The organism is Dyella sp. SYSU CM1112 (assembly GCF_058216415.1).
Genome location: NZ_JBZEGI010000004.1, coordinates 173015 through 230465, shown reverse-complemented (window position 1 = coordinate 230465; position 57451 = coordinate 173015). Strand labels below are relative to the sequence as shown.

51 protein-coding genes and 1 tRNA gene (2 of these 52 cut by a window edge) are annotated in these 57451 nt (G+C 59.0%); 25 read left to right on the top strand and 27 right to left on the bottom strand.

Translation table 11 applies throughout. The annotated features are described in order from the left end of the window. Positions 1-162: the end of an AlbA family DNA-binding domain-containing protein gene (locus AC4HNJ_RS08375; RefSeq protein WP_490479095.1), read on the top strand. Its footprint begins 960 nt before the window's first position; only the last 162 of its 1122 coding nucleotides appear in the window; its start codon lies beyond the left edge, outside the window; it ends in the stop codon at positions 160-162. A 68-nt stretch (positions 163-230) separates the two neighbouring features. On the opposite strand, the gene AC4HNJ_RS08370 is transcribed toward AC4HNJ_RS08375, so the two are convergent. Next, a complete protein-coding gene (locus AC4HNJ_RS08370) occupies positions 231-941 on the bottom strand; it encodes a MobA/MobL family protein (RefSeq protein ID WP_490479094.1) in 711 nt (236 codons plus the stop codon). Between the two features lie 540 nt (positions 942-1481). On the opposite strand from AC4HNJ_RS08370, the gene AC4HNJ_RS08365 reads away from it, so the two are divergent. Beyond that, the gene (locus AC4HNJ_RS08365; protein ID WP_490479093.1) at positions 1482-2075 is read left to right on the top strand and encodes a hypothetical protein; all 594 of its coding nucleotides are present in this window, start codon (positions 1482-1484) and stop codon (positions 2073-2075) included. A 234-nt stretch (positions 2076-2309) separates the two neighbouring features. On the opposite strand, the gene AC4HNJ_RS08360 is transcribed toward AC4HNJ_RS08365, so the two are convergent. From AC4HNJ_RS08360 to AC4HNJ_RS08310, 11 genes are all read right to left on the bottom strand, one after another. Then, complete coding sequence (locus AC4HNJ_RS08360) at positions 2310-2396, bottom strand: hypothetical protein (RefSeq protein ID WP_490479200.1); 87 nt, start codon at positions 2394-2396, stop codon at positions 2310-2312. Continuing rightward, the gene (locus AC4HNJ_RS08355; protein ID WP_490479092.1) at positions 2383-3300 is read right to left on the bottom strand and encodes a hypothetical protein; all 918 of its coding nucleotides are present in this window, start codon (positions 3298-3300) and stop codon (positions 2383-2385) included. Before AC4HNJ_RS08355 ends, AC4HNJ_RS08360 begins: the two co-directional genes overlap by 14 nt. Positions 3301-3482: 182 nt before the next feature. Further along, entirely contained in the window at positions 3483-5120 is a 1638-nt protein-coding gene (locus AC4HNJ_RS08350) for a restriction system-associated AAA family ATPase (RefSeq protein WP_490479091.1), read from the bottom strand. After that, positions 5117-6775 (bottom strand): restriction endonuclease subunit S, encoded by a 1659-nt coding sequence (locus tag AC4HNJ_RS08345; protein WP_490479090.1) that lies wholly within the window; start codon positions 6773-6775, stop codon positions 5117-5119. The genes AC4HNJ_RS08350 and AC4HNJ_RS08345 overlap by 4 nt, the downstream gene beginning before the upstream one ends. Continuing rightward, on the bottom strand, positions 6772-8235 hold the full coding sequence (locus AC4HNJ_RS08340; protein ID WP_490479089.1) for a class I SAM-dependent DNA methyltransferase: 1464 nt from the start codon (positions 8233-8235) through the stop codon (positions 6772-6774). Before AC4HNJ_RS08340 ends, AC4HNJ_RS08345 begins: the two co-directional genes overlap by 4 nt. 12 nt (positions 8236-8247) lie before the next feature. Next, the gene (gene hsdR / locus AC4HNJ_RS08335; protein WP_490479088.1) at positions 8248-11601 is read right to left on the bottom strand and encodes a type I restriction-modification system endonuclease; all 3354 of its coding nucleotides are present in this window, start codon (positions 11599-11601) and stop codon (positions 8248-8250) included. Positions 11602-12017: 416 nt separating this feature from the next. Beyond that, entirely contained in the window at positions 12018-15215 is a 3198-nt protein-coding gene (locus tag AC4HNJ_RS08330; RefSeq protein ID WP_490479087.1) for a helicase-related protein, read from the bottom strand. After that, positions 15209-17005, bottom strand: coding sequence for a phospholipase D family protein (locus tag AC4HNJ_RS08325; RefSeq protein ID WP_490479086.1), 1797 nt, complete (start codon positions 17003-17005; stop codon positions 15209-15211). Before AC4HNJ_RS08325 ends, AC4HNJ_RS08330 begins: the two co-directional genes overlap by 7 nt. Next, positions 17002-18201 carry a DUF6361 family protein gene (locus tag AC4HNJ_RS08320; RefSeq protein WP_490479085.1) on the bottom strand — a complete coding sequence of 400 codons (1200 nt, stop codon included), beginning with the start codon at positions 18199-18201 and terminating at the stop codon, positions 17002-17004. Before AC4HNJ_RS08320 ends, AC4HNJ_RS08325 begins: the two co-directional genes overlap by 4 nt. 336 nt (positions 18202-18537) lie before the next feature. Next, positions 18538-19728 carry a hypothetical protein gene (locus AC4HNJ_RS08315; RefSeq protein ID WP_490479084.1) on the bottom strand — a complete coding sequence of 397 codons (1191 nt, stop codon included), beginning with the start codon at positions 19726-19728 and terminating at the stop codon, positions 18538-18540. 222 nt (positions 19729-19950) lie between these two features. Next, positions 19951-20271 carry a hypothetical protein gene (locus AC4HNJ_RS08310; protein ID WP_490479083.1) on the bottom strand — a complete coding sequence of 107 codons (321 nt, stop codon included), beginning with the start codon at positions 20269-20271 and terminating at the stop codon, positions 19951-19953. Positions 20272-20381: 110 nt separating this feature from the next. Here AC4HNJ_RS08310 and AC4HNJ_RS08305 point away from each other — a divergent pair, with 110 nt between their 5' ends. Further along, positions 20382-20630: a helix-turn-helix domain-containing protein gene (locus AC4HNJ_RS08305; RefSeq protein WP_490479082.1), complete on the top strand. Its 249-nt coding sequence runs from the start codon at positions 20382-20384 to the stop codon at positions 20628-20630. 97 nt (positions 20631-20727) lie between these two features. Here the strand turns inward: AC4HNJ_RS08305 and AC4HNJ_RS08300 are convergent, their stop codons facing one another. Next, complete coding sequence (locus tag AC4HNJ_RS08300; RefSeq protein ID WP_490479081.1) at positions 20728-21690, bottom strand: DUF932 domain-containing protein; 963 nt, start codon at positions 21688-21690, stop codon at positions 20728-20730. Positions 21691-21812: 122 nt separating this feature from the next. Between AC4HNJ_RS08300 and AC4HNJ_RS08295 the strand changes: the two genes are divergently transcribed. Next, a complete protein-coding gene (locus tag AC4HNJ_RS08295; RefSeq protein ID WP_490479080.1) occupies positions 21813-22082 on the top strand; it encodes a hypothetical protein in 270 nt (89 codons plus the stop codon). Between the two features lie 329 nt (positions 22083-22411). Here the strand turns inward: AC4HNJ_RS08295 and AC4HNJ_RS08290 are convergent, their stop codons facing one another. Together AC4HNJ_RS08290 and AC4HNJ_RS08285 are read right to left on the bottom strand one after the other, a co-directional pair. Continuing rightward, the gene (locus AC4HNJ_RS08290; protein WP_490479079.1) at positions 22412-23656 is read right to left on the bottom strand and encodes a tyrosine-type recombinase/integrase; all 1245 of its coding nucleotides are present in this window, start codon (positions 23654-23656) and stop codon (positions 22412-22414) included. 163 nt (positions 23657-23819) lie between these two features. Further along, a tRNA-Met gene (locus tag AC4HNJ_RS08285) sits at positions 23820-23896 on the bottom strand. A gap of 169 nt (positions 23897-24065) precedes the next feature. Between AC4HNJ_RS08285 and AC4HNJ_RS08280 the strand changes: the two genes are divergently transcribed. From AC4HNJ_RS08280 to AC4HNJ_RS08245, 8 genes are all read left to right on the top strand, one after another. After that, positions 24066-24608, top strand: coding sequence for an RNA pyrophosphohydrolase (locus tag AC4HNJ_RS08280; protein ID WP_490479078.1), 543 nt, complete (start codon positions 24066-24068; stop codon positions 24606-24608). A 64-nt stretch (positions 24609-24672) separates the two neighbouring features. Beyond that, positions 24673-24873, top strand: a complete 201-nt coding sequence (locus AC4HNJ_RS08275) for a (2Fe-2S)-binding protein (protein WP_490479077.1) — start codon at positions 24673-24675, stop codon at positions 24871-24873. A 131-nt stretch (positions 24874-25004) separates the two neighbouring features. After that, complete coding sequence (gene bfr / locus AC4HNJ_RS08270) at positions 25005-25475, top strand: bacterioferritin (protein WP_490479076.1); 471 nt, start codon at positions 25005-25007, stop codon at positions 25473-25475. A gap of 119 nt (positions 25476-25594) precedes the next feature. Next, complete coding sequence (locus AC4HNJ_RS08265) at positions 25595-26356, top strand: DUF6776 family protein (RefSeq protein ID WP_490479075.1); 762 nt, start codon at positions 25595-25597, stop codon at positions 26354-26356. Continuing rightward, positions 26343-26765 (top strand): bactofilin family protein, encoded by a 423-nt coding sequence (locus tag AC4HNJ_RS08260; RefSeq protein ID WP_490479074.1) that lies wholly within the window; start codon positions 26343-26345, stop codon positions 26763-26765. The genes AC4HNJ_RS08265 and AC4HNJ_RS08260 overlap by 14 nt, the downstream gene beginning before the upstream one ends. An 81-nt stretch (positions 26766-26846) precedes the next feature. Beyond that, positions 26847-27215, top strand: coding sequence for an iron-sulfur cluster insertion protein ErpA (gene erpA / locus AC4HNJ_RS08255; RefSeq protein WP_490479199.1), 369 nt, complete (start codon positions 26847-26849; stop codon positions 27213-27215). A gap of 16 nt (positions 27216-27231) precedes the next feature. After that, positions 27232-28185 carry an NAD(+) diphosphatase gene (nudC, locus tag AC4HNJ_RS08250; protein WP_490479073.1) on the top strand — a complete coding sequence of 318 codons (954 nt, stop codon included), beginning with the start codon at positions 27232-27234 and terminating at the stop codon, positions 28183-28185. 72 nt (positions 28186-28257) lie between these two features. After that, on the top strand, positions 28258-29127 hold the full coding sequence (locus AC4HNJ_RS08245) for a beta-lactamase induction protein (protein ID WP_490479072.1): 870 nt from the start codon (positions 28258-28260) through the stop codon (positions 29125-29127). Between the two features lie 58 nt (positions 29128-29185). On the opposite strand, the gene AC4HNJ_RS08240 is transcribed toward AC4HNJ_RS08245, so the two are convergent. Further along, positions 29186-31060, bottom strand: coding sequence for an MFS transporter (locus tag AC4HNJ_RS08240; protein WP_490479071.1), 1875 nt, complete (start codon positions 31058-31060; stop codon positions 29186-29188). A gap of 112 nt (positions 31061-31172) precedes the next feature. On the opposite strand from AC4HNJ_RS08240, the gene AC4HNJ_RS08235 reads away from it, so the two are divergent. Together AC4HNJ_RS08235 and AC4HNJ_RS08230 are read left to right on the top strand one after the other, a co-directional pair. Then, positions 31173-31592 (top strand): DUF2784 domain-containing protein, encoded by a 420-nt coding sequence (locus AC4HNJ_RS08235; protein ID WP_490479070.1) that lies wholly within the window; start codon positions 31173-31175, stop codon positions 31590-31592. A gap of 31 nt (positions 31593-31623) precedes the next feature. Then, entirely contained in the window at positions 31624-32043 is a 420-nt protein-coding gene (locus AC4HNJ_RS08230) for a GFA family protein (protein WP_490479069.1), read from the top strand. A 260-nt stretch (positions 32044-32303) separates the two neighbouring features. On the opposite strand, the gene purD is transcribed toward AC4HNJ_RS08230, so the two are convergent. The 6 genes from purD to AC4HNJ_RS08200 all read right to left on the bottom strand — a co-directional run bounded on the left by purD (position 32304) and on the right by AC4HNJ_RS08200 (position 40890). Further along, complete coding sequence (gene purD / locus AC4HNJ_RS08225) at positions 32304-33587, bottom strand: phosphoribosylamine--glycine ligase (RefSeq protein ID WP_490479068.1); 1284 nt, start codon at positions 33585-33587, stop codon at positions 32304-32306. Between the two features lie 104 nt (positions 33588-33691). Continuing rightward, entirely contained in the window at positions 33692-34984 is a 1293-nt protein-coding gene (locus AC4HNJ_RS08220; RefSeq protein WP_490479198.1) for an AMP-binding protein, read from the bottom strand. A gap of 241 nt (positions 34985-35225) precedes the next feature. Then, on the bottom strand, positions 35226-35798 hold the full coding sequence (tsaC, locus tag AC4HNJ_RS08215) for an L-threonylcarbamoyladenylate synthase type 1 TsaC (protein WP_490479067.1): 573 nt from the start codon (positions 35796-35798) through the stop codon (positions 35226-35228). 72 nt (positions 35799-35870) lie between these two features. Beyond that, positions 35871-38345: a DNA topoisomerase I gene (locus AC4HNJ_RS08210; RefSeq protein WP_490479066.1), complete on the bottom strand. Its 2475-nt coding sequence runs from the start codon at positions 38343-38345 to the stop codon at positions 35871-35873. Between the two features lie 127 nt (positions 38346-38472). After that, complete coding sequence (gene dprA, locus AC4HNJ_RS08205; protein WP_490479065.1) at positions 38473-39618, bottom strand: DNA-processing protein DprA; 1146 nt, start codon at positions 39616-39618, stop codon at positions 38473-38475. 123 nt (positions 39619-39741) lie between these two features. After that, the gene (locus tag AC4HNJ_RS08200; protein ID WP_490479064.1) at positions 39742-40890 is read right to left on the bottom strand and encodes a LysM peptidoglycan-binding domain-containing protein; all 1149 of its coding nucleotides are present in this window, start codon (positions 40888-40890) and stop codon (positions 39742-39744) included. A gap of 448 nt (positions 40891-41338) precedes the next feature. Here AC4HNJ_RS08200 and def point away from each other — a divergent pair, with 448 nt between their 5' ends. The 5 genes from def to AC4HNJ_RS08175 all read left to right on the top strand — a co-directional run bounded on the left by def (position 41339) and on the right by AC4HNJ_RS08175 (position 47059). Continuing rightward, positions 41339-41848 (top strand): peptide deformylase, encoded by a 510-nt coding sequence (gene def / locus AC4HNJ_RS08195; RefSeq protein ID WP_490479063.1) that lies wholly within the window; start codon positions 41339-41341, stop codon positions 41846-41848. A 76-nt stretch (positions 41849-41924) separates the two neighbouring features. Then, entirely contained in the window at positions 41925-42908 is a 984-nt protein-coding gene (gene fmt, locus AC4HNJ_RS08190; protein WP_490479062.1) for a methionyl-tRNA formyltransferase, read from the top strand. After that, positions 42905-44200 carry a 16S rRNA (cytosine(967)-C(5))-methyltransferase RsmB gene (rsmB, locus tag AC4HNJ_RS08185; protein ID WP_490479061.1) on the top strand — a complete coding sequence of 432 codons (1296 nt, stop codon included), beginning with the start codon at positions 42905-42907 and terminating at the stop codon, positions 44198-44200. Before fmt ends, rsmB begins: the two co-directional genes overlap by 4 nt. Positions 44201-44316: 116 nt before the next feature. Then, complete coding sequence (locus AC4HNJ_RS08180) at positions 44317-46059, top strand: ArnT family glycosyltransferase (RefSeq protein ID WP_490479197.1); 1743 nt, start codon at positions 44317-44319, stop codon at positions 46057-46059. Continuing rightward, on the top strand, positions 46046-47059 hold the full coding sequence (locus AC4HNJ_RS08175; protein WP_490479060.1) for a glycosyltransferase: 1014 nt from the start codon (positions 46046-46048) through the stop codon (positions 47057-47059). Before AC4HNJ_RS08180 ends, AC4HNJ_RS08175 begins: the two co-directional genes overlap by 14 nt. Here the strand turns inward: AC4HNJ_RS08175 and AC4HNJ_RS08170 are convergent. Genes AC4HNJ_RS08170 through AC4HNJ_RS08155 form a run of 4 tightly spaced genes read right to left on the bottom strand, consistent with a single transcriptional unit; the run spans position 47042 to position 51138 of the window. Further along, complete coding sequence (locus AC4HNJ_RS08170) at positions 47042-47935, bottom strand: glycosyltransferase family 2 protein (RefSeq protein WP_490479059.1); 894 nt, start codon at positions 47933-47935, stop codon at positions 47042-47044. The genes AC4HNJ_RS08175 and AC4HNJ_RS08170 overlap by 18 nt on opposite strands. Positions 47936-47954: 19 nt before the next feature. After that, positions 47955-48860 (bottom strand): glycosyltransferase family 2 protein, encoded by a 906-nt coding sequence (locus AC4HNJ_RS08165; protein ID WP_490479058.1) that lies wholly within the window; start codon positions 48858-48860, stop codon positions 47955-47957. After that, positions 48857-49807, bottom strand: coding sequence for a UDP-glucuronic acid decarboxylase family protein (locus AC4HNJ_RS08160; protein ID WP_490479057.1), 951 nt, complete (start codon positions 49805-49807; stop codon positions 48857-48859). Before AC4HNJ_RS08160 ends, AC4HNJ_RS08165 begins: the two co-directional genes overlap by 4 nt. Positions 49808-49851: 44 nt before the next feature. Next, positions 49852-51138 carry an O-antigen ligase family protein gene (locus AC4HNJ_RS08155; protein WP_490479056.1) on the bottom strand — a complete coding sequence of 429 codons (1287 nt, stop codon included), beginning with the start codon at positions 51136-51138 and terminating at the stop codon, positions 49852-49854. 183 nt (positions 51139-51321) lie between these two features. Here AC4HNJ_RS08155 and AC4HNJ_RS08150 point away from each other — a divergent pair, with 183 nt between their 5' ends. The 4 genes from AC4HNJ_RS08150 (at position 51322) to AC4HNJ_RS08135 (ending at position 55412) form a co-directional block, all read left to right on the top strand. Then, positions 51322-52137, top strand: a complete 816-nt coding sequence (locus AC4HNJ_RS08150) for a glycosyltransferase family 2 protein (protein WP_490479196.1) — start codon at positions 51322-51324, stop codon at positions 52135-52137. A gap of 3 nt (positions 52138-52140) precedes the next feature. Then, positions 52141-53166, top strand: coding sequence for a CDP-glycerol glycerophosphotransferase family protein (locus tag AC4HNJ_RS08145; RefSeq protein WP_490479055.1), 1026 nt, complete (start codon positions 52141-52143; stop codon positions 53164-53166). 165 nt (positions 53167-53331) lie between these two features. Further along, positions 53332-55092: an ArnT family glycosyltransferase gene (locus tag AC4HNJ_RS08140; RefSeq protein ID WP_490479054.1), complete on the top strand. Its 1761-nt coding sequence runs from the start codon at positions 53332-53334 to the stop codon at positions 55090-55092. Beyond that, a complete protein-coding gene (locus AC4HNJ_RS08135) occupies positions 55089-55412 on the top strand; it encodes a tetratricopeptide repeat protein (protein WP_490479053.1) in 324 nt (107 codons plus the stop codon). Before AC4HNJ_RS08140 ends, AC4HNJ_RS08135 begins: the two co-directional genes overlap by 4 nt. A gap of 40 nt (positions 55413-55452) precedes the next feature. Here AC4HNJ_RS08135 and AC4HNJ_RS08130 read toward each other — a convergent pair whose 3' ends face one another. Continuing rightward, the gene (locus tag AC4HNJ_RS08130; RefSeq protein ID WP_490479052.1) at positions 55453-56331 is read right to left on the bottom strand and encodes an LpxL/LpxP family acyltransferase; all 879 of its coding nucleotides are present in this window, start codon (positions 56329-56331) and stop codon (positions 55453-55455) included. 234 nt (positions 56332-56565) lie between these two features. Here AC4HNJ_RS08130 and dtd point away from each other — a divergent pair, with 234 nt between their 5' ends. After that, complete coding sequence (gene dtd / locus AC4HNJ_RS08125; RefSeq protein ID WP_490479051.1) at positions 56566-57006, top strand: D-aminoacyl-tRNA deacylase; 441 nt, start codon at positions 56566-56568, stop codon at positions 57004-57006. 163 nt (positions 57007-57169) lie between these two features. Further along, positions 57170-57451, top strand: the beginning of a protein-coding gene (gene rpoD / locus AC4HNJ_RS08120) for an RNA polymerase sigma factor RpoD (protein WP_490479195.1). 1578 nt of this gene lie beyond the right edge of the window; the window shows 282 of its 1860 coding nt (coding positions 1-282); the start codon lies at positions 57170-57172; the stop codon falls past the right edge of the window.

Below are 57451 nucleotides of genomic sequence, written 5' to 3'. Positions count from 1 at the left end.
CATCGGCTGCACCTCTCCCAGTATGAAGAATCAAGGTCTGCGTGGCGAAACTGTGGTGTGCTCCCAGAGCTAATTCTGGACGACATTACTACCGATGCATTGTTGCCAGTCTTTAAGGCATTCTGGTTTTTGTTCGCAGAGCGACGACCAACTTCCGAATGATCGCGAAAGAAGGGGCGGACGCAAGTTGCCATCTTGCGTCCGCCTTATTGATATCGCCGACGATTGATTCAGCCCTGCTCTTGGCGGCTGGTCAAAAAGGCTACCTTCTCCTCATCCGACATCTTTCGGATGCGTGCCTGCCCAAGATAACGCTCAGGCTTACGGTTCTTTCCTTGCGCTTTTAAGGAGCGATGGTCGACTCGATCAACGAGTCCGCAATTAGTTAGCACCGCATTCTGCACATCAGCCGTGCGCTTACGTAGTTCGATCACCTTGTCTCGGAGCGCCAGTGGTCCGAGGCCACCGCTGTCCTTCCGGCATCCACCTTTCTCCGGATGAATGCGGTTGTATCGTCTGAACATCTGCGCTGGCGGACGGTTAATGCCATCTGGCAAGCGATCTGAGATCATCAAGTGGAGATGAACGTTAGGCCTAGCGTCTAAGGACGACTCGGCTGCATGTATCGCGAACTGATAAGACTTGTCACCGGCTATATCATCGATATGTTGCATGGCCACCTGTATCTGCTGATCCAGTGTCAGGCCATTAGGGAGTGAGATTTCATGCTCGCGGTATGCAGCGCCATTCTCTCGCTCATACTTGTCTGCTTCTTCCCAGAAGCGGCGCGGGTTATTTTCTGTCCATGATGGTAAGTTTCCAGACCCGGTCATCATGAGGTCCTCGCGCTTTCCATGCTTGCCATGTCGTGCGATGTAATCCGAGTGAGGGGCTGCCGATCCCTTCTTGCCGCTTTTGATCTGATGATGAAATGTTGTCATGACACTACCCTTTCTATTTAGGCAATAAAAAAGTCGACGAAGGTAACTTCGTCGACTCGCCTTGGGGTGGCTTTTATCGCTTTATAGACAGTCTTGGGGAGAAACGGTATGTGCACGCACCACCATCTCCCCCTAGTACCAGTCACCGGTCACTAGGTAGATCTCTCGAACATCTTCATCCTTAGATCACCAGTCAAACCATCCAAGCAATGTGTTAACCACCATACATTTATCTATATGCGTGTTAAAAATTACTGCACTACGTGTTTATGACATCGGATGCAGATGATGTGAAACCATAGGGAGACGTCATCATGAAGGCGATCTACAAGGCGATACATACGAGCGTGCGGCAATGGCAATGGGTGAAAGGTTTATCTTTGCAAGAGAGATCCAGACGGCACGCTCAGCAACGTCTAAATGAGATTATCCGGCTGGCATATGGCGCAGAAACGCCTTAAAAGGATGCGCCGAAGGTGAAAAGCTATTCACCTGGTATGCATTAGGTTGTCATCAACACCCAAGACGAAAGGTTGCTATATGCCTATTGCCAAGCTCTGTGATTATCTGCACACACTCACTCCTGGTCCGATCAGTGGTGACAACAAGGAAGAAGTTGATTTCCTTTTAAATGGTTGCTGGGACTTGCTGAGTGGAAGCAGCGAGAAGGGCATGGAGGATTTCAAGCTGTCGCGTGGTCTTGGGATGGAGAACATGACGTGGAAACCACCATTGCTGAGTTTCGAGATTGAGCGCCATGGTGCGATGGTGAGAAGCTGCTCACCACGAGCCGAGCTACAACCGTGGGTTGTTGATGTGGAGCAAGGCACGGCTGATTGCAGCGCAGGGACGAAATATAGGCTTTTGAGGCCTGCCGCTTTACGCCTTGACGTTAAGAAGCTGGCCGAGGAGGTGGCGGCTTTGATCGCTGAAGGAAAGCGCAGTGATGATAGATTGACATGGCGCGATGAGAACAACGTCAAGGTAAATACCAATGAAGTGATTCCCAGGGGTTTTAAGAAAACGCGGGAAAGCCAGAGTAAGCGCTTCTGGATGGAGCTAGAAAGCATTCTGAAGCCGAATGGATGGGTCCGTAAGGCTAAAACGCCCTCTCTAGAACGTTCTGGTAAATAGGATGCTCTTGCATTAGAGCGTAATGCTGGTGAGGCCAATCGTGGTGACATAATGGGTTGCTTCGAGTGTAGTCGAGACTGATATGTCCAACTTCACCAAGACCGAGGAGTGTTGAAGCGTCAGTTTGACCATGTAAGTGATCAAGCGTATTGCGCAGTCCGATGACATTGCTGGTACGGTGAACTTCCTCGCTTCCAACTATGTCTGCTAGGTCATGGGTGGGAGGAGGTCGAGCTATACTGTCTCGGCAGTCTGCTCCCAGGTTAAATCGAAGCGTGCTAGATACTTGCGCAGGCGGTCCGTATCGTTAGCATCCTGCATCTATGGCAATGTTCGACGGAGGAGTCACTAGGTTCCGAAGTTGTTCCAAGAGGCGCGGATGTCCGGTCTCGCAATGTCGGCGCAGCATTCGAAACACAGCCGCCTTGAGGAAAGCACGGTCTTGCATCCCGCTTTCGACCCAAAGCTCCTCATAGCGCTGGAGGGCGGTGACGAGCGCTTGATCGGTATCAGTTTGCAGCCCGGCAATTCGGACCCATTTCCCGAATAGACCGAGCCAGTTCGAGAATGATGGATCTAGATGGTCTCGGCAGTAACGTTTTCGAATGGAGAACACCTCGTCCCAGGTCGATACCGCCTCGTCCCAGGTGGGCTTTGGGTGGCCATTTACTACGAACTGGATTTTCCATTTTGGAGTGTGTGGAGTCGACCCGTCGAACGGATTGCTTTCGTCAAGCGAAACGCTGACCGTCGTGTGCTCGTATGGATCGAACGCCACCCGGCGTGAACCGTCCGAGCGATGTAAAAGGTCGATTGCCTGCTTATAGTTGGAGTTGCACTTGTGGCCCATTGGAACGAGGTTCCGTAGATTGGCGGCCGCGAAAGCGTATCGATTACGGGTCAGGTAGTGGTCCAAGGCTTCGCGCGCGGCACCCGGAGCATCGAAGTACTCCGCGCCACAGAAAGGGCACACGTGGTCGGAAGCGGCCGAATAGATCGCGATGTACTGTTGGTCTCTAACGCCGAGATCTGCGAGCAACTCAAACGCGAAACCGAAGAGATCTGAGATGGGCTGTCGGATAGCCTGAGGTAGATCCTCCAAAATGAGGCAGTTGCTTCTATTGGCGAGCAATTCGGCAACCCGATTCTCGTCCTTGAGTGCATCGAGTAGGGGGTCGCGTTCCGGCTTTTGTAGTTTGCGTACTGCCTTGTCGTAAGCCTTCAATCGATCCCGGAGGCCTATTCGCGACCTCAAAGCACCACGGTGCTCCGCTGGCAAAACCGCAGGCCATGCAGGGTATTTTTTATTTTCGTCGATTGCAGAATGAATCGCTCTAACCGCGTCACAAAGGCAATCGTGAAGCCAGTTATTCTGCGTTGCTGCGATTGGGTACCCAAAGAGCACTGCTATGTGCCCTCCCGCTTCGACAGCTCTTGAAGGCGGTCCATCAAGAACACTTTCTCGACCGAATCACCGAGTCGGGCGATACCAGCTTTGATCATGCCCAGATCGTTACTGGCCATGAGCTCATCAATCTCACGTCGAGGAACTTCGGACATGGGTGGGCGTACTTCGAAGCACTCCTCGAGGATTGTATCGAAAGTCGTGCCAAAGGTTTCTATGTCTGGCCGACGGACCTGGACACCAACTGCCGACTTTTTAAAGATGAGCACCTTCTCGCGTGCCATGTCTGAGGGTACGAACGGTGAATGAGTCGTTAGCAAGCATTCCTGCTGTGCACACGTGCTACCAGTCTCGCCCCGACTACCGTTCGCAGTTGGCAGATCCATCAACCGCGAAATGAACTTGACTCGCCACTGCGGATTGAAATGCGACTCTGGCTCATCCAATAGGAACAAAACATTGGCGACGGAAGCCATACACATCGTGCCGAGTATCTGCGCAAGCTGGTGCTCACCGTCTGACAGGGAGACATAGTCGACAACGCCATCGCCCACCTTGGGCAGGAATCGAACCTGCTCGAATCGGAAGACCCGGTCCTCGTCCTGGGGCTCCGGAAGTCTCGAGGCGAATCGTCTGGTCTTGATGTCGCGCAGCAAACGCTCGCGAGTGACCTTGGGGATCGCTAGGTCGTTAAGCATCGAGAGCTTGTGGAGAGCCGAATAGAGTTCGATCGGCGTGCTCCAGAAGCTGCGAAAAGCTGCACGTGTCTCGTCTGTTACGAGGAAGTCGAAGATATAAGTCTCAGATTTCTCATCGTAGGAGTGGCAAGTCGCGCACCGTCTCAATTGATCGATATGATTTTCCAGTTCGTCGGTGAGTTGGACACCTTTGCGCCTGCCACGGGAGGGTCCACGGGCTGAAAGCTTTGGCACTGCACGATGTGCAAGCTGAATCACGCATCGAAAGGAGTGAAGTTCTCTAAGCTTTGCATCTAAGAGCAGCGCGTCGCGTTCGCCCGCGTCCCCCAGAAGGAGGTTGGCGACGAGTACCTCGAGATGGGTACCGTAGTCCACGAGCATCAAGCGGGTATCGGGAACTGGCTTCTGCCTCGCACCGGGTTCGCGGGCCAATGCCTGCTTTCCGACAGCATCCGCATATCCGCTGCGGCTTACGAGGAAGGGAAGGCTGAGTGTTTCGTTGCCGCCGGATGTGTAGCCGATGACTCTGGATGGAAGGAGCTCACGCGTTGCAGGCTTGTCTACCTGGCATTCGATCCAATCGAGCCCTTCTTTGCGTTGAATCTTGAGCTGTGGGCGACGCTTACCTTCGCCACAGCGTGACAAGCGGACCAGGACAGACTTATGAGCCCGTGCGGGCACTACGACGTATTCGATCTCGAATTCGAGGTCGTCATTTCCCTTTGCACGCTCTTCGGTCGGGGTGCAGGCATGAAAGACCGCCTGAAACGCCTCGGCGATAACCTGAAGGAACTGCGACTTGCCAGCACCGTTAGGTCCTACAAGACAAAGTGGATCGAAGCTCTCGGGGCCAACCTGTGTCCCTCTCAGGCCAACGTCGAGCCCATCCAGAAGACCTCCGCAAGTTGCCGCTTTGACTATGTGAACACGCGTGAGTTTCATTGGCTCACTCTCATGAGCCGCATGGTCTTCTTCTTTTTGTCGAACACCTGGCGCACGATAGGCTTCGGTTCTTGGAGCAGTTCGAAGAGGGCATCCTTGACCGACTCATAGTCCCTGGCCACCTGCGCCCGGAGCTCATCAAACGAAAAGCTGTCTGCTTTCAGCTTCAAGATGGCCGCCTTAATCGCGTATTTGTCGGTGTTGCTCATGGTAGGGTTCTTCCTGACTTCTTTGGGGCGTCTACGCTGTGGTTTTGTTGCAGCCGTGAAGCGCTGATTGTGTAATGTCGTCAGTAGTTCGGAGGCTGGTTCGTCGCACGGATCCTGAGGGACGAGTTCGCCGCGGAAGGCTTTGGCGAGTGCGGATGCCGCCAAAGTCCCAACTCGATTCATTGCAACAGCACAGCTTTTCTCCAAACGATCCGCGAGCTGGAACAGCTCATTGACACGTCGGACAATCTCTCGCTGTTCGTCCACGGGAGGGACGGCGACAGGAAGTGCGGATAGGACCGACTTATTGATGGAAGCGAGATTCGTTGTCTGCTTCCCATGCGCCAGAAAGTAGTCGAATCCGCGGCTGTTGCCGTACCAAGAGAAGTACCGGGGTTCGAAGTCTTGATTGCGAAGTCGTCCGCGGAAGACGTGGTTCTGGAAAACGCACGCGGAAAGCTCGCCACTCCAGATCCAGCCCCGTCCGAGCTTGTCGATATCACCGCCTTCGTTGAAGAGAATGTCGCCGGTTCGAAGCAACAGGTCATCAACTCGGTCAGGCGGAACTCGGATGGTTTTTACTTCAGATAGGTCAAGAAAACCGCGTTGCACATTGGCGACGCGGAGATAGGGCAACTCAACGAAATCTGCTGACTGCTTCTTTGAGTCCTTTGTTACTCCACCACTGATATCGGCGATATCCGAAAGCCGGCATGGAGACCACGACTCTGGAAAAGAGTAGTCATGGAAAACGTCGGAATCGCCGAGTTCGAATACTTGCATTCCCAGAGCATCCCCTCGTGCCTCGCGCCACTTGCGGGTTAGTTCGCCGCTGGTAGCCGAGGCAAGGATGGACTGACGGAGGTGCTTCAAGATGTCCTGGACGTGGTCGAGGCGTTCGCGACAGGCGTCTACGCGTGTGAGCAGGACATCAAGCTTGTCGGCTATGCGTTTCTGCTCAGCGAGTGGCGCAAGGGGAACTCGTGTGGCTATCACGGTGCTGCGGCTCAGCTCAACTTGATTGGTGGTCCCCGTCGCTAGGTCAATAATCGACTGCTGTACCTCAGGGCTGCGAATCCACGCAAACAAGTAGCGTGGCTCAACCGCGTCGCGCAAGGGCCTCACGATAGTCACGTGACTGTCAACGACCTTGGGCGGATATAGATGCTCTGCCTTGACGAGGCATGCGCGACCAATTGTTCCCGTTCCTGTGCTGTTCCAGAGTACATCGCCATCTCGGATGAACCGCTCGTCCGTCCACTCGGGAAACTGGTCCGGATGAACGAACTTTAGGTGCTCGCCCTGGATGCCAAACCAACGAATTGCACGCTGATTCACAATGGGGAGAGAGCTCTTATCCGCGTACTTTGGAGATTTACCACGTGATACGTAGTCCGTGATGCCACCGATGGTTGTTTCGGCCCATCCGGCAGGAAGGTCGCTCACTGTGCCACCTCTTCTCCAACATCCTCGCCCAGCTCCGCGAGAATCCCACGTAGGTCATCGAACGCACTCTGCAGTTCAGACATTGCCTCACGTGCGAGCAACGCCGGCTCCGACAACTCGTCGGCACCTCCGTTGTCCTCATCCTTCAACCAAGCGATATCAAGGTTATCGCCGCGCCCAGAGATCCACTCGCGCGTGAATTTGCGGAAGCGTCCGCTTTCACCCATGTCCTTACGCTTGGCGAGACTCTTCGGACCAACGAGTGGATCGTTGCCGAACACCTTCTCGAACTCTTTGAAGTGGTCGCGCGTGAGCTGGGAGCGCTTGCCGAACTGTGCAATGTTGGCGCGCAAATCGTAGACCCAAACTTCCTTAGTGTTGCCCTTGTGTTTCTGTCCACGAGTGAAGAAGAGCACATTGGTCTTCACACCCTGCGCATAGAAGATGCCGGTGGGCAGGCGCAGGATCGTGTGTAGATTGCACTTGTCCATGAGGTCAGCGCGGATCTGCTTTCCGACATTGCCCTCAAAAAGGATGTTGTCGGGTAGCACCACGGCAGCGCGACCGCCGGGCTTCAGCCAGCGATAGATGTGCTGCAAGAATGAGAACTGCTTGTTGTTTGTCGGAAACGTGAAGTCCGCGCGTGTCGGTGAGCCACCACCCTTTTTCGTGCCGAACGGTGGATTGGTTAGGATCAGGTCGGCTTTGGGTAGTTGCTGGCCATCATTGGAGAGAGTGTCCCCAAAGCGGATACCACTGTTCTCGTCTGATTCTAGGTCGTGCAACATCAGATTCATCAGGCCCATGCGATGAGTGTCCTGCACTAGCTCCATACCGTGAAATTGGCGGCGGTAGGACTTGTATGCCTTTTGGCTCAGCGCCTCGATGTCGTTGTGGTCACGAATGTAGTGGTTCGCAGCGATCAAAAAGCCGCCGGTGCCCGCAGAAGGGTCCTGGATCGACTCCCCCAATTGTGGCTGCATCAACGCCACCATGCTGTCGATTAGCACGCGCGGAGTGAAGTATTGGCCGGCGCCAGACTTCTTTTCATTAGCGTTCTTCTCCAGCAGGCCTTCGTAGAGATCACCGAGCCCTTCCTCCTTGGCCGAATACCAATCGATCTCGTCGATAGCGGTGACCAGTGCGGTCAGCGTGCTTGGTTTTTTGATGAAGGAGTTGGCGTTCGCAAAAATCTCCTTGGTGATCAGGGAGCCATGGCTGCCAAGGTGGATTAACATGACTTTGTAGAATTCCAGCCGCTCGGGCGCAGCCTTCCTTTCCAGGTCGTTCCAGCGATACCGTACTGGGAGCTTGTCTTCTGTACCGGTTTCCTTAGCCATCTTCAGGAACAGCAGGTAAGTAAGCTCAGTAACGTACTGGTGGTAGGTCACTCCGTCGTCACGCAGGACGTTGCAGAGGTTCCATAGCTTGGCGACGATGTCGGTGTTGACGTTGCTCATAAATTCTTCTTTTTACTGATTTGTAGCGGATTGCCAAATGGCTTCGTTCATGTCGGCCAGCACGTCCGTGAGCTGCTTGTCGAAAATCTGGTTGAGGCGCTTGAATCCCCCCTGCTGGCCAAATGGCCCTTCGTTGATCAGAGCTTCGTCCAGCACAATGTTCGCTTTGATCTGCTTGGCCAGTCGCTTGAGCCAGTCTTGCTGGACTGGCGTCAACTTACGCTGCTGGCTTATGCGCTGGACGGCGGCATCCACACGTTGATCGAATGACACCAACGGGTCGCCCAGCGCAACCTGGCGGACAAATCCAAGCACGCGAGCAGCGATCTCATGATTGGACTTTTGCGCCCAGGCGTGGGTCAAGGATTTCTCGTCAAATCCGGCACTTTCCAGCGCGACAACTAGATCCATTAGGTTGCGGCGGGTCAATTCGCGCGGACGCTGGACCACGGCCAAGAGCGCCGGTAGGGTGTTACCCTTTTCCTTCACGAAATTTGCAAAGCGTTCTAGGTAGTCGTCTGGCCGTCCGTAGGCCGGTGTTACGTCGACCAGCTTGTCATGGTGAGATGACACTACCAATGGATCGGCAGGTAGGTCGTGCTTGCGATCCAGCAACTCGCCCAATCCGACCTGGTTGGACCACCATTCGGCCAGTCCCTTGATGTCTGTCGTCTTGAGGAAATCGGCGAAGTCCAGCGGGTCACAGCCTGCCTGCTTCAAGGCATTTGCTTGGGGTTCGGTCAGATGATTCTTCTTCCGCTGCCACTTGCCGAGCAACTGCTCGCGAGCCTGCTTGGCGATAGCTTGGTCCGGGTGTTCGATTATTTCCCTCGCCAGTTGGGCGAAGCCGATGTTCGGGTTCTGCACCACCGGTTTCATGGTGTTGACCGCCTCCAGACTGGCATATAAGTCCACGGCATCGAAAATACGAAAGACCTCCTTGCCGATCTCGTCGCAGCGGCGTGTGGCGCGACCGAGCATCTGCTCATACAGGATGCGGCTGTTGACCCGACGCAGGAACACTAGGTTGCTAATCGCCGGCACATCGATGCCAGTGCTCAACAAATCCACGGTAACGGCAATGACTGGATTGGCCTCATTGCGGTAGCGACGAATCAACTGCAATGGCTTGTCTGCATAGCCGGTGATCTTGAGGATGGCGTCGTCGTCAATCTCGATGCCCTTGGTATGGAACGCGTCCTTCAGCACCCGCACTACCATGTCGGCGTGAACGTCGGTGGCGCAGAAGATCAGCGTCTTGTCCGGGCCGGCAGGATTGAGATAGTCGGCTAGCGCCCCGCAAACCACGCGGTTGAATGGCTCTGTGATGACTTTTCGGTTGAATTCGCCGATGTCGAAGTCCAACTCGTCCGGCGTCTGGAACAAATCGAGCTTCTGGGACTGAGCGTTGTAAACCGCTACTTCCTCGCCGACCTTATAGTGGATGCCACCCTCGCTCAGTTCTGTACGGATGCGCTGTGCCGGGTCGTGGTCGATCAGGTTTCCATCCAGCACTGCTTCGCGGTAGGAATAGATGAACACTGGCGAGCCGAAGATCTCGGTCGTGTGCAGTGCTGGCGTGGCAGTCAGGCCGATCTTCACTGCATCAAAGTGATCGAGCACGCGACGGTATTTGGAGATGTAGTCGGTCTGATCGCGGAATTGAGTCTCGATCTCGCTCATTTCCCGGTCCAGCAAGTAGCCGCGGTGGCATTCATCGACCACAATACAGTCGTACGCATCAACCGGCAGGCCGCCGTCCTCGGCGTAAAGAACGCGCCTGACAAGCCCTTGTACCGTGGTGATATGCACCTTGGTATCGACTTCTGGCTGCTGCTGGTCGATCTCTTTGATGCCAAAAACGTCGGCGAACCGTTGCAGCGACTCCATCTGAGTTTCCTTGAACGCATTGGCCGCCTGTTCGCCCAGCGCTGTGCGGTCTACCAGAAATAGGATGCGACGGAAACGCTGTGCTTTGAGCAAACGGTAAATCAAGGCGATACAGGTCTTGGTCTTGCCGGTGCCCGTAGCCATCGCCAGCAATACATTCTCCTTGCCGCCCTTGATCGCATCTTCGGTAGCAAGGATGGCTCTGCGCTGGTAATCGCGCAGCGGGAAGCCGAACTGGAATCCGATGTTCTCTAGCTTTTTCTCTGCTCCATCGATGTCCTGCTTCAGCAGCTCACGGATGCCTTGCGGGGTGTACCAGCCGTCCAGAGCCTTTCGGTGATTGGTCGGGCGCCGCAAATCGCAGAACCAGATACCGCTCACCTCCTTGAACTGCTGCTGGAACGGACGACCATTGGTCGCGAATACGAGAGGCACGCGGAACTGCCCCCATGAAGCCTGCATCGGCGTGCCGGATTCGTGCAGTGCATCCTTAGCGTAGCGACGGGCTTGATCGATGGCGGACACGACGTTTTTGCTATTGCGCTTCGCTTCTACCACGGCCACGCATTCGGTGCCCAAGAAAAACGCGTAATCAGCCGGGCCACTGGCCGTCGGCCATTCAGCAATGGCCAAATGTCGGCCGGACAATGGCCGGGTACCGACGCTATAACGCAACTGCGAGGTGTCCGCTTCCCAGCCGGCGTCCCGCAATTGCTGATCGATCAGTTCGCGAGTTGCCTTTTCGTCCAGTTGAATTTGGCTGGCGGCATGGTCTGCCTGCTTCTGCAGTAGCAGTAGTTGTTCCTTTGGCTGTGCGGCCGCTTTGGCCTGGAGCTCTGTCAGTTGGTTACCGGATGCGGCCTGCAATTTGGTGAGCTTGGCCTCAAGCGCCTCCACGGTATGGCTACCGTCCACTGCCAAGGTCTCCCAAAGCTTGGCTTCGTCCCTGGCTTGCGCGACTTGTTGTTCTGCAGACTGCGCACGTTCGGCCTCGGCCCAGAATTTCTGGCGCAACTCAACCAGTTCGGCTTTGAGCGCGGCAGACTCGTCCGCTGGCGGCTCCGGGGGCATAAATGCCCCGCCCTTGAAGTCGGCACTACCGAAGGTACGGTGAAACCAAAATCCGAGCTGGGTGGCGATCTTCAGACTCTGTAATGCCGCCCGATGATCTCCGACGAATTGGTGGCTAGCCTCATTACCGGCCTTCCGCAACCAGTGGAGCAAATCAGCCACGTCCCGCGGCAGCCAGCCCACCCCCTTCAGGCGAGACAGCAGCGCAGACTGGCTCTCCTCGCCCGGCGTATACATGCCAGCCCGTGCCGCTACTTGCCGGGCCATAAGTTCGCCGAATTGGCGCAATTTGAGCTGGGTTGTATTGGGATCGTCGGCGAAATAGCGCTCCGCACCTGCGCCCAGCAACCCCAAATCGGCCTGTAGACGAGCCAGGTGCGTAAAATTCGAACGGCGTTGGGACATCGCCGACCCTCCCTCGAGGCACCTTACTGCGCCAACCGATATTTTGACGTAGGAGTGCCAAGTATTCCTACTCCGCGCCGCCGCCGCCCGAACCAAAGTACCCATCGTATAGCGAGCGAAGTAAAACACCCACCAATGACCCGCAGCCAAGCTTCCCTGGTTGCTCTGGAAGACAAGCCCTCGTAACGACTTCTTCATATTGGCAGCGAGCGGAGCTTTGACGCCCATCGGTGCCGGGTGCTTTGCTCCCCCTGATTCAAAACCCGAAACTAGTTACCGACTCGACACTCTCTTGGTTTAGCGCTAGGACTGGCTTACGAAAGTCGGCGAGATCTTTGTTCTATAGCCGTTAGCACCGCATCGCACTTGGATCTCAGTGCGAGGTGCACGGCACATATCCTGCGTATACGAACGTCTTATAAGTGAGGTGGTTCTAAATCGATTCTCCATTGCTCCATGAGTTTTGATGCGTGACTGTGATCAGGGAAATTGCGAAGCAGATGCTCTATGAGGTCATCCTGGCGAGGTTGCCCGAATACCATTCGATAAAGTGCCAAGCTCGACTTCATCTGCCGAAGGCGAGAAGCATCCTTACTCATGGGTAGATCGAACACCCTGCGTTCAACCTTAGCTCCCCCTGGGATCTCGCAAATCCAATAAGGAATGAGATCGGAGGCGCCTCTCACGCGCCGTCGCCGAGCCGATTCGAACATCTGCATCCATGGATCGGTTGCTTCGACGGTAAGCTCTCGATGACCGATCTTCGCCACGTTCCTGCGCACGGCATGACCTTTGTATCGGTTAACGCGTCCTTCGCGCTGCTCCAGATCCACCGGGTTGTTCGGTATATTCCAATGAACGACGGCATGGCACCAGGAATGGAAATCCAGGCCTTCCTGTCCCACGGAAGTGGAGGCGAGCACGAAGGGCCGGAAAGGCGAATTGAATGCTGCGCGAACGATTTCTTTTCGGGCCACCGCGCCGTCTTCTTCCTTCGCGTTGCCGTAGCGCAACGCATAGCGGCAGCGTAGAGAAAGCGGCTGTGGATTCATCTGAAACTGCCCTTCCGAGATAGAGGGGTAGTCCGGGTGCAGTTGACTAGTGCGAATGCTCGCGGCGTTGAAGATGGATGCAGCGACCTCTTCTGCGACCTTATTTGAATCGGTCTCGCTGCTGGTCTTGTCCTCGTTTTCAAGATGGACGTATTCGTCCAGTAGCGATTGCAGGTTGCCTTCCGCACTGTAGTGCAAGACTCGTTGCCAATAGGCGTCGTCATCGTCATCCTGTTGCAACGTAGCGATCGCTTCAGGGGCATTGAATTGCCGGCGCAAGCCATCGGCAATGCGGACAGCGGCCGATCGACAGGCATTGAGCGACGCCCTGGTCGGCCCGACAATGCGTCGCAAGGAACGATAGGCACAGACGGCGGGGCCAGCCAACGCTATGTCAGCGAGTACGTCGACCAAATCCTCGGGGACGCGGCCCAGCTTGAGGTCCGCGTTGTCCCATGCCGTAAGCCATTGTTTGACGTGTCGCTGAAATCCACTCCTGGACTCAACGTCATCGTCCAGCTCGGCGCCGTCCTCGCTAGGAAGGATGTTCCAATGCGCCTGGCACCACTCACGCATACCTGGATGGAATTGGCGCTCCATCAACACCAAGGCAATCCAATACCAACGTCGATCGTGCGGCGCGAACTTATCGAGCGCAGGCAGCGATACGGACTGGAGTGCTTTGGCGACGCGGTCGCGAACTAGTGCGCGAACATTAGCCAGCGAGGCGCTCCCGTGGGACTCGACGAACACGCCAAAGGGTTCCACCAGATTGGCGAGTACTTCGGACGGGTACATCAGCGTGAGCGCATTCATGCCGGGGAAGCTTCCGTCCGACTTTCCCGGGAAGCGCAGGCGTGGTTTGAGCCGCTTGGTCAATTGTTCGTAGCGAGGACGGCGTGCCAACCCGGCGACGGACTTCAATTCCACATGGTAGGAAAGCAGGCTCGCGATGGCATCGGGAACAACATTCCAGCTTGAAAACACTAAGGTCTTGGTAAATCCGTCAGCATCCTTGTAAGCGCCTTCGCCAGCCCAATAGGGCAAGGACGGCGGAACCCATAAGAGCCGCCATGACTGATTGCGGTCGATATCGCTAACAAGGGTCCTGAGGCGTGCATTGGCCGCATCAAGCGGTTGGTACCTTCCAATATCGTTTCTCTGGAGCAAACGGTAGCCGCCACAGGTTTCAAACACATGGGCGGCCGTCGTGTTGTATTTTCTGTCCACCAGCCTATGTTTGAGTTCATAGGTACCCTCTTTCATGAAGTTCAGCAGGTACGGGCTCGATCGCCAGTATTCGAGCGGATGGGGGGCGTCGATTGCTTTGCTCATCTGATCAATACAGCGGAAATCCAGGATGTCTTCCGCTGTGACGGGCACGGTCTCTCGCCGCTCCTGGACCATAGCGTCAAGGCTCATCGTGGTACCGACGCGTTCCGTTCGGCACATCACGCGTTTCAGTATGCCCTCGATCCGTGACTTGGCTTGAACTGGGCGCTCCAGAGCAGCATCGAGATTGGTAACGTCCATCAACGCATTGCGGAAGTCGCGGAGCTCGGCCTTAAGCGTATCGACCTTCGATGTATCGTCGAGAAGAAACCGCGCGGTCTTGAGAAAGTCCTGGTGATGGTTTTCCTCTTCGTGGTGAGCTGCGTACATCTTGTAGGGCGTCGCCGACAGCAACAGCACACGAAGGTCGTTGGAGTGGTTGAATAGCTGGTGAGCCAATTCCGCGGAGGGATTGCTGTTCGGATCATCGGGATCCGCCAGAAGATCGCGGAAGCGCTGGAATTCATCCAGAATCACGAGTTCAGGATTGAGAGCGGCGAGGCAGCATCGTGCCAAAATGGCTCGCAACTTGCCCGTGAGTTCTAGCGCTTCTTGTTTCTGTGCCGGCGTGGCTGTCCGTCCTGACATACCGTCAGCCAAGACGCGCAACTTTTCGGTAATCACGTCTTTGGCGAGCACTTTCCTGAAATCTTCAGCGATGGACGTATCAAAGACCTGGCTTTCATTGAGCCTCTTTCGCCAATTCGAAGTTTGAAGATTCCCCTTGAGTAGGCGCGCAAGTCCCCTCTTATTGATCTCAAGACGTCCTTTGAGCATCTGATAGATCAGTCGACGCTCCTCCATGCGCCCGGTGCGGCGACCATGATCAAAGGTCGTCCCAGGGGTGAAACTGATGAAATTGATATCACGCTCGCGTAGCTCTCTCACCTTGAGCGGTAGCAATGTGAGGCGTGTCGCTTCGACGAACGCGTGCTTCCCGATCACATTGAGCCGCGCGATGTTTTGCGTGGCGATGTCAGCATTCGAACAGATATAGATGATGTCGACACGGCCGGTCTTACCCAGCACATGTTCCAGGGTCTTGGCGATGACACCGCGCGCCACCAGGGTCTTGCCGAGCCCCACCTCGTCCGCGACCAAAAAGCGGCGCGAAGGTTGTGGATCCAGGAACATACTTTGGAATGCGTAGTCGACCGTGCGCTTTTGGAAGTCCTTGAGTCGATTCAGGACCGGTGCTGCGCTGAATCGTGACTTTGTCGCACTCACCATGTTGCCTCCAACTTCATGGCTTCCTCAAAAACGGTCCACATCGACAAGAATTCCTCGGGAATCAACGTTTCGCCCGATTCCGACATCGCCTGCCGAAGTTTTTCAACCACGCCAGCCACATGGATGAGTTTTGTGCGGTCTCGCGAAAATGCCCGAACTAAGGATTCAAAAATGGGCGGCATCTCGCCTTCAAATGTCTCGCCGAATTCTGTCCAGATCCCCGTGTTTTCCTGATGGTTCTTGAACGAGCTATCTTCAGCTTCACCCAGTAGCAACGCGAGGTAGCGCAGAAAGGCGGCACGATTGCGTAGGACGTGGGCCAGGATATTTTCCTCGCGCTCGGCCGGTGGGTTGGCCAGCGGTAATTCCATGCCGAAGCTCAATTCATCTTTCGCCATTCGAATATGGAAGCCGACGAGCGACGTCACTTCATGCGCGGGGAAGATACCTAATACGCATTCGGCGATGTCTTCGAGCGTCTTCTGATTTTCCGGCCGAACTGTTAACGGCCATGCCCTCACCTCGGCCTTGAGATCGGCGAGCACCTGAACACCGCGCAGGACTAGGCGATAACTCCCGCCTTCTGCGTGCTCACATGTCAACGTGAGGTTGGCGGCCATGATGGCGCGACGAACTTCGTCCAGTGCCGCCTCCGCGGCTCGTTGTTCCTTCAGGCACTCAACATTACCCGGTTGGTACGTCGTCAACACTGGACCGATGCCTTTTTCCGACACCCAATCGACCGGTGTGCCGACTTTGCCGTGATGTCCCGTGAGTTCGGCCATGATCTCAACATTGCGACCGCTCATCGCGGCGGTGGTGCAGTTGACGGAGCCAACGAAGACGCGAGTCCACGCGCCACGCCTCAATACGAACGCCTTGGCATGCAAACCACGAAGTGCGCTGCCAGACTCGTCCTCTTCACTGCCTATGTCAGCCTCGTTGCTGAGGACCTGTATGGACTGGAATCGAGCACGGGTCGCATCATCGAGCAGCGCCAATTCCTCGGTGCGAGAGACCAGCGATGGGGCGGATCGCACGCGGTCGGCCACCGCGCATAACGCCTGATCTGTGACGAACGGAGACACCACAACCGCGTCTTCAGCGTCGGGGACTTGCCATGGGCGTGGCCTGTCACCCATGCCAATGACATGAAAGGCGATCTCCTGAAAGCCTTCGGGAAGATCCCATTGGCAGCGACGCACATCTTCGGCCAGGGATTCAATCTCAGTACACCTATCAGCGGGCAGGGCCTTACGAGAGAGTCCGGGCAGGCGGTGCACGAAATCAGCGATTTCGCGGTTCATCGCATGGATGCCGCCTTCGCGCACGCCTTCCAGGCACAAGTTCAAGTCCCACGAACAGTCGTCGGTCACGTTGCGGGAGAGGACCAGCAGGCGGATGAACGGCTTCTGCCGATCACCATCGCGCAGGAAACGCAATACCCACACTTTCGGATGGAACGCGCCGCCATGGGGCGCCGTGACCTCGTGAATCATAGCCTCGGCAAGCCCCATCATGCTGTTCGTCATGCGCGGAGTTTGGAGGCGTCCACGATCGACGAAGACGCTCAGGTGTTTGGCTACACGACGCAGTCCTTCTAGCAACCGGATGGGATCGTGCCGCACAGTGTCGTCGTCGCTGGCCGCAAGCCAGGCCAGATGGATCGGCAGCACCAGCAACGTTCCTATATCAAGTGAGTAGGTGGTAGCGATGCCCGTGTCAAATTCGTAACCCGTCGGCGGCGTGATGGCCTCAACTAGGGTACTTCGTGCCGACGGGTGGATCATGCTGCCTCCAAGCCTGTCGCAAGGTCAATCAGGAAGCGGCTGGTGATATTCCAACGATAGCTAAGCGCGACCAAACCGGATCGCCCGCCCCACTTGCTAATGTTGTCGTGGCGAAAGCGAGATCGTTCCCGCTTAATCGTTTGTTCTCGACGCTCGATAAGGCTTCGTGCTGCTGTGGAGTCGGTCACTTTGCCACGGGTTTCGGTGACAATGTGCAGCCACTCGCTGACGAAACGTTGGGTACTCGGTGCAATGGCATGCCCGTTTTCTTGCACGTGCTGCCAGAAGTCAGTGATGTTCCAGTCATGCAGTCTGACCTGAAGGGCGCCATGCGTCCAATCGCGTAGTTCGTCTTGGTATTCAGCGATGGAGTCTTTACGTCCCGCAAACTCGCTGAGTAGGTAGTTGTAGAGGAGCGCCGCCCCTTCCACCAATTTGGAAAAACGCCGTCCATGATCGACGAGCGCGCGCATTGCCGGTGGGAACTCATGCTGGCGGGGATGAAGCCATGGCATGTCGGCCCGGACATCCTGGCGCAGGGACGAAGGATCGAACGCCAACCATGTCAACAATGAATGCGGATGGTGACGCTTCCACTGTTCGCGAATGAACATGGCTTCGTCGCGACAAAGTCGCAAAGAGCCGCTTTCGAGCGCGTCTTCGGCAACGATTTCACGCAACGACGGATGCCACGTGTAGCCCTGTTCGGGGTCCAGCCAATCACCGTCATCTTTCTTGCGCTTCCGCGCTCGAGCGGTGTAAATGAAATCGATGTGACGAAAGTACTCCTGCTGGGTACCTCGCCACGTACGAATACCCCAGCTGCCAAGGCCGGCCCAGTAGACGGAACTGGCTAGACGCTGCAGTTGATGGCCAGCGGATTTGCCAAAGGCATGGTCTTCCTTGACCAGGCTATCATTCAACGCGAGTTCCCGCTCTCGTGCGACTTTCTTGAATTTTGCGGCAGGTATCCGGTCTCTCTCCATGCGCATGAACAATTGAGGTAGAAGCAACATGTAGCGTAGGCGCGTCTGGATGACGGAGGTGCCCGGGAAAAGCCGATCGGCGATCGCGTCGCGAATGGAGCCTATACCCAACTCGTCGCGAGTATCGCTCTGAGTGAAGGCATGGAGCAGTTGGTAGCTACGCTCACGCGCGGCATTGTCATGATCGATCCACGTTAAGCTGGACGGCACAGATCCCCCTTACAAGAAATGATGGTACGGCACGCACGCGGATCCGATCGCGATAGCACAACCTCTACTCAGCCTTTTGGTGGCGAACATAACAAGCGAGCATGTTTCATGCCACGCAAGACCAGGCTGAGACCGATCGCAAAAAAATTTCTCCATCGCACAAAGGAAGGCATCGCAGCGCCTGGGCTGTGATCGCCTATCTTTAATTTGCTTCCGTCACACCAAATCGAGAACAAGGTCGCGGGATTTACGCTCTTAGATCTGGCGGAGATTAGCCCATCTGCCTATGGATGGCCGACGCCCCAAGCGGGCCACCTTTGGGCGGCCCGTTTCTTATTACTGACCCAGTGCTTTGCAAGTCGAAGCCCATTCCTTCATCTGGTCGATACTGACCGTCTCGTCCGTGTCCTGGGCTTGAGCGGCCTTGACATACGCATCGTCCAGCTTCTTGATGCACGGGGTCATGGCGGGCCAATCATCATCACTGCCCGTAGGAAGCCCCGTGTCCTGCTGGACAGCCTGCTGCATCGCCTGTTGGCTTGAGGCTTGCACCGCTTGTACCGATTGTTGCACTTGGGCGTTCGGCAGTACCCGGCCAAATTGGTCGACAGTGGCGCCGCGGGTTTCCTTTGCCACCACTTCCGGAGGAGCCTTTCCAACGAGATGACCATTCTTGTTGTAGCAGACCTCGTTCAGGCAAACGAGCTTGTTATCCTGAAGCTCGTCCGGAGGACCGATGCCCGTGTCATGAATGGTGTACGGATCCACTTTCAAAGCGATTTGGACATCCGCCGGATCGACAGGGTATACCGCCGCTCTGGCTTCGGAGCTGTCTTCCAGTTCGAGATAACCGAGCGAATCGATGCGCTGCATGTGCACTGATTGGGAAATCCCCTTCTGAAGGTATGCGTGTATCGCAGCATTGAGCGGTTGCTGGCCTGGGAAAAACTGCGCCAGCTTGTTGCCGTAGGTCGTGTCCGGAATCGGTGATGCCGACTTGGTCGCTTCCGGCGGCGGCGGAACCGCCTTACCCGTCAGCTGCGAATAGGCTTCATCGAAGTTCTTCGCCGTGTCATGGAACGCCAACCAGATGGTGTAATTGACCGATTGACCCGGAGCGATGTCGACTGACTTACCACCCTTCTGATTGATGATGGCCGCCACCGCTGTCAGCGCCGGCTTGTCATCACGCCCATAGGTCCATTGGTAGACGTCACCAGCCGACTCCACATCCAAGCCGCTGTTTTTTACGAACAGTGAATCATCGACGCCCTTGTAGTCGCACCGGTAAGTAACGATGGTTTCGCCCTGATTGTCCTTATCCGTCGTCCACTTGATGTGGTTACAAACCTTCCGGTTGTCTAGCGCTTGATCCACCGTCAGGTTTTGGGGAAGGTCTATGCTATTGACGAGATTGAAAGGCAGTCCTTTCACTTCAGAGATCTGCTTGCTGTCACCGCAGCCAGCGAGAGTAAGCGTGGCCGCGATGGTTACGAACGCTAATAGCGCATAGTTGATACGTTTCACGATGACACCTCTGTCAGTGGGTGATGGAGATACGAAGGTCGGGTTTGAACGCGTGGGTTCGTGCTTGCGCAAGCGGACGGGACACGGCCCATAGCAAGTCGCACCGACTTCGAATGAAGAGTGCTGGGCGCGAATGCCTGGGAAACACACGTTCGGGCATGACTGCGCGACAGGCCTGTCAGCATCGTCGTGACGGCGTTGACAGGCCCTCCTGATGCCGCGTCAGGAGAGCGGGACAGTTACTTGGACAAGCTGCTGCTTGGCTCGCTTGTAGCCAATGCAGTAGATCATCAGGCGGACAAACACCAGGAAGCCGACGAACATCTGGTCGGCGGCGTTGAACAACATCATGATCACAAACATCACGATGACCTGGATCCAGAAGCGCCGCAGTGGGTTTTGGGTATTCCGCCAGCCCTGTAACCAGTTGGCGTGCAGGTTTCGCGCATGCGGCTGCGGGAACTTGTCACCCCACACCTTCATGACCAGCATGGTTACATTGAAGGTCGTCAGCAAAATCAGAATCAGCGTTACGGCGTCCATGTTGTTCCCCTGTTGTGAATGAATACCTGTGCTAAGTCGGCATCTGACGCCGCCCATTTTGTAGAATATATCCCGTGGATTAACAATCCCACAATCGGCAACTTGCCGGTATGGCTAGGGATTTCAACCACGTGCGTCACCAGTTGGCGCTCAATATCCGCATGCTGAGAGCCGACAAGCAGCTCTCACAGGAGCAGTTAGCCCTTGACGCTGACGTGGATCGGACTTACGTCAGCCAAATAGAACGAGAGATCGGCAACCCTTCGCTGCTCGTGCTTTGCAAGCTCGGACTGGTGCTGGACAAAGATGTTGCGGATTTGCTGGAAGGCCAGGTATCGCCCCCGCGCCGCCGCAAGTAGTCACTGGCAGCATCTTCCTCAGGCGCCACACCGAGACTGAAACGGACACTGTGCAAATGAGCGCGCGAGCCTTGCGGCTCGCACGCCTAGCCAGTCGCTATGCAATCAGCTTGAACGCTTCGCAGCATGCCCGCTGTTTGAGCAGGGCACCTTGCCCGAACCATGCCGCATCCCGCCGATGATCATGGCTGCGGGAACGACGATGGTGATCCACGTACTCTGTCACGCTGTTGAGTAATCCCCATGCCGTGCCTTTGGCCGATGACAGGCCCGAGCCTTTGCCTTGGCCGGCATAGAGGGCAAGCACTTTCTGAGCCGCCTGCTCGTTGAAAGCAGGTTCTTTCGCCGCCGTATCCAAATGGCCGTAGACAAATACCTTGGTCAGAAAGGTCTCGACGGCTTTCTCCGCCATCCGGCAATTCGCCAGTTCCTTGATGTGATCGGCAAACGAGGACCACGGCGTGACCGCGATGCCCAGCTGTTGCTTGACGGCCTGCGCATCAAATTCGCTGCGATGTGGGACTTTGACCGCGCCGATACCGTCGCGCAGGGCAACGGCCAGAGTGTTGTTGCAAACCACTCGGACCGAGGTGAATTGAGCCGTGGTCGCCAGCGTTCCATCACACGCCGTGGCTAGCAGCAGGTAACCGTTGATCGTATCTCCGCCTTTCAGGGTCACGCTCTGGCCGGTGCGTGCCAACGCCCAGAGCTTTCGACCATCCTTGAGAACGCCTGCCGTTTCCATCTCGTAGCCACCGATCTCGGTCAGGTCGCGGTAGAACTCCAGGACCTCTGCGGGTTGCACAACCTTAAAGCGCCGGGATACCACCGACAGCGGAGCCTTGGTGTCCGAGCGGTAAAGCACTTTCTGCTCGGGGTACTTGTGCAGGGAACCGGGGAATGGATGACCGGCGATGTAACGAACGTCGCAGGCTTCGATCCGCCAGTCCATACCGGCTTGTTGAGCCCAGACTTCCAGCGGCTGATCGGGGACAAGCCGTGTACCCAGACCATGCCAGGGCTGCTCCCCGACATAGGCCATCGATTGAACCAGATGCATGAGTGACTCCTTAATAGAAGGCGCATAAGCGCCCAGGGCCCGGATGACCGGGCCCTGGGCGATATGCTGCGTTGGGAAGAAAAAGCGAGAACGTTGAGAAATTACGACCTGTCGCTGAAGGCGTGGCCACAGTCGCGGCACTGACGGTTATGCAGGATGTTCCGGTCGATGCCATCACCCAGACGCGATCCGGCAGCACATCCGGTAGCGCCACCTACAATGCCATCAACAATCACTCCAGCCGCCGCACCGAGCAATGCCCCGATGGGACCGCCAAGAAGGCCGATCTCCGCTCCGGCCAAAGCCGCAGCGACACCGCCAGTCGTTCCTACGATGGCTCCGACAGCACCGCCAAAGCGCCTCGCCAGATGGCGCGACTCAACACTCGATGATCGACACCTGGGGCAACATGGTTTGAGTTCCATGAGCTCAACACCGCATTCGTCATCCAGCAGTACTTCATGCATCGGTGTCCTCCTTCAAGCGCCTGGCCACATATAGGCGCAGGCCCCATGACCACAGGACGCCAGCCAAGAAGATGACTGCAAAGACGACGAGGCATTCGAGCAGCGACGGATAGGGGCAACCACCCCATGCATTGTTGAACATCACCAAGACTCCATAAGGAAGTTACCCCCGCATGGAAAACATGCGGAAGGAGCAGAGAACACCCTCTGCTCATCCGGGTGATGTGGATTTGAAAAGCGGTGGAATCGAGCAACTAAGCTGACTGTCGCTCAAATTGGAGAACCCTAGCGCCAACACGAAGATCATCCAGATAGTCTGCCCATGCCTGCATGATCTTCCGCCGCTCTGGAAGGTGTTGAGCTTTGTTATATACACCTACAACGCCAGCCTCCTTGTGAGACAACTGACGCTCCAACGCTTCAGGGTTCCAACCGAGTTCACCGAGTAGTGTGCGCGCCATATGGCGAAAGCCGTGACCCGTGATAACGCCTTTGTAGCCAAGGCGAGCCAAAGCCGCGTTTATCGCACCATCTGACATGTGGCGTTTCGGATCTCTCGCTCCTGGGAACAGATAACGGCCGCGCCCAGTCACCTTCTGTAGGTCGCGCAATATCTCCAGCGCTTGGCGGCTCAATGGCACGACATGTGGTGGTGTAGCGGGATTTTCTTTGGCAGCTTTCTTCAACTTCCTGTTCACCGGCGGCACCGTGTAAGTGGGGTGCTCTCCGTCCAGATCGAAATGTACCCACTCCGCCATGCGTATCTCACCAGGCCTGCAGAACCACAGGGGCGCAAGCTTCAAGGCACATTGGACCGAAAACGTACCGGTGAAGCCGTCAATCGCACGCATCAGCTCACCCACCCGTTCCGGATCGGTGATCGTCGGATGATTCTTCGGGTTACGGGCAGGCAAAGTGTCGCGTAGATCAGCTGCAGGATCCCGATTGGCGCGTTCGGTGGCGACAGCAAACCGGAACACCCGGCTAAGCTGGTGTCGCAGGCGATGGGCCTGTTCGATATGGCCCTGCTTGACCAGATGCATAAACAGCGGACGGACTTCTGCCACCCCGATGCTTGCGATGGGCAGGGCGCCAATCCTTGGGAAGGCGTGGTTCTCTAGCCTTCCACGCTCCTTGTCATATTGGCCGACTGTCCATTCAGGTTTCTTTACTGCCAGCCACTCGCGGGCCACGACTTCGAAGCTGTTGGCCGCGCGTTCCATGCCGGCAGCCTTTTCAGCCTTGCGCTGCAGACCAGGATCAACACCCTGTGCCAGCAGCTTGCGTGCGGCGTCTCGCCTCTCACGTGCATCGGTCAGTCCGGTGTCCGGATAGGTTCCCAAGGACAGGCGCTTCTCCTTGCCCCCAAACCGGTATTTCAGGCGCCACCACTTGCCCCCGGAAGGAGCAATTTCGAGGTACAGCCCCCCGCCGTCAAACAAGCGCTGAGGCTTGTCGGCGGGTTTTGCCTTGCGTATAGCGGTATCGGAAAGTGCCATGGGGGCAACTCTCTGGAGGCAACAGCACCTGCCCCCAATACTGCCCCCGGTTGCCCCCGGATTTCAATGGACAGGGCTGGACAGGACTGGACGCCACGATGGCCGGAAACCCTTGATACATCTGGGTTTCCAGGACGCCATTGGACAGATACGGATGCTTATATGGTGGCTATGGGTGGACTCGAACCACCGACCCCAGCATTATGAGTGCTGTGCTCTAACCGGCTGAGCTACATAGCCAAAGGGTGCGCGGTCCACGAAGTGGATCGGACTGATTCAGGCGGGGCGCGGCAGTGTAATCGGGCTAGCCCCGCGGTTCAAGTAGTTGGCTTGCTCCCGCTTCGCAGGCTGTGGTTGAATCGATCTCGGGTCATACGTGCTCAAAGCGCAGGAAACCCGAGGAGGCTGGATGATTGACATTGATGGCTACCGTCCGAATGTGGGCATCGTGCTGCTGAATGCAGACGGCCGGCTGTTCTGGGCGCGCCGCGTCCATCGTGACGGCTGGCAGTTTCCGCAAGGTGGCATGCACAGCGACGAAACGCCGCTGGAGGCCATGTACCGGGAGCTTTTCGAGGAAACCGGCCTGCTGCCTCAACATGTCGAGGTGCTTGCCAGCACTCGCGGCTGGCTGCGCTACAAGCTGCCCAGCCGTTATATCCGCCATCATCAGCACCCCACCTGCATCGGCCAGAAGCAAGTCTGGTTCTTGCTCAAGCTGATGAGCGGCGATGACTCCCTGCGCCTGGACGCCTCGGAAAAGCCGGAATTTGACCTTTGGCGCTGGGTGGATTTCTGGTACCCGGCTATCCATGTGGTCAATTTCAAGCGCGACGTCTATCACCGTGCGCTGCGCCACTTCGCCCCCTTGGTCGAAAGCATGCTGCGCATTGAACTTGGCCCGCAGCCGCAATTGCACATTCGTCCCGGGCGCGGCAGGCGAGCTGCCTGAACGGCCGGGTCGGCTCTTTACGACTCCAGTTGACAATCATTCGCATTCGCATTGTAATGCGGGCATGTACATTTGCCTGTGCAATGCTGTTACCGATCACGACATCCGCCGCGCAGCCGCCGATGGAGTACGAAGCTTTGCGGAGCTTCAGGCTCGCACCGGCTGCTCCGATTGCTGTGGCTGTTGCGAGAACGAAGCTCGCACCACGCTCGATAAGGCGATAACGCAGGTTTCGCTCGACCTGCCCATCCTGGTCGCCGCCTGATTTTCTTTTGCTGTATCGCGCGCTATCGCGTTTTGGCGATGAGCAGGATTGCGCTCAAATAGCGTTTACGGCGCCATGCTGCCAATCAGAGCACGTATAGTGCCGCTTTCAGCCACATGCGGAGAATGGCCATGAAAGGCGATGGCAAGGTCATCGAGTTTCTCAACAAGGTGCTCTACAACGAACTGACCGCAATCAACCAGTATTTCTTGCACTACCGCATGTTCAAGAACTGGGGTTACGAGGAACTGGCCGAGCACGAGTACAAGGAATCGATTGACGAGATGAAGCATGCCGATCGTCTCATCGAACGGATTCTGTTTTTGGAAGGCCTTCCGAATTTGCAACATCTCGGCAAATTGCGCATCGGTGAAAACACGCTGGAGTGCATTCAAGGCGATCTTGATCTGGAACTGGCTGCCACGCAGGACCTACGTGCCGCCATCGCGCACAGCGAAGGCATCGGCGACTACGTGAGTCGAGATCTGTTCAAGCACATTCTTCACGATGAAGAAGAACACATCGATTGGCTGGAAACGCAGCTCAGCTTGGTCAAGGACATCGGCGCCGAGCGTTACCTGCAATCGAAAATGGAAAGTTAAAGTTAAAAACACACGCTTCGCACCGCGCCGAAGCGATGAGCGGCACAAAGCGGCCGACTATTCCTTGACGGTTTCATCACGGACGGGCTATACCCCATCTTTTCCCGCAAGGGTTGCGCATGGTTTCCCGCCCGCCTCCGCGCTATGTCGTACGTCCGCACGACGCTGCCAGCCAGCGTCGCCGGATGGTGTGGCTGGGTCTTGCGTGGCTAGGTAGCTTGTTGCTGGTGGCCGCTGTCGTGGCGTTGGCCGCGGGCACATGGAAGGACGTGGCACCGCGCATCTCGGAGCGGCACGCCTTGCGTGCACTAACCACTGAAAACGAATCGCTCAAGCAACAGGTCGCCAACCTGCAACGCTCGCAACAGGTAGGCGACATCGCCACTCAGGCTCTGCGCAAAACTATTTCGCAGCGTGACGAACAGATCAACGGTCTACGCGCCGATCTCGGTTTTTATTCACGTCTTGTCGGCGGAAGCGCACAGCGCGAAGGCTTGAAGGTGCAAGAGGTTTCATTGCAGTCAGTGCCTCATTCACCGGCCTGGAATATCACGATCAGCCTCACGCAAAACATCAAGCGCGATGACGACACCAGCGGCACCGCCATCGTCACGGTCGAAGGTCTGCGCGACAATAAAGTTGTGCAGCTCGATTGGTCCACGCTCGGCGATACCGCCGAGAAAGACGGACTTCCCTTCAAGTTCCGCTATTTCCAGCAGTTGCATACCACCATCGCGCTACCGCCCGACTTCCGGCCCACTCGGCTGCAAGTCACCGCGCGACCCGATAGCGGCGATCCGGTCAACCGGACTGTCGCATGGAACGATGCCTTATCTAGCCCAATCACCATCACTCAGGGGGATGCCGATGCTCAACCGTAAACGCAACGAACAAGTGGATCGCCACGCTGAGACCAGCCTGATTTCGCGCGGCACAATCATCCGCGGCGACGTCCGCTTTACCGGCACCCTGCATCTGGACGGGCGCATCGAGGGTGTCGTGATGGGTGAAGGCCCGCATGCCGTATTTACGTTGAGCGAACACGGCCATGTCCAGGGCGAAGTGCGTGTACCCCACGCGATGATCAATGGACAAGTCACAGGCGATATCTACGCTAGTGAGCGGCTGGAATTGGCCGCGCAAGCCCGGATCAGCGGCGATGTCCGATATACCTCGCTGGAAATGGCCGCAGGCGCACAGGTAAACGGTCGCATGACACACGTAGGCGATGAGCACGTCCAACGTGAGCTGCCAGCGCCGGAGGTGCGCTCCGAACCGGCGACTGCCTGAACTGTAGCGTCATCGTCACCCGGCTAGCGGATGTGAGCTGATATGCTTGAGTCCGCAGTTCCCCAGCCCCATATCCGCGCCATGGAAACCATCGTAGCCATCCCCGATTACCGCCAAGCCGGCGCCCCGCTCATTTTTACCGAGGCTGCCGCGCGAAAAGTGCATGAACTCATCCAGGAAGAGGGCAATCCTGAACTGAAGTTGCGCGTGTACATCAGTGGCGGCGGATGCTCGGGCTTCCAGTATGGCTTCACGTTCGACGAAACGCGCGCGGAAGACGATTTCGCCCTGGATCGCGAAGGCGTTACGCTGCTGGTGGATCCGCTGTCGCTCCAGTATCTCACCGGCGCGGAGATCGATTACACGGAAAGCCTCAGCGGTTCCCAGTTTGTCATCCGCAATCCGAACGCCAAGACGACTTGCGGTTGCGGCTCCTCCTTCTCGACGTAATCGATCGCCAGTGCGAATGGTATCGACGAAGCTCAATACTTTCGCCGGACTCAGCCTGACACTCGATCGCGTTTCCGAACAACGCGATGCTTTTGAGTGGGTCTCGGCCAAAGCCGGTTCGCCCCATGCCCGCTATCTCGTCCTGGATGCGGCCGGCGAGGCCTTTTTGCATCGAGAGGAAGAAGCGCTGCGTTGGCTAAATGCCATGGAACGCGAGCGCTTGCTGGGACATGCCTCGTGGAGCCTGCTCGGCCTGGCAGATGGGCAACCGCACTTCATGCTGTTGCTCAACGAAAGCGACGACATCGCCTCCCTGGAGGCAGCCTTCGATGCCCGTCGTATGGGGCTGCGTGAAGCTGGCTTGCTGCTTAAAGCCGACGAAGCAGGTTTGTTCGCTTACGCCAAGGGGCTTGCACATTGGCAACGCGAAACCCGTTTCTGTGCACGCTGCGGCTCTCCACTGTTACTGGTTTCCTCCGGCCATCGAGCCCAATGCACCAATCCCGCATGTGGTCGACTGCACTTTCCACGCACAGATGCTGCCATCATCGTCATCGTGGAGCACCAGGGCGCCTGCCTGCTTGGGCGCCAACCCAGTTGGCCGGCTGGCCGCTATTCCACGCTCGCGGGCTTTGTCGAGCCAGGTGAAGCATTGGAAGACGCCGTGCGCCGCGAAGTTGCGGAAGAAGCGGGTGTCATCGTCGGCGATGTGCACTACCACTCCTCGCAACCCTGGCCGATGCCTGCATCATTGATGGTCGGATTCACTGCGACGGCACTCACCTCGGTCATTCGCCTTCGCGATGGCGAACTGGACGACGCGCGCTGGTTCACGCCGCAGCAAATCGTGGACGGTCTTGCAGATGGCAGCCTTGGACTTCCCTCACGCCTTTCCGTGTCTTACCAACTGCTCTCGCATTGGCTTATGACCCGCGCAGGAATGGACCTGGATACCTTGGTAAGCCGTTGACAGCTCGTCGCGAGTCCGTGAACGGGACTCACCGCTCGCATACAATGCGTTCCTCCAATGGAGTCTTTCTTCATGGCTATTCGCTTGCTCGCCGTGCTTATCGCTCTTGGGCTGCTGCATTTGCAGCCGCAGCTTGCACACTGGCGCGGCGACGCCGGCTTCCGTCGCTGGGTGAATCAGCTGGCGGACACCAGCGGAATCGGTCGCGTGCTGCTATCGGTGCTGGTGCCCGTCGCTATATGCAGCTTGGTGATCTGGTTGCTGCACATGCTGCCGCTGGCCGATCTGCTGCGGCTGGCATTCGCACTCGTGGTGCTGCTGTTCTCATTCGGCCCGCATGCCTTTGAGGCCGACCTGGAGGCGATTCTCAAAGCACCGGATCAAGCCCGTCGGGAATCCGCCGCCCAAGCCTTGTCGGATGATGGCGAGTTCATTGCCTGGCACACGGCGGATCTTGGCGAGGCCACCGTATACGCGGCGCTGCGCCGTCGCTTCGGGGTGCTGCTGTGGTTCTTCCTGCTCGGCCCTGCCGGCGCGCTGCTCTATCGACTTGCGCGTCAACTTGGGCATGACCGTTCGTTGGCACTCGATGCCGACGCACGCACCTATGCGCGCTACCTTGCCAATGGCCTGGATTGGCTTCCTGCACAGCTGATGGTGTTCACCCTGGCCCTGGTGGGTCATTGGGACGCCGTGATCGGCGCGTGGCGCCGCTGGCATCAGCAAGCCGCGCCCAACAGCTGGTATCTCTCGGAGCCAGGTTTCCTCGGCGCTGCCGCCCGTGCAGACGTGCTGACCGATATCGAAGGTGGCGATGGTTATGTCGAAGAACGAACCGACACATTGCATGAATTGCGCCGACTGCGCGATGCCCTCCTGCGTGCACTGCTCGCGTGGCTGAGTGTGATCGCGCTTATCGTGATGGGCAGCTGGCTGCATTAAACCTGCCGCCCATCATCTCTCTGTCATACGCGCGCATCCGGGCATACCCGCAATAGGGTCACGCCATTTCTCCACGCAGCACGCGCACGCGGCCTTCCAGCGAAGCAGCACTTACTTCTTCCGCCGGCCTGGGCGCATCCACCACCAATTCAACCCGCGCCCGAAAACGTCGTGGCAAACGCGCACGCCGAAGCATGGAATCACGTCGGCTCCAGACACTGCCCCACAGTCCGCGCAAAGCCATCGGGACAACCTGCACCGGACGGCGCGCAAGCACCTTCTCTACGCCAGGGCGGAACGGCGCGATATCACCATCCTTGGTCAAGCCGCCTTCAGGAAAAATGCATACCAGCTCGCCCTCCGCCAGCGCAGCGTCGATCGCTTCAAAAGCCTGATGCAGGATCACCGGATCTTCCTTTTGTCCCGCAATGGGAATCGCCTTTGCTGTTCGGAAGATGAAATTCAGCAAGGGAATATTGAAGATCTTGTAATACATCACGAAGCGCGCAGGACGACGCAGGTTCGCCATCAAAATCAATGGATCCATGAAGCTCACGTGATTGCACACCAATAACGCCGGCCCATCTTCCGGCACGTTCCGCAAACCATCCACCCGGATGCGATATAGCGTATTCACCAGCACCCAGGTGATGAACCGCATGAGGAATTCGGGCACCAAGGTGAAGATATAAGCCGCAACCACCACATTGAGCAAAGCGGCGACGAGGAAGATCTGAGGCGCATGGAAGCCCAGCATGTCCAGCGTCAGCCCGAAGCACGATGCAACAACAATCAACAGCGCATTCAAAATATTGTTGCCTGCGATCACACGCGAAAGCTTGTCGCGGGGCGCACGCGATTGCACGAAAGCAAACAACGGCACCACATAGAAGCCGGCAAAGACGCCGATCAGGGTGAGATCCATCACGATCCGCCAGCTTCCTGCCGCATGGAGGAATGCCAACCAGTCCAGGCCCTTTTCCGCGGCCGCGCCAGGACGGGCCAGAAAAAGGTCGATGCCGAACACCGTAAGGCCAAAGGCACCCAACGGCACCAACCCGATCTCCACGCGCCTGCCTGACATTTTTTCGCACATCAACGCACCAACACCGGTGCCAATCGAAAACAGCGTAAGCACCAAGGTATTGACCGAGCCGTCACCACCGAGACTGTCCCGCGTATACAACGGCAGCTGCGCCACCAGCACCGTGCCAAAAAACCAGAACCAGGAGATGCCCAACACTGCATTGAAGATCGCGCGATCAGCATGCGTGATACGCAGCACTTGCGCGGTCTCGGTAAACGGATTCCAGTTGAACGGCAGATCCGGCGCCGTGGCAGGTGCCGGGGGAATAAATCGGGCTATCACATAACCAATCACCGCGATGCCGATGGTCAGTGCGGCGGAGAGATGTGGCCCGACGCCCGCAATCAGCATGAGCGCATTGCCGGCCACCATGCCGATCAGTATCGCCATCTGGGTGCCCATCTCTACCAATCCGTTGCCACCTACCAATTCGGATGTCGTCAGCGCCTGGGGAAGAATGGCGTATTTGATCGGGCCGAACACGGTGGAATGCACGCCCATCATGAATAGCACTATCAAAAGCAGCATCAGGTGATGGCCGATGAAGCCGTAAGCGGCCAACACCATGGCGGCTATTTCGAACAGCTTTACGTAGCGGATGATGCGTGCTTTCTCAAATTTCTCTGCGAGCTGTCCCGCCGTCGCAGAAAAGAGGAAAAACGGCAGAATGAATAGCGCTGGCGCCAGATTCGTATAAAGGCTCACATCATGATCCGACAGCCCCATCTGGAATGCCGCCAGCATTACCATCGCATTCCGGAATGCACTATCGTTGAAGGCGGCCAGCGCCTGGGTCCAAAAGAATGGTGCGAAACGGCGATGGCCTAGCAAGGCGAACTGGCTCATGCGGATCCTTGGCAAGATGGATGGCGTAGCCTAGCGCGAAAGCTAGCCGCTTCTGAACTCGTCCTGCGCAGCCGGACTTTTCACGAGCAGCGCCAGCAACTTTCATAGCGTCATGACAATCATGTTTCTGCTTGCCGCCGATGCCACGCTCATCCTGCACCTGACGTTCATCCTGTTCGCCAGCCTCGGGGCGCTGCTTGCATTGAAGTGGCGCTGGATTCCATGGCTCCAGCTTCCAGCCGCCGCATGGGGCATTTTTGTCGAACTCAGCGGGCGCATCTGCCCCCTCACACAGATCGAGGATGCCTTTCGACTTCGAGCAGGAAAAGCCGCCTATCACGGTGACTGCATCGGGCACTATCTGCTAGCCACCATTTATCCAGAAGGATTAACCCGAACTATCCAATTCGTCCTGGCGGCGATGGTGCTCATCGTGAATCTGTCGGTGTACGCGTGGCTACTACAGCGCCAGCTACGCTTCCGGCGCGATGGCGAAGCTCGCCGTGGATCGCATCACGAGCGTCGCCTATGATGGCAGTCTCCTCTTCTGACCGGCCTTCACGATGCTGATTTCCGGAAGCTGCCACTGCGGAAATATCCGCTTTGATCTCACATGGGAACCTTCGCCGTCATCGATTCCGGCACGCGCCTGTAACTGCACGTTCTGCACTAAACACGGGGCTGCATGGACATCCTGTCCCGCAGGCGAACTCGCGATCAAGGTGCAAGATCCCGCACAGGTTTCACGGTACGCATTCGGCACAAAAACAGCAGATTTCCACATTTGTATGCACTGTGGTGGCGTCCCCGTTGTCACCAGCTCGATTGAAGGCAGAATCTACGCCGTGGTGAACGTCAATACGCTCGAAAACGTGGATACATCGCTGCTGCAACGCTCCTCGGCATCACTCGAACAAGAAAGCAGCGATGCACGATTGGAGAGGCGCCAAAGAAACTGGATCGCCAACGTACGCATGATCTAAACGGCTCAGTCATTTGTCCCAATGGGATGAATCTTTCCCGCTGAGATGACGAGCATCATGTGATGCAAAGGTCGCTGCCCTTGCAGCGTTATCATCTTCGAAGTGAAGGCACTGGAAACGATTCCGTGCGAAAGATGCCGTTACTCCATCTGCGCAAAATCGGATTAGCTGCATCGAACTGTTCCGGAATCGCAATGTCGACAGCTGCAAGGCGAAGGTCTATCGCTTCATATCACTGGCAGCTTAACGGCGCGCGACGATCACGCTCGTCGCAAAGCCCGATGCGCAATGTCGCGCCGGCAGAACGCACCATCGAAGTGAAGCTTCCTGACCGCGTCGTAGGCCTGGTCGCGAGCAGCAGTGATGTCCTTGCCCAAGGCACACACCGTCAACACGCGACCACCCGCGGTGATGACATGCCCCTGGGCATCGAGCTTGGTGCCCGCATGAAACACCTTTACGTCAGCGCCGAAGTCCGAGTCCAATCCTTCGATCACATCTCCGCTTTTGACCTTGGCCGGGTAACCGCTTGCTGCCATCACCACGCCGATTGCAGGACGCGGATCCCACTGCACATGCTTATGACGTAACTCGCCGTCCAACGCCGCCTCAATCAAGTCGACCAGATCGGATTTCAAACGAAGCATGATCGGCTGCGTTTCCGGGTCGCCAAAGCGCACGTTGAATTCGATCACCTTCGGTGCGCCCTGTTTGTCGATCATCAGGCCTGCATACAGAAACCCGATAAACGGTGCCCCTTCGGCGGCCATCCCGTGCAGGGTAGGCTCGATCACTTCCTTGAGGATGCGCTTCTCCACCTCCGGGGTTACCACCGGTGCAGGTGAATACGCGCCCATGCCGCCGGTGTTCGGACCGAGATCGTTGTCATCGCGGCGCTTATGATCCTGACTGCTGGCCATCGGCGAGGCATAACTGCCGTCACTCATGACGATGTAACTGGCTTCCTCACCTTCCAGGAATTCTTCGATCACGACGCGTGCGGACGCATCGCCAAAGGCATGCGCTCCCAGCATGTCATGCAATGCAAGCTCGGCATCGCCCAGGGTAAGCGCGACAACTACGCCTTTACCTGCGGCGAGACCATCCGCCTTGATGACGATGGGCGCGCCATGTTCGCGAACGTAGGCAAGCGCAGGGGCAAGCTCGGTGAACACCGCGTAGCGCGCCGTAGGAATGTTGTGGCGAAGCAGAAAATCCTTGGCGAAAGCCTTGGAGCCCTCAAGCTGCGCGGCAATCGCGCGCGGACCAAAGATGCGCAGACCCGCCGCGCGAAATTTGTCCACCACACCCGCTACGAGCGGCACTTCAGGACCGACCACGGTAAGGTCCACCTTCTCGGCCTTGGCCAACTTCAGCAGGCCCTCGATGTCGCTGACGGCTACGTCGACGTTACGCAGGCCATGCTCACGCGCAGTACCGGCATTGCCGGGCGCTACGAGCACTTCGCCGACGCGTCGCGACTGTCTCAGCTTCCACGCCAGCGCGTGCTCGCGACCACCGTTGCCGATCACCAGAACTTTCATGCCATTGACTCCGTTGCCACGTGCGCCGGGAGCAGGCGCCAGCCGGCCATTGTAGCGGGAGTCCAGTGTGGCTTATGGCCCAGGAGGCTTTTGCTGGAGATTCCTCAGACTTCGGAATGACGCGCAAGCCATTCCAGCAGCGCATGACGCGGCAGCTTGCCGGTCTCGTTGCGCGGCAGGCTTTCCACCCGACGCAAGGGGCGCGGCAGAAACACAGGGTCAATGAACGCACGCAGCGCATCGAGGATGCGGTGTTCGTCCAAATCCGGCGCCACTACCAACGCCGCGAGGCGCCGTACGCCGATGGCATCGGCCTCATCCAGTTGAAAAACCACACCGTCCCGGACACCGGGAATACTCAGCAATCGATGCGTCAGATCGCCCAGCGAAGCGCGTTTGCCGGCAATTTCAAGCAAATCCGCCTGACGACCGCATAATTCGAAACACCTGCCTTCATCGTGAACCGTCACGATGTCAGCCAGGGTCACCGGCGCATCGAGTTGCGGTGCCTCAATCTGTGTGCCGCCAGGTTGCGGATGCAGACGCACGCCGTGGTAGAGCGACCAACGACGATCGATCGTGATGCGTCGTGTCGCAAACGCACAGGTTTCCGTCGAACCGAATACTTCCAGCAGTGGCGCGCCAAACTGCTGCTCGGCCTGAAGCGCCAGCTCGGGTGGCATCGGTGCGGTGGCGGACAGCATCGCGGCCAGTGATGGCAAGGCGACGCCTGATTCAACCAAGGCGCGCAGATGCACCGGTGTGGTGACCAGTACCCGTGGCATCGGCATGGTCTCCAACGCGGTAACGATATCCGCGGGGAAAAACGGGCGCCCGGAATGAACCTGCACATCACCCAGCAGAGGCAGCAGGATCGACATCTCCACGCCGTAGATGTGTTGCGGAGGCACGGTCGCTACGACGGCGAATGGCTCACCCACGACTTGCTGCAGCATGCGCAGATTGCCGGCTGTACTGGCATGCAGGCTTCGCCAGGATTTGGCGTTGGCACGGGGCGTACCGGTTGAACCGGAGGTATAGCCGATCGCCACGGTCTGCCGCGCCGGAATGGCCGGCCACGCCACGGCGTCCGCGACGACCTCGTCCACTGGCAAGGGTGGCAGCACGTGATAACCATGCGGCGCCGGCTGCATCAGGCAATCGCCCACCGCATGACATCCGGGATGCGCAACCATCACTTCTTCGACCGCCTGCGGCGCACGTGAGGGTGGCAGCAGATTGACCTGCCCGCGCAGGGCGATGGCGCAAAAAGCCACCAGGAACGCATAACGGTCTTCGCACAGATTGACCGCCGCATGAGCCTCTGGCAGCTGGGCAGCCACCCGTTCCACATGGGCAATGAACTGCGCTGCCGAAATCACCTTGCCATCGTGCATCGCCACGACACGACGCGGATCCCCTACCCGTAGTAGAGGTAACAGCCGTTCCGCTTCATCGCGCTGATAGGTGTCGTAAACGATAGCCACGCACAGACTCCCGGTTGCCTACCGATGCAATAGGTCCCAGGCCGGCCTGATCGGTCGGCCACGTACATTCGACATGATCTCCTGCATGCCCCATCCTCATGGTCGCGGCTGAATCGGCACCGACCCCGTCCACCACCGTGTTTTGCAGGATTCAGCTTCGGATGATAGCGCCTGTCAATGCATCGCGAATGGTTGTGGGCTGGGACGCTCCGCCGAGTGGCGCGTCCAGAACGCCATCCAACTCGTCTCCGAAATAGGCCTGTAGCGTCGCAACATCCCTTGCCGGCGGCGCGCCGTGAGGATTGGCGCTGGTCGATACCAGCGCCCCGCCGAACGCGCGACACAAGGCTGCTGCGGGGCCATGCGCCGTCACCCGCAAGGCAATGCCGGCATGCGCGCCTGCCACCCATCCGGGCACTTTCCCACTCCGCGGAAAAATCCAGGTGAACGGTCCCGGCCAGCTCGCCCTGACTTGGGTCATGACCTCGGTCGGTACCTTCGCCAGATCGACGTAGTGCTCTACCTGTGCAAAATCCGAGGCAATCAACAGCACGCCTTGCGTGGCAGGACGTTGCTTTAGCGCAAAAATGCGCTCAAAAGCCACGTGATCATGCGGATCGCAGCCAAGCCCAAAGACCGCTTCCGTGGGATAGGCAAGTATGCCGCCCTGGCGCAAGCAAACCGCAGCGTCGGGAAGATCGGCAAGAGTGAAGCGCCTGGTCATCGGAGGACAGCTCCCTGAGTGACGTGCCAGCCCGTTGGCGGCCCCCTTGAGAAATAAAGGGAGCCTTTGACCTCAGGCTTTCGTTGCGGCTTTCTTTGACGCAGTCTTCTTGGTCGTGGTCTTTTTAGCCACGGCCTTTTTTGCTGCGGTTTTCTTGCTAGCCGTTTTCTTTACCGCCGCTTTCTTGGCGGTCGCCTTCTTTGCTGCCGAGGCCTTCTTCGCGGCTGCCTTTTTGGCAAACCGCCCCTTCTTGACCGGCGCGGCGGCGAGCAATTCGAGGCACTGCGTTTCGGTCAGCTCTTTCGGATCCTGATCCTTCGGAATGCGCGCGTTCTTTTCCCCGTCCGTGATGTATGGACCAAAGCGGCCGTTGAGCACCTGCACACTGTTGCCGAAATCCTTGATGACACGGTTGGCAATGAGCTCGAGTTTTTCCTGGACAATTTGCAAGGCACGGGGAAGCTCGATGGTGTACGGGTCGTCTTCTGCCTTCAACGAGGCATAGATACTGCCCTGCTTCACGAACGGTCCGAAGCGGCCAATGCCCACGCTCACCTCCTCGCCGCTCTCGGTCTGGCCCAGCTTGCGCGGCAGTTTGAAGAGCTCCAGCGCATCTTCGAGGGTAATCGTGTGCATGCTCTGACCCGGCCGCAGCGAAGCAAACTGCAGCTTTTCGTCAGTGTCCTTATCGCCGATCTGCGCATACGGTCCATAGCGACCCAGCCGCACGGATACCGGCTTACCGGATTTCGGATCGGCGCCCAGTTCACGTGCACCGGTGGCTTCGCTGCGATCGACCGATTCAGTCTTCTCTTCAACCTGTTGCTTGAACGGCCGCCAGAAACGCTGCATCAGCGGCACCCAGGCTTCCTCGCCGCGGCTCACCGCATCAAGCTCATCCTCCAGCTTGGCGGTGAAGTCGTAATCCACGTATTGCGTGAAGTGCTGGGTAAGGAATTTGCTCACCGCACGGCCCACGTCGGTGGGGCGGAAGCGGCGATTGTCCAGATAGACGTATTCGCGGTTTTGCAGCACCTGGATGATGCTGGCGTAGGTAGATGGGCGACCGATGCCGTATTCCTCCAACGCCTTCACCAGACTGGCTTCGGAATAACGCGGCGGCGGCTCGGTGAAATGCTGCCCGGCAAGAATGTCTTGCAGCGGCACTTGCTCACCTTTTTCCAGCTTCGGCAAACGGCGACCTTCGTCGTCGTCCTCAGCGCTCTTCTGATCGCGGCCTTCTTCATACACGGCAAGAAAGCCCGGATCGACCACGGTGGTGCCGGTCGCGCGAAATGCTGCATCGCCGCCCGCGACATGCTTGAGGTCGAAATCCACCGACACCGTATTCATCGTCGCATGGATCATCTGGCAGGCGACCGTGCGCTTCCAGATCAATTCATAGAGCTTGCGCTGATCGTCGGTGAGGAAAGCAGCTACTTCGCGCGGGGTACGCATCGCGGAAGTAGGGCGTATCGCTTCATGCGCCTCTTGGGCGTTCTTCGACTTGGTGCGATACACCTGCGGATGATCAGGCAGCGACTTGTTGCCATAGTCCCGCCCGATCAGCTGACGCAACTCGCCGACTGCGTCATCGGACAACGCGGTCGAGTCGGTACGCATATAAGTGATCAGGCCGACATTACCCTCGCTGCCCAAGCCTACGCCCTCGTACAGGCCTTGCGCGATTTTCATGGTGCGCGTGGTGCCGAAGCCGAGCTTGCGCGCTGCCTCCTGCTGCAGCGTGGAGGTGGTGAACGGTGGCGCTGGCCGGCGCTTGCGCTCCTTGCTCCCTACTTCACTGACGGTGAGATGTCCGCGTGCAGCCTCCTTCAGCGCGGCCCGCGCCGCCATGGCGTCGGCTTCGTTGGTCAGATCGAACTGTTCGAATTTCTTGCCGTGCAGCTTGGTCAGGCGTGCGCTGAAATCGCCCTCGGCATGCTTGAGTTGCGCCTCAACCGTCCAATACTCGCGCGCCACGAAGGCTTCGATCTCTTCCTCGCGCTCCACGATCATGCGCAATGCGGGACTTTGCACGCGTCCTGCCGACAGGCCGCGCTGCACCTTGCGCCACAACACCGGCGAGAGATTGAAGCCGACCAGGTAATCCAGCGCGCGGCGGGCTTGTTGGGCATCAACCAAGTCATGCGAGAGCTGGCGCGGCGCGGCAACAGCCGCCTTGATGGCCTTCGGCGTGATTTCCGAGAACACCACCCGGTGCAGTGTTTTGCCGTCGGAGATGCCGCGCTCCTTCAGGATTTCACTGATGTGCCAGCTGATGGCTTCGCCTTCGCGATCCAAGTCGGTCGCGAGATAGATGTCATCGGCTGCCTTGGCCGCTCTGGCGATGGCATCCACATGTTTCTCGTTGCGCTCGATCACCTCGTACTTCATGGCGAAGTCGTGCTCGGGATCAACCGCCCCCTCCTTGGGCTTGAGATCGCGCACATGGCCGTAAGAAGCCAGGACCTGAAAGTCCTTGCCGAGATATTTGTTGATCGTCTTGGCCTTGGCGGGCGATTCAACGATGAGCAGGTTTTTTGCCATGTGGCTTAAGGGTCCGAAAAGTCGACTGGCGACCGTCCATGAACGGCCGCCTTCTTTTTATAGTTGGAAGCATGCCGGCTTGACAGCTGTCAAGCTGGCGCATGTGAAAGCGAGACGTACGAGCAACTCAGGCACCCGGCAGCCGTTGATAGCGTCCACCCGGCAACCCTTCCACGCAAGCTTCCAATTCGAGCATCAACAGCATGGATGACAACACGGCTGCGCTTTGCCCGGTGCGCTCCGCCAGTTCATCCAGCGCCACCGGATCGTGCCCAAGCACGTCCAGCAGGCGCTGGTAGTCCGGATCGTCGCGCCAGCCACCCGGTGCCAGCCGGACGCGCCCGGCCGATGCCGCCGGCGACCGCTCCAGGCGCTGGGCCAAGTCGGCCCCGAGCGCCCGCGCGGCGGGAACCAGGGTTTCGGCAATGTCCGTAGCGCTTTCGACCAGCCGCACGCCCTCCTTGATGAGACGGTGACAGCCGCGGGCGAGCGGATTATGAATGGAACCGGGCACGGCGAATACCTCCCGTCCCTGCTCACCGGCAAGCCGGGCGGTGATTAGCGACCCGGACTGCAGTCCTGCCTCGATCACCACGGTGCCCAGCGATAAACCGGCAATGATGCGATTGCGGCGCGGGAAATGATCCGCGCGTGCTGCCGTTCCGGGCGGAAATTCGCTCACCAGGGCACCGCGCGCCGCCACTTGGTTCGATAACTCCCGATGCTTGCGCGGATAGGTCAGGTCCGGGCCGGTGCCGATCACCGCAATGGTCGGCCGGCCCGCGTCGAGAGCCGCCTCGTGGGCGGCTCCATCAATGCCGTCAGCCAGGCCGCTGGTAATCACGAAGCCCGCAAGTGCCAGCTGACGGGCAAAGCTGCGGGCATTGGTTTTGCCCGCCGCACTTGCGCTTCGCGCGCCTACGATCGCGACCTGGGGATGCAGCAACAAACTCGCATCGCCCGCCACGAACAGTGCAGCCGGTGGCTGCGGAATGGCCTCCAGCTGAGGTGGAAAATCCATCTCCGTGCAGCGCAGCAACCGATGCCCAGGCTCGCTCAACCACGCCAGATCGGCGGCGATGCGCGCTTCATCGGGACGATCCAGCCATGCATGCGCCTCCCCGCCAAGCACGCCTGCATGGCGCCGCAGCGACGCCAACACTGCGCCGATCTCGCCCTGGCTCGCTGCCAGGCGCTCACGCAAGCCAGACGGCCCCAGTCTCGGGGTCCGTAGTGCAATCAACCAATCACGCAGTTCCGCTTGCTCGTTCATGCTGCGAGTCTACGCGACGCGCCAAACGACGACGGCGCGGGATTGCCGCGCCGTCGTGTGGGTATTTGCGGAATTTCCGGATAAAACGGAGGCGCCGATGCAAAGCGCACCCGCTCCATCAGCTCATTCCGGCATTTTCACGCGCGCGCCGATCTTCACCGGTTTCAGGCCATCCATCACCAGCGCGTAACTCACTCGCTTGAAGGTGCGGAAAACCATCACGTGGCCGACGTATTCATCCGGCAAGGTCACGAATTTATGGCTGCCGCGATCCCAGCTGTCGTGCGCCACGTCATCCGGCACCTGCTCGCCCGGCTGCCACAGCGAGAACGTCATGCCGTTGTCGACCCCATCCTTCGAACCGATCGAAAGCACCACTACATCGTTCGGGCCTACCTGGGTCAAGCGCTCCAGCGAGAAGGCGATCACACGCCCATCCGGCGGCAGGGCCTTGGGCGGATGCGGGTAGTAATACGGGTCGTACGGGTTGTCGTCGATCGGCATCAGGCGATCGCCGGCACGAATCTCCATGATCGAATTCAGCAGCAGCAGCGTGGAGGGATCCCCCCCGCGCAGCACTTCCGCCTCGCCGATCACGGTGACTTCCATCGCGAGCGTCTTGCCGCGGAAGGTGTGGTTGGGCGTGACATGGCCAAGGTCGGTCTCCCATTCCTCGGTCCATGGCGAGCTTGTGGTCGCCACATCGCTATCCACCGGGTTGGCCGCCATTTCGTCGCTCTGCTCGGCTTCCGAACCGCCGTAGGTACGGAACACATGCGTAGGACGCACGATCGCCCAGCGCTGGCCGGGTTGCGCGTTGAGGTGGCGCACGTAAACGTTGCGGCCTGGCGTACCGGTCAGGTCGCCCTCTTCGAAGCCCATGACGTAGGGCGCGTTCTTGACCTCATCCGGATCCACCACGCGCGAATCCTTGAGGAACGGCTTGAGCTGGTCGACCGACACCGCGGGAATGGCTTCGCCTTCGCGGTGAATGGCAGGCTCAAGGCGCAGGGCTGGCCCGCCGTTGATGAAGGAAAGATCGAGCACGTCCCCGGGATAAATCAGGTGCGGATTGTGTACCTGGGGATTGGCTTGCCAGATTTCCGGCCACAGCCATGGCTTGGACAGGAACCGGGCGGAAATGCCCCACAGGGTGTCGCCACGACGCACGGTGTAACTGTCGGGGTGATCGGCTCGAAGCTGCGCGCCAGCCGCATAAACAGCCACGGTGACCAGCATGCCGGCCAGCAGCCCGATGGACTTTCTGATCATAAGCGGGAATCCCCCCTCTCCCGATGCTCGGGCGAGTGTAACCGAACCGTTAATCCAAGCAACACGTGCCAGTTGGCAAATTCGTGCGCCGACAATGAGATGCGCTGAACTCGTTTCCTCAATCGTCATGATTGGAGAAACGTTCCAGGTTGGATCATGCAGCGTCCGCAAGACAGTCTGTCCAGCCGCGCCACGTACGCAGGCCACGGAACATTCCGACCGCCCGTCTGCGCATTCAACCCGGGATTGTTCTGTCCACTCGCTGCGTCCACATCCGGCCGGCAGGCAGCCTGCACGCTGATCTGCGTCTAGGCAAAACACCGGCGGCGACGGGGGAAACGAGTTCAGCTCACCCTGTTAAACCACGTACAATAATCCCATTCTAGAGGGCGCAAGGGCTGGTTTTTTACCAATTCGCCCGCAATTTCCATGCCCCAGGCAGGTCTTCATGTCCGTTCTCACCATTCTCGAATTTCCTGATCCGCGCCTGCGCACCAAGGCAGAGCCTGTGCGCGTCTTCGATGCATCATTGAAACAGCTAGTCGATGACATGTTCGAGACGATGTACGCCGCCAATGGCGTCGGCTTGGCTGCCACCCAGGTCAACGTGCACAAGCGCGTACTGGTGGCCGACATGAGCGAGGAGCGCAACCAGTCGCTGGCGCTGATCAACCCGGAGATCCTCGAAAAGGACGGCACGCAGGTCTATCAGGAAGGCTGCCTGTCCTTCCCGGGTATCTATGCCGATGTCACCCGCGCCCTGAAAGTCAAAGTGCGCGCCCAGGACGTCGGGGGCGAGACTTTCGAACTGGAAGTCGAAGGCCCGCTGGCCGTATGCATCCAGCACGAAATGGATCATCTCGCCGGCAAGGTGTTTGTCGACTACCTGTCGCCATTGAAGCGCTCGATCCTGCTCAAGCGCCTCGAAAAACAGCGCAAGCAGGCGGCGCAAGCTTGAATCAGGAAAACTGGCGGCCCAATTCGTACGTGTCATCGGCTCCAGGCAGCTGCATGGTATTGCGCCATGATGCCTGATGATTCGCGAACCACTCTCCGCCCGCACCACTGCTCAGCATAGATCCGTGCAGCCCCTACGCATCGTCTTCGCCGGTACGCCGGAATTTTCCGTCCCTTGCCTGGAGGCCTGCCGCGCGAGCGGTGCCGAGGTCGTGGCGGTCTACACACAGCCCGACCGCCCTGCCGGCCGCGGGCGCAAGCTCACGCCAAGCCCGGTCAAACAGGCTGCCCTCACGGCGCAGCTTCCGGTCGAACAGCCGCCTACGCTGAAGACCCGTCAAGCGCGCGCGACTCTTGCCGCGTATCAGCCTGACCTGATGATCGTGGTGGCTTATGGCCTGATTCTCTCGCCCAAGATTTTGGCGATTCCGCGACTCGGCTGCTGGAACGTGCACGCCAGCCTGCTGCCACGCTGGCGCGGCGCAGCCCCCATCCAGCGCGCGATACTCGCAGGCGATACGGAAACCGGCGTCGACCTGATGCAAATGGAAGCCGGCCTTGACACCGGCCCCGTATTGCTTGAGCGGCGCACGCCCATCCATCGCGAAGATACCGGCGGCTCTTTGCACGATCGCCTCGCCGCACTCGGCGCGGAGGTGTTGGCAGAGGGACTGCGCCGCATCCTGGCGGGCGAAATCCTGCAGCCGACTCCGCAAGTCGAAGAAGGCGTGATGTATGCGCATAAGCTGGAGAAGGCCGAGGCACGCCTGGATTTTTCACAGAGCGCCGTAGCGCTGGAACGCCAAGTGCGCGCCTTCGATCCATGGCCGGTGGCCGAAGGCGCCTTGGCTGGCGAGAACGTGCGCATTTGGGCTGCGCGCGCTATCGAGCAGCATCACCACGCAACACCCGGCAGCATGATCGCCGCGCATCGCGACGGCATCGATATCGCATGCGGCGAAGGCGTGCTACGCGTCACCTCCCTGCAGCGCGCAGGCGGCAAGCGCATCACCGCTGCGGATTACCTCAATGCTCGTCCTGAATTGCGCGGTACCCGATGAACGACACACGCGCCCTTGCTGCGCAGGCGCTGGCAGATATCGCGCTGCGCGGCGTTTCGTTGCGTGAGGCGATGGAACAACGCGCACCGAAATTGCGCGACCCGCGTGACCGTTCATTGCTGACAGCCTTGCTCAGCGATGGTGCGCGCTGGTGGCTACGCTTCGACTCCGTGCTCGACCGATTGCTCGATAAGCCCTTGCGTCGCAAGGAACCCGAAGTGCATGCACTGCTGGTACTTGGCCTGGTGCAGCTGGATGTTCTCCAATTGCAGGACTACGCCGCCGTTGCCGCCACGGTGGAAGCGACACGTGCGCTGAATCGCCCTCGCCTTGCCGGGCTGGTCAATGCCGTGCTGCGTCGATGGCAACGTGAGCGGACTACCCTGCTGGCCGCGCTGGATGCCCAACCGCAAACACGCTACGCCATGCCGACGTGGCTGGTAGAAGCCATCACATCGGATTGGCCGACCCAAGCCGATGCCATACTCGCCGACAGCAACCGCGAGCCGCCGATGATGCTGCGTGCCAATCGCCGCCGCACGTCTCGCGATGCACTGATCGAGCAACTTCGTGCGAGTGCTTACCCTGCGAATCCACATCCCTGGCTCACTGATGGCATCGTGCTGCCACATAGCAGCGACATCACACGCATGCCCGGCTTCGCACAGGGATGGTTCGCCGTGCAGGACGGCGCTGCGCAAGTAGCGGCCGACCTGCTCGATATACGCAACGGTCTGCGTGTGCTGGATGCGTGTGCAGCCCCTGGCGGCAAAGCGTGTCATCTGTTGGAACGCGCCGACCTCAGCCTTACTGCCTTGGAATTCGACGCTTCACGCACTGCGCGCATTCGTCAGAATCTGGAACGCCTGGGTTTGCATGCAGACCTGCGCATCGGCGACGCGGGCGATCCCTCCCACTGGTGGGACGGCAAACCCTTCGACCGCATCCTGATCGATGCGCCTTGTTCGGCGACCGGCGTATTGCGTCGGCGTCCCGATGTGCGCCTGCATCGGCGCGCCAGCGACATCGATGCGCTGGCCGCGCAGCAACAACGCATCCTGGCCGCGTTATGGCCATTGCTCGCCCCTGGCGGACGCCTCGTTTACGTGACCTGTTCGCTATTGCGCGCGGAGAACGAAACGGTGATCGAAACGTTTCTAGCCCACCATGACGATGCGCGCGCCGTATCCGTGTCATTGCCTGCAGGCCAGCCTGCAACGGTCGGCTGGCAAATCCTGCCGGGCGATGATGATCTCGACGGCATGTACTATGCCGTGCTTGAGCGCCGCTGATGCCGCGCTTTCTCCTCCGCCAAGGAGGGAAAAGCGAGATGAGCGGCGATCTTGCAGTGAACCATCCCCAGCCTCTCATCAAGCCCTTCAAGAGCATCGCGGAAATCATGGTATCCATGGCAAGCGCCCCCCCTCACTCCACTGAGCTGGAAAGACGAGAACGCCGCCAATTCTGGTTGCTGATGCTGTTTGCCATCGTGATGCTCGGCATCGGCATCGGCTTGCGCGATCCCTGGCCTTCCGATGAACCACGCTTCACGCTCGCCGCCAAGCAAATGGTGGAAAGTGGCGATTGGCTGTTTCCCCATCGCGGTGTTGAACTTTACGCCGACAAGCCGCCGATGCTGATGTGGCTGGAAGCAGCCGGCTTCGAAATCGTGCGCAATTGGCGCATCGCTTTCATGCTGCCCTCGTTCCTGGGTGCGCTTGGCACCTTGCTGCTGGTCTACGACCTGGGACGACGGCTATGGAACCGCAAGGTCGGCCTTTACGCGGCCATGGCTGTCTTGATGTGCATCCAGTTCGTGTTCCAGGCCAAGCGAGCGCAGATCGATCCATTGGTGGTGTTTTTCATCACCGCCGCCAACTGGGGTTTGCTGCGCCATCTGCTTACCGGTCCAAATTGGCGGCTTTACTGGCTCGGCTGTTTTTGTGCTGGCCTGGGCGTGATCACCAAGGGCGTGGGTTTTCTCGCCTTGTTCATGCTGCTGCCTTACGCGTGGGCGGCGCGACAACGCTGGCACGGCGTGTCCGCCATGGGCAACGGTACATGGTGGCGTTGGTGGCTGGGCCTGATCGCCACACTCGTCGCCATCGCACTATGGCTGGTGCCCATGCTGCTCGCTGCGCATGCGCGCAGCGACAATCCTGCGTATGCCGCCTATGTGCATGACATCCTGTTTCATCAAACGGCAGGCCGCTACGCGCACGCATGGCATCACATCCATTCGGCGTTCTTTTATCTGCCGCTGATCCTCTACAACTGGCTGCCGCTCTCCCTGACCTATCCGGGCACACTGCCTCGCTGGTGGCAGGCGCTGCGAGCGAAAGATGCACGCATCCTGTTGCCGCTGGGCTGGATCGTGCTGGTGTTCTTGTTCTTCAGCGCTTCGGCCGGCAAGCGCGACGTCTACGTGTTGCCCATCGTGCCCATGCTGGCCTTGATCACCGCGCCCTATCTCGAAGCGATGCTTGCCACGCGTTGGCTGCGTACGCTCGGCACGCTTTTCCTGATCGTGATCGGCGGCGCCATGTTGGGGCTGGGCACCTACGCACTCGTCACGCATCCGGCTTTCGCCACCAAGCTCGCTTATGACCGCGGCTTTGACGGACCCGCCGACAGTCTGTGGTGGATGTGCATGGTCATCGGCGCGGCGCAGTGGATCGCACTGGCGATTTTCCGTCCGCGTCGCGTGCATTACGCCATTGCCAGCGGTTTGCTCGTGCTCTGGATCGTGTGGGGCGCCTGGGCCTATCCCCTGCTCAACGGCAGTAGTTCTTCGGCCGAATTGATGAGCCGCGTCAGCGAACGGCTCGGCCCCCACGACGAGATCGGCCTGGTCGACTGGAAAGAACAAAACATGCTGATGCTCGATCGCCACGCCATGGACTTCGGCTTCCGCGCATCCACCTCGCTGCAATTCACGCGTGCGGTGCAGTGGCAGGCGGCTGCGCCGGCCACGCGTTGGCTGTTCGTGCAAGAGCCCGCCATGGGCAATTGCGTGAATCGCAGCAAAGCTATCGACATCGGTCACGCGAATCGGCGCGACTGGTGGCTATTCAAGACCGATGCCGTGATTCCCGGTTGCGTACCCAAAAACAGCGACGAAGCCCCGGAACCGGACGATGCCGCCTCCTGATCATCCGCCGTACTGTCAGCTGATCGCCCGCGACAACGCCGCCGGTCTCAGTCGCGACTTGGTGTTGTTATCGGAAGCTTTGCAACAAGCGGGGTGCCGGACGCAAACCACCGGCCTCCCCCATCGCGGCCGTTTCGCCGAATGGCGTACGCGCCTGCAATGGATGCGCAGGCCACCGGCCTTCGACATCAACCTGATGCTGGAGCGCATTCGTCCGGAATTTTTCCGGGCCGCACGATGCAATGTGCTGATTCCGAATCCGGAGTATTTTCGTCCGCAGGATCGCGACGCTATAGCTTCGCTGGATGCCGTGTGGGTAAAGACGCATCACGCGGAACGCCTATTCCAGCACTTGAACGCCACCACGCGCTACATCGGCTTCACCAGCCCCGATCGCCTCGATAGCGCAGCGACACGACGCCATGCGTTTTTCCACGGCCCCGGCCGCAGCGCCAACAAAGGTACGCAGGCATTGCTGGCGCTATGGCGCAAGCATCCTGAATGGCCGATGCTCACGGTGGCGTGGCGCCGCAAACGCGTCGAGATCGAAACGCCGCCATCCAACGTCACGGTGATCCGCGATCATCTCAGCGATGACGAGTACCGGCGTTTGCAGAACGAACATCGCTTTCATCTCTGCCCATCGCAAACCGAAGGCTTTGGTCATTATCTGGTGGAAGCGATGAGCTGCCGTGCGGTGGTCATCACGCTCGACACCGAGCCGATGAACGAACTGGTCACGGCCGAACGTGGTGTGCTGGTTCCGGCACAGCCTATGGGTGTGCAGGATCTGGCGACGTGCTATGGCTTCACGGAACCGGCCATGGAAGCGGCGATCGAGCGCTGCGTGGCGATGGACGCTGCTGCCGCCGAACGCATCGGCGACGCCGCGCGTAGCTGGTATGAAGCCGAACGCGCTGCATGGCCGTCGCGCCTGCGCGATGCGATCGCCGCCCTGAGCCCAGAGCAAGCCGCGTCCCGTTCAACGCAGCGTTCGTAAATCCGGCAACGGTTCGCGGTCGACGGCATCGTGCTGTGCGATGCCGCGCTCGCACCACGTAATGCCTTCTGTACGCGTGCGCTTGAGAATGATGTTGTTGGGCATGGTCGGATCATCCGGATCCGCCGGCGCACGCGAACGGTGTTCAAGATGGATGGCCAAACCGGCGAACTTCAGCTGGCGTCGACGCAATCCGGCGTTCTGCAAGCGCGCAGCCAGTTCCAGATCCTCACTGCCATAACCTTCCATCGCTTCATTGAAACCATTGACGCGCAGAAGATCTTCGCGCCAGATCGCCATATTGCAGCTCATCACATGACCGCCCTTGCGCGAGCGCGCTTTCCATCGCGCCAGCCATGGCATGCGTAGGGCATGAATGCGCTTGCCATAATGCAGTTTGCTCGGCTCCGCGTTCGACGGGCGGAAATAAGCATCTACCCATGGATGAAATTTTGGCTTGCCGCCGGCAAGCAACCGTGCGGTCTCCGCATCCGTCACGCGCAGCCGCGTGCCCTGCACGAAACTACCGCGCTGCGCCAGCATGAGGTGGTCAGCGATGAACTTGGGGTGGGTGATCATGTCGCCGTCGAGCAGGATCACGTACTCGCCATGCGCAGCGAGAATCCCCGTATTGCGCGCACGCGACGCTCGAAATCCCTGGTCGTCCTGCCAGCCATGCCGCAGCGGCACGGGATAATCCTGCGCCAGGCGTAGCAGCAAGTCGCGTGTGTCGGGACGCGAGCCGTCATCGGCCACGATCACTTCCAGCGGCAGCCTGGTCTGCTTCGCCAACGCGCGCAGCACGAGTTCCAGCGCACTCGGCCAGTTATAGGTCAGTACGATGACGCTGACGGTGGGTGCGGGCACGGTGCTCACGATCGCGCTTATCGATAAGTCAACGTGCGCGACGTCGTATGGTGATGAAACGCTCCACACGCTTGAGCCACGACGCCGAGCTGCGCCAGGCGATCCTGGCGTAGCGCCTGGCTTCTTCGCGCGAGGGCTCCGGCTTGCTGAGGAATTCGCGCTTGACCAGCTCCAGCGTCAAGGTATCCATGTACATGCGGCTGGCGTAATAGTTGATGAGACTACGCGAACGAAAACCATTGGCGAATTGGCGTTCTTTCGCACGTGCATGCCACCAGCCATTGGCGCCATGAATGCGGTAATGCACCATGCCCGTTGGCAAATAGTATTTATGCGCCCCCATCACACTGGTACCGAACACCAGGCAATTGTCGGCAGAAATGCGCCAGGTCTGCAGAAAGGCAGCCGGCAATTCCAGCGCGCGTTGCGCCCATGTGCGGCGCATTGAAAGCGCCGAGGTCGCCGCGCCATAGAAATAACCGGTCATCCACGTGCTGATCGCGGTATAGCCAAGATCAGTGGCACGCTCGGCATATCCTTGTGTGCCTGTTTCGTTGCCGAACAACACCACGTCGCTGAATACGAAGTCGATGTCCGAGCGTGCGTCATACAGCTCGCCGATCAAGGCTAGGTATTCGGCGTCCCAGCGATCGTCCGCATCGAGGAAACACACCACGTCGCCGGTGACACCCTCCATGCCGCGCACGAAGGCCGACAGCTGGCCGCCATTCGGCACGCAGCGCAAGGTCACACGCGGATCGTTTCCGTAACGCTCGGCCAGCCACGCTGTCGAGCCATCCGTGGAACCGTCGTCGACGACGATGACCTGCGTTGCGGGCCGTGTCTGCGCCAGCACGCCGTCAATCGCCTCGCCCACATAGGCACGATAGTTGTAGTTGGTAACGATGACGCTGAAGGTGACGCCAGCGCTCATGCGCAGTCGCCCTCGTTCAACAGCTTGCGGAAATACGCAATGGTTTCTTTCAAACCATCTTCCAGCGCAACGCTCGGTTGCCAGCCGAGTTTTTCCTTGGCCAGCGAAATGTCCGGCTGGCGCTGGCGCGGATCGTCAGACGGCAACGGGCGATAGACCAGTTTCGAGTGCCCCCCCACGAGCTGCAGCACTTTCTCGGCCAATTCCAGCATGGTGAATTCGGACGGATTGCCGATGTTGACCGGGCCGGTGAAGCCTTTTTCGGTGTCCATCATGCGCACCATCGCTTCGATCAAATCGTCCACATAGCAGAAGCTGCGCGTCTGGCTACCGTCGCCATAGATGGTGATGTCTTCGCCCTTCAGCGCCTGCACGATGAAGTTGCTGACCACGCGCCCGTCGTTTGGATGCATGTGCGGGCCGTAGGTGTTGAAGATGCGTACGACCTTGATATCCAGATGGTGCTGACGGTAGTAATCGAAGAACAGGGTTTCGGCACAGCGCTTGCCTTCGTCATAGCAACTGCGGATGCCGATGGGATTGACGCGCCCCCAGTAGGATTCCGTTTGCGGATGCACTTCGGGATCGCCATACACCTCGCTGGTCGACGCCTGCAGGATGCGCGCCTTGACCCGCTTGGCCAGGCCGAGCATGTTGATCGCACCGTGCACCGACGTCTTGGTGGTTTGCACCGGATCGTACTGGTAGTGAAACGGCGAAGCCGGACACGCAAGGTTGTAGATGCGGTCGACCTCCACATAGAGCGGAAAGGTCACATCGTGACGCATCATTTCGAAATACGGATGACCGAGCAAATGCGCGATGTTCCGCTTGCGGCCGGTGAAGTAGTTGTCCACGCAAAGTACGTCGTGTCCATCGCGCAGCAAACGATCGCATAGATGCGAACCGAGAAACCCGGCGCCGCCGGTCACCAGCACTCTGCCCATTGCATATCCTCATCGGCGCCGTGACGTGAGATGGCGCCGGTTATCTAGTCGGGCATGATAGCGGCGCGAGCGTTCGAACGCTCGCGGATAGCGAGATTGACGGCCAAGGCAAAGGGAAGCCAGATCAGTATCCAGCCGGGACGCGGACTGTCCAGCAGTTGCGGCATGTCGAACTGCAACACCACGGATGCAAACACCCACAGCACCAGGATGATCCGGCCACGCATCGAACGACGATGCCGCCAGCCCTGCCAGGCGACCAGAGCCCACATGACGCACGTCAACAGGAGGCCGGGCAAGCCCAGCTCGATCGCCACCTGCGTAAGCACATTGTGACTATGCGTATAAGCCTCCCCGCGAACCATCAAGGTAAAGGGGGTGCCCTGGCCGAGTCCGAGCAAGGGATGTGCCGCGATCGTATGCAACGCTTGTGCGAACAATTCCGGTCGCAGCGAGGCACCCCGCTCGACCAAGACCGGCAGCGGCCTGACCAGCACGATGGCAACCAGGACCAGGACCGTACCCGCCAGCCAGCGGACGATGCGTTCCGGCCGCCACAGCGGCGCAATCAATGCAGAAACGGCAAGCGCCAGCCATACGGCACGCGTCTGGGTGAAGCTGATGAAGAGCAATAGCAGGACAACTGCCGCCCAGCGAGCCTTCGACATCTTCCCGGCAGGCAGCGACAACTGCGTCAGCAGCAGGCACATCGCCCCCATCAGACTGGCCGCGTAATTGGCCGTGGCAATCGTCCCCACGCCTACGATCCGGCTGTCCTGCGGTGCGTCATGCCAATACTGCAGGCAATACACAGCCGCACACAGCGCTACCACCAGGCCGAGACTGCAGAGCAGACCGCGCACATGTTTTTCATCGTCCGCATCCCAAAGCTGCCACGCCAGGATGAACGTCATCACGCTAAGCAGGCGGCCTACTTCATCCCCCGTACTGCGCAGGTGCGCCCATGACAATGAAACGAATGCCCAGCCCAGCAGCAATAGAAAAATGCGAAACAGCGGCAACGGCAGCAGTTCACGCCACAACTGGGCACGTTGCCGGAACGAAACCACCAGCGCCGGCAGGTACAGCAGCAAGATCAAGCTGGCCTGATAAGCCTTGCTGGGATTGTAGGAAATCCCAGCCGGCATGATCGCCATGCCCAGCACCATCCACGCAATGCCGATACCGATGACATAGCGCCATACATCCTGCCGGAGTGGCGCGAAGGGCGACGGCCGGGGGGGCGACAAGACCGTACCCACGCGCTCGGCCGCTGGCGCCTGGGCCGATGGATTCCGCCGCCCATGTGGCAACACCGTTTGCTCACTCATACATCCATCCACCATTTCCACTTTGACGCAGGCGGACTCCTCGGTTTGGTTTTCCCTAACCCGTGCCTGCCACGGCGATACTGCATGCCATTTACTGAAACATAGCCAACTATGTTGGCATGAAACCATATCCTGATCACGCCAAGTGCAGGGACCGTGATGGAAGCGGCTAGAATCCTACACATGCCTTTACTTCCCCTCACCCTCGTCGTCATCACCCGCAACGAGGCGCAAAAAATCGCGCGCTGCCTGGATAGCGTGCCCTTCGCGGCTGAAAAGCTGGTGGTGGACAGCGGCAGCACCGACGACACCGTGGCGATCGCCCAGGCCCATGGCGCGCGCGTGGTGCACCAGGCGTGGCTCGGCTTCGGTCCGCAGCGAAACTTTGCCGCCACGCAATGCAGCCACCCCTGGATCCTCGCGCTGGATGCGGACGAATACCTCACGCCCGAGCTCGCCGATGAATTGCAGCATCGCCTGCCAGCCCTGATGGAAAGTGACACGGCCGCGGCGATCCTGCGCCGGCACCTGATCTACATGGGCAAGCCGATGCGCTGGTACCGACCGGCAGTAGGCGAAAAAATGGCACGCCTCTATCACCGCGACCGCGCCCGCTGGAGTGACGTGCGCGTGCATGAGTCGCTGCAATTCAAGGGCGCGTCAATCACCTTCAACGCAGCCTTCCTGCACGACAACAACCCCAGCCTGGCCGAGAAGCAACTCAAGGTACTGCTGTACTCGGAACTGAAGTGCCGCGACTGGATGGACAAGAACAAGTCGCCCCGAATGTGGCAGACACCGTTCGTCTTCGCGCTCGCGTTCTTCAAGGACTATGTGCTGCGACTGGGCTTCCTCGACGGCTGGCGCGGCTATGCCATTGCACAAACGGCCGCCAGCTACGCGGCCTACAAGCGCATGCGCTACTACGAAATGTGTCTGAATCCCACGTCACGCGATACCGCCGCCGCTGCATTGACCCGTGCCGGATTGGATCACTGAAACATGACAAAGCATTACTTGCTTTACGGGTCCGAACGTTATGCGCTGGCCATCCTGCGTCCGCTGCAAGATGCGATCCGCGCACGCGGCGGCGAAACCGCCTGGTTTTTTGATGGCCCGGGCGCCGAGGATCTGATCGAGGGCGAACGCCTGCTCTCGGTGCAGGAAGTGCGCCGCTGGCGCCCCCTTGCGGTGATCACGCCAGGCAATCACCTGCCGCATTTCTTTCCGGGCGTGAAAGTGGAAGTGTTCCACGGCTTCAACGCCGGCAAGCCGCGCCATATCTACATTCGCGGTTTTTTCGATCTGTATTGCACCACCGGTCCGCGCGACACTGCGCAATTCAATGCCTTGGCAACGAAGCTGGGGCACTTCGCCGTGACCGAAACCGGCTGGCCCAAGCTCGATCCCTTCATGAAGGACATCGCCGGCCCACTGCCGCCGGTACGCAAACCACCGGTGATTCTCTATCACTCCACCTTCTCACCTTCGTGGAGCGCCGCCGAAACGCTGTACGACGAAGTGAAGCGCCTTTCCCGCGATGGCCGATGGCACTGGATCATCTCGTTCCATCCCAAGATGAATCCGGAGACGGTAGCGAAATTCAAGGCGCTGCAGAACGAATACCTCCGCTTCGCCGAAAACGACAACATTCTCGAACTGTTTCCCCAGGTCGACATGATGTGTTCGGATACATCGTCCGCGCTGAGCGAATTCCTGCTTACCGGCAAACCTGTCGTTACATTCAAGAACCGCGCGCCGGGTCCGCAGCTGATCGACATCGACGATCCGTCGCAATTCGAGCCAGCCATCGAACGCGCCCTGTCGCGTCCGCCTGAATTGATGCAAGCGATCCGAGAGTTTGGCGAAGCCATTCACCCTTATCACGACGGCCGCTCCAGCGAGCGCGTACTCGATGCCATCGATGCCTTCCTCGCCGCCGGCGGACGCAACCGCAAAACCAAACCGCACAACTGGTGGCGCAAGCTGAAACTGCGCAAGCGCATCGGTTACTGGGGACCGGCATAAACCGCGCCTGTTTACGCCTTATGGGATGTTTCACCGGCGACGATCAGCGCAGCGCTCGAGCAATCAAAGCTGGAACGCAGGGAAACCTTCTGGCGAAATCCACCGCGCAAAAGCCGAGAAAACGCCGCCCAAAGGGAGGCAGCGGCCGATCCGGCTAAAATCCCGATGACCTCCCGCAACCAGCGAGTTACCGTGACCACCAACGACAACTATCGCCGCTCCGAAGTCATACGCAGCCTGTGGCCATGGCTGCCGTTGTGGACGGTGGTGGCCTTGGTGGCGATCTTCTCGCACGGCCCGATGCCGCTTTATTCCACGCGCACCCTCGCCGTCGCGTGGGAAATGTGGTCCGGGCATCACTGGCTGGTGCCGCACATCAACGGCGAGCCCTACAGCGAAAAAGTGCCGCTGCTGTTCTGGTTGATCCACGCAGGCTGGTTCGTGTTCGGCGTCAGCGACGTATGGCCGCGCGTCCTGGAAGTCATCTTCGGCGCGGTGCAGCTGGTGCAATTGTCGCTGCTCGCACATCGCCTGTTCCCCGGGCGTCCGTGGGTGGCGAAGGCCGCGCCATGGATGCTGCTGGGTTTGTGCTACGCCTTCCTGTTCGGCTTGCAGGTCATGTATGAGGTGCTGCTCGCCGATTGCGTGCTGGGCGCCCTGTTGTGCCTCACGCCGACGGCGCGCTGCAGCGAACCGCGTTGGTGGCTGTTCGGACTATTGATCGGCGCCGGCTTGCTCACCAAAGGGCCGGTCATGCTGCTGCACATCGCCTTCCCTTGGTTGCTTGGTCCACTCTGGAGCGATTGGGCGCGTGAACACCGCGCACGCTGGTATGGGCGTGGCGTTTTGGCTGTACTGCTCGGCTTGGTCATGCTGCTGGCGTGGGCGATACCGGCTGGCTTCAGCGGTGGCGACGCCTATCGTCATCGACTGTTCTTCACCCAGACGGCCGGACGCGTCGTCGACGGCATTCAGCACGATCAACCGCTGCAAAGCCATCCGCACTGGTTCGGCTGGTATGTCATCTGGCTGCCGATGCTGCTGTTTCCGTTCAGCGGCTGGCCGCGTATGTGGGTCGCACTGGCGACGCTGCGCAAACCGTTGGATAGCGGCCTGCGCTTTGCCCTGTGTTGGCTGCTGCCATCGTTCGTGCTGTTTTCGGTGATCAGCGGCAAACAGTGGTACTACCTGCTGCCACAGTTCGGCGGCTGGATGCTGCTGCTGGCGGGCGCCATCGCTGTCTTGCGCGAACGGCGTGCCGCGCTGGCGGAGAACCATTGGCTGGGCAGTTGGCCGCTTGGCGTAGCCGCCATGCTGTTTGCAGCCCTGCTGTTTGCACTGCCCTACTTGGCCGCAAGCCATACGCTGCATGACGCATGGGTGGAAGGCGCGGCGCCTTATAGCCGCACCTTCAGCGTAGTGTTCCTGTTGCTTGGATGCCTGCTGCTGATGCGCGGGCGTGGCGAAATGCGGCGCGTGGCCTTTGCCGGCCTGATCGGCGCGGTTGCGCTCAATACCCTGTTTACGCTCACGCTCTGGCACAAATACGACCTCAGCCCTACCACTGCGCTGATTTCAGCTGCGCAGGCCGCTCACCATCCCGTGGCGATCGAAGGCAATTACGAAGGGCAATTCCACTTTGCAGGGCGCCTGACCCAGCCGATCACCGAACTGCACACCCCACAGAGGCTGCAGGCATTCGCCAGGCTTCATCCGGATGGCTTGATCATCACCCATCCCGACAACCTCATGCCTTCGGCCTTGCGTTACGCCTTGTTGGCACAGCCCTTCCGTTCGTCATGGGTCGTGGTGTGGTCGGCGCCTACCCTGGCGGCGGTGCGCGGAGGCCGTACCCCGCTCGAGCCGGCGCAACCACCGCGCGTTTTTTCTGGCACAACGGATCCCTCCTACGGCTCACAGCCATGAATGCGGCGCTGATCGACAACCTGCGCGCGCAGTGCGGCGGACCCCGCGATGGCGCCTTGCTGCGCTTCTCGCTCGGCAAGGCATTATTCGATGCAGGCGATCATGTCGCGGCCATCGAAGCGCTGCGGCAAGCCATCGCCTTCGATCCGCATTACTCCGCTGCGTGGAAACTGCTCGGCAAAGCCTGTCTCGCTGCAAACGATGAAGCCGGCGCCATCGAAGCATGGCGGCAAGGCATCGTCGTCGCGCAACAACGCGGCGACAAGCAAGCGGAAAAAGAGATGAGCGTATTCCTGCGTCGGCTCGAAAAAGATACCTGAGCGCAAAGCGACAGCCGCCAGCGCCAGCTGCCCTGCATTCTCAATACGGGCTTGGTCGGTTATCCGCCGAATACCGCTTGTAATGCCATTGATACTGGGCAAAGGCGATATTCACGCAGTTTTCCACGCCGTGATTGAGCGCCGTGCAGGCACGCGCCAGATCCGTGTCATGCAAACCTTCTGGCGCCGGCAAGAAGTGGATGCGATAACCCATGCCTCGCGGCAATCGCTCCGCAAACGCAAACAGCACGGTGGCACCGGTGCGGGTCGCCAGCCGAGGCAGCAACACCATCGTCATGGCTTCCCTGCCGAAGAAGGGCGCGAACTCGCCCTCGCCCGCCCGTGGCTTCTGATCCGGCAAGATGCCCACGGTGCCGCCGCCCGCCAGCCGCTTGTACAAAGTGCGCACGCCCGCGCCTTCCGCACGTACCTGCTCAGGCGCCAACGCGCCACGCACCTTGCGCAATAGCGCTTCCACTGCAGGTATGCGTGGCGGCCGGTACAGAATGGCCATCGGCGTCTTGCGGCAAAGCCAATAATTGAGCAACTCCCAGCAGCCCAGGTGCGGCGCCGCAATGATCACGCCCTTGCCGGAGGCCAGCGCCGCGTCGAATAGCGCTTCACCTCGCACTTCACGCACCAGCCCCAAGGCCTGCTCCGCACCAGCACCCCAGATCTTCACGATCTCGGTGATCGATTTGCCGCCCTCGATCATCGCGTCACACACCAAGGCGGCGCGCGCGGCATCGTTGAGATCCGGCCGCACGATCGCAAGATTCACCGCCGTGTAGCGAGCCATCTTGCCGCCCCGGCGCAATGCCAATCGCCCGAGCGCCGCGCCCATGCCCTGCAGCCAGCGCAGCGGCAGCAGCCCGAACAGGCGCAGCAGCAAGTAGACAAGATAGATATCAGGGCGCATGGCGTGAACGGTGGGATGACGGGCGAACGGGTAAGGGTAAAGGGGGGCGCGGCGAGTAGCGAGGGCAAAATCGAAATGCCTCAAGCATTCGCGAGCGCTGCCGTTGAAAGGCTTGTCGGCGACAGCGACCTATCCGCGTTAATGGGGTGTGTGAATGGGTATGCCTCGCTGCCTGTCTTTGATCCCATTACCCTGCGGAGTGATTGCTGCAACTCGCCCCCATTCAACGCATCCATGATCGCTCTTATCCAACGTGTGCTATCGGCTCGCGTCGACGTCAGCCAGGAAACCGTAGGCACCATCGGCCCCGGCCTGCTCGCCCTTGTCGCCGTGCAACCCCAGGACGGCGAAGCGCAAACCCGGCGCATGCTGGAACGGCTCCTGGGTTATCGCGTGTTCGCTGATGACGCCGGCAAAATGAATCGCTCCCTCGCTGACACCGGCGGCGGCCTGCTGCTGGTCAGCCAATTCACGCTCGCCGCCGACACGCGTTCCGGCATGCGTCCCAGCTTTACCCGCGCCGCATCGCCCGAGCATGGCCGAACCTGGTTTGAGCGGCTGGTGGAATTAGCGCGGGATGCATATCCGGCAGTGGAAATCGGACGCTTCGGCGCCCATATGCAGGTACATCTGGTCAATGACGGACCTGTCACGTTCTGGCTCGAGGTGCCGTGAGTGCCTGGCGCAGAAACGAATCGATTCACCTCCCTGATTGGCTCCCAAACCCGCGATTTGGCGCGATTTTTGCGTGTGGGCGGAGCCGAATTTTTCACTTGAAAACTGGTCAAAAAAGCATCACATCGCTATACTGATTGGTTCCTATCCCGCGGCGGTTGGTATGAATAGCAAAGCCCACGAGCAACAGTCGGAAATCAAAGCGCTCATCTCCAAAGGTTTGGAGCAGGGCTATCTGACGTATGCCGAAATCAACGATCACTTGCCTGACGACATCGTCGATCCGGAGCAGATCGAAGACATCATGGCGGTGCTCAAAGGTGTCGGCATTGACGTGCACGATGCCGCCCCCGATGCCGACCCGCTGGCCGACAACGCCCCCGGTGCGGCCACCGACGACGAAACCGCCGCCGAAGAAGCGGTCGCGCTGCTCTCCGCCGTGGAT

What these genes read in the sequence shown, in the direction of transcription:
- purD (WP_490479068.1), bottom strand. Translation starts at nt 33,587, where the DNA reads ATGAAAGTTCTGGTGATCGGCAACGGTGGTCGCGAGCACGCGCTGGCG.
- AC4HNJ_RS08135 (WP_490479053.1), top strand. Translation starts at nt 55,089, where the DNA reads ATGAATGCGGCGCTGATCGACAACCTGCGCGCGCAGTGCGGCGGACCC.
- AC4HNJ_RS08150 (WP_490479196.1), top strand. Translation starts at nt 51,322, where the DNA reads ATGCCTTTACTTCCCCTCACCCTCGTCGTCATCACCCGCAACGAGGCG.
- fmt (WP_490479062.1), top strand. Translation starts at nt 41,925, where the DNA reads ATGATTCGCGAACCACTCTCCGCCCGCACCACTGCTCAGCATAGATCC.
- def (WP_490479063.1), top strand. Translation starts at nt 41,339, where the DNA reads ATGTCCGTTCTCACCATTCTCGAATTTCCTGATCCGCGCCTGCGCACC.
- AC4HNJ_RS08330 (WP_490479087.1), bottom strand. Translation starts at nt 15,215, where the DNA reads ATGGTGAGTGCGACAAAGTCACGATTCAGCGCAGCACCGGTCCTGAAT.
- AC4HNJ_RS08290 (WP_490479079.1), bottom strand. Translation starts at nt 23,656, where the DNA reads ATGGCACTTTCCGATACCGCTATACGCAAGGCAAAACCCGCCGACAAG.
- AC4HNJ_RS08175 (WP_490479060.1), top strand. Translation starts at nt 46,046, where the DNA reads ATGCCGCCTCCTGATCATCCGCCGTACTGTCAGCTGATCGCCCGCGAC.
- AC4HNJ_RS08140 (WP_490479054.1), top strand. Translation starts at nt 53,332, where the DNA reads ATGACCTCCCGCAACCAGCGAGTTACCGTGACCACCAACGACAACTAT.
- AC4HNJ_RS08265 (WP_490479075.1), top strand. Translation starts at nt 25,595, where the DNA reads ATGGTTTCCCGCCCGCCTCCGCGCTATGTCGTACGTCCGCACGACGCT.
- AC4HNJ_RS08305 (WP_490479082.1), top strand. Translation starts at nt 20,382, where the DNA reads ATGGCTAGGGATTTCAACCACGTGCGTCACCAGTTGGCGCTCAATATC.
- AC4HNJ_RS08220 (WP_490479198.1), bottom strand. Translation starts at nt 34,984, where the DNA reads ATGCACGATGGCAAGGTGATTTCGGCAGCGCAGTTCATTGCCCATGTG.
- tsaC (WP_490479067.1), bottom strand. Translation starts at nt 35,798, where the DNA reads ATGACCAGGCGCTTCACTCTTGCCGATCTTCCCGACGCTGCGGTTTGC.
- AC4HNJ_RS08310 (WP_490479083.1), bottom strand. Translation starts at nt 20,271, where the DNA reads ATGGACGCCGTAACGCTGATTCTGATTTTGCTGACGACCTTCAATGTA.
- AC4HNJ_RS08325 (WP_490479086.1), bottom strand. Translation starts at nt 17,005, where the DNA reads ATGATCCACCCGTCGGCACGAAGTACCCTAGTTGAGGCCATCACGCCG.
- AC4HNJ_RS08300 (WP_490479081.1), bottom strand. Translation starts at nt 21,690, where the DNA reads ATGCATCTGGTTCAATCGATGGCCTATGTCGGGGAGCAGCCCTGGCAT.
- AC4HNJ_RS08210 (WP_490479066.1), bottom strand. Translation starts at nt 38,345, where the DNA reads ATGGCAAAAAACCTGCTCATCGTTGAATCGCCCGCCAAGGCCAAGACG.
- AC4HNJ_RS08260 (WP_490479074.1), top strand. Translation starts at nt 26,343, where the DNA reads ATGCTCAACCGTAAACGCAACGAACAAGTGGATCGCCACGCTGAGACC.
- AC4HNJ_RS08275 (WP_490479077.1), top strand. Translation starts at nt 24,673, where the DNA reads ATGTACATTTGCCTGTGCAATGCTGTTACCGATCACGACATCCGCCGC.
- AC4HNJ_RS08165 (WP_490479058.1), bottom strand. Translation starts at nt 48,860, where the DNA reads ATGAGCGCTGGCGTCACCTTCAGCGTCATCGTTACCAACTACAACTAT.
- bfr (WP_490479076.1), top strand. Translation starts at nt 25,005, where the DNA reads ATGAAAGGCGATGGCAAGGTCATCGAGTTTCTCAACAAGGTGCTCTAC.
- AC4HNJ_RS08365 (WP_490479093.1), top strand. Translation starts at nt 1,482, where the DNA reads ATGCCTATTGCCAAGCTCTGTGATTATCTGCACACACTCACTCCTGGT.
- hsdR (WP_490479088.1), bottom strand. Translation starts at nt 11,601, where the DNA reads ATGTCCCAACGCCGTTCGAATTTTACGCACCTGGCTCGTCTACAGGCC.
- AC4HNJ_RS08130 (WP_490479052.1), bottom strand. Translation starts at nt 56,331, where the DNA reads ATGCGCCCTGATATCTATCTTGTCTACTTGCTGCTGCGCCTGTTCGGG.
- AC4HNJ_RS08230 (WP_490479069.1), top strand. Translation starts at nt 31,624, where the DNA reads ATGCTGATTTCCGGAAGCTGCCACTGCGGAAATATCCGCTTTGATCTC.
- AC4HNJ_RS08235 (WP_490479070.1), top strand. Translation starts at nt 31,173, where the DNA reads ATGACAATCATGTTTCTGCTTGCCGCCGATGCCACGCTCATCCTGCAC.
- dtd (WP_490479051.1), top strand. Translation starts at nt 56,566, where the DNA reads ATGATCGCTCTTATCCAACGTGTGCTATCGGCTCGCGTCGACGTCAGC.
- AC4HNJ_RS08245 (WP_490479072.1), top strand. Translation starts at nt 28,258, where the DNA reads ATGGCTATTCGCTTGCTCGCCGTGCTTATCGCTCTTGGGCTGCTGCAT.
- nudC (WP_490479073.1), top strand. Translation starts at nt 27,232, where the DNA reads ATGGTATCGACGAAGCTCAATACTTTCGCCGGACTCAGCCTGACACTC.
- dprA (WP_490479065.1), bottom strand. Translation starts at nt 39,618, where the DNA reads ATGAACGAGCAAGCGGAACTGCGTGATTGGTTGATTGCACTACGGACC.
- rsmB (WP_490479061.1), top strand. Translation starts at nt 42,905, where the DNA reads ATGAACGACACACGCGCCCTTGCTGCGCAGGCGCTGGCAGATATCGCG.
- AC4HNJ_RS08160 (WP_490479057.1), bottom strand. Translation starts at nt 49,807, where the DNA reads ATGGGCAGAGTGCTGGTGACCGGCGGCGCCGGGTTTCTCGGTTCGCAT.
- erpA (WP_490479199.1), top strand. Translation starts at nt 26,847, where the DNA reads ATGGAAACCATCGTAGCCATCCCCGATTACCGCCAAGCCGGCGCCCCG.
- AC4HNJ_RS08240 (WP_490479071.1), bottom strand. Translation starts at nt 31,060, where the DNA reads ATGAGCCAGTTCGCCTTGCTAGGCCATCGCCGTTTCGCACCATTCTTT.
- AC4HNJ_RS08360 (WP_490479200.1), bottom strand. Translation starts at nt 2,396, where the DNA reads ATGCAGGATGCTAACGATACGGACCGCCTGCGCAAGTATCTAGCACGC.
- AC4HNJ_RS08370 (WP_490479094.1), bottom strand. Translation starts at nt 941, where the DNA reads ATGACAACATTTCATCATCAGATCAAAAGCGGCAAGAAGGGATCGGCA.
- AC4HNJ_RS08200 (WP_490479064.1), bottom strand. Translation starts at nt 40,890, where the DNA reads ATGATCAGAAAGTCCATCGGGCTGCTGGCCGGCATGCTGGTCACCGTG.
- AC4HNJ_RS08340 (WP_490479089.1), bottom strand. Translation starts at nt 8,235, where the DNA reads ATGAGCAACGTCAACACCGACATCGTCGCCAAGCTATGGAACCTCTGC.
- AC4HNJ_RS08145 (WP_490479055.1), top strand. Translation starts at nt 52,141, where the DNA reads ATGACAAAGCATTACTTGCTTTACGGGTCCGAACGTTATGCGCTGGCC.
- AC4HNJ_RS08180 (WP_490479197.1), top strand. Translation starts at nt 44,317, where the DNA reads ATGGCAAGCGCCCCCCCTCACTCCACTGAGCTGGAAAGACGAGAACGC.
- AC4HNJ_RS08155 (WP_490479056.1), bottom strand. Translation starts at nt 51,138, where the DNA reads ATGAGTGAGCAAACGGTGTTGCCACATGGGCGGCGGAATCCATCGGCC.
- AC4HNJ_RS08350 (WP_490479091.1), bottom strand. Translation starts at nt 5,120, where the DNA reads ATGAAACTCACGCGTGTTCACATAGTCAAAGCGGCAACTTGCGGAGGT.
- AC4HNJ_RS08280 (WP_490479078.1), top strand. Translation starts at nt 24,066, where the DNA reads ATGATTGACATTGATGGCTACCGTCCGAATGTGGGCATCGTGCTGCTG.